Annotated in this window: 38 protein-coding genes (1 of these 38 running past the window's edge); 29 read left to right on the top strand and 9 right to left on the bottom strand. The window is 45.2% G+C overall.

From position 1 onward, the window contains the following. The 12 genes from RIE73_RS31060 to RIE73_RS31005 form a co-directional block, all read left to right on the top strand. Positions 1–231: the 3' portion of a roadblock/LC7 domain-containing protein gene (locus RIE73_RS31060; RefSeq protein ID WP_006102075.1), read on the top strand. The gene continues 141 nt to the left of window position 1, outside the view; only the last 231 of its 372 coding nucleotides appear in the window; the start codon falls outside the window, past its left edge; it ends in the stop codon at positions 229–231. Positions 232–655: 424 nt separating this feature from the next. Next, entirely contained in the window at positions 656–1,171 is a 516-nt protein-coding gene (locus tag RIE73_RS31055; RefSeq protein ID WP_446404836.1) for a hypothetical protein, read from the top strand. A gap of 90 nt (positions 1,172–1,261) precedes the next feature. Next, positions 1,262–1,633 (top strand): roadblock/LC7 domain-containing protein, encoded by a 372-nt coding sequence (locus RIE73_RS31050; RefSeq protein WP_446404835.1) that lies wholly within the window; start codon positions 1,262–1,264, stop codon positions 1,631–1,633. A gap of 499 nt (positions 1,634–2,132) precedes the next feature. Next, positions 2,133–2,516 carry a hypothetical protein gene (locus tag RIE73_RS31045; protein ID WP_446404834.1) on the top strand — a complete coding sequence of 128 codons (384 nt, stop codon included), beginning with the start codon at positions 2,133–2,135 and terminating at the stop codon, positions 2,514–2,516. Between the two features lie 1,253 nt (positions 2,517–3,769). Continuing rightward, positions 3,770–4,141, top strand: a complete 372-nt coding sequence (locus RIE73_RS31040; RefSeq protein WP_446404833.1) for a roadblock/LC7 domain-containing protein — start codon at positions 3,770–3,772, stop codon at positions 4,139–4,141. Positions 4,142–4,500: 359 nt separating this feature from the next. After that, positions 4,501–5,247: an MIP/aquaporin family protein gene (locus RIE73_RS31035; protein ID WP_446404832.1), complete on the top strand. Its 747-nt coding sequence runs from the start codon at positions 4,501–4,503 to the stop codon at positions 5,245–5,247. Between the two features lie 144 nt (positions 5,248–5,391). Further along, entirely contained in the window at positions 5,392–5,934 is a 543-nt protein-coding gene (locus RIE73_RS31030) for a GTP-binding protein (RefSeq protein WP_446404831.1), read from the top strand. A 217-nt stretch (positions 5,935–6,151) separates the two neighbouring features. Continuing rightward, positions 6,152–8,194 (top strand): tetratricopeptide repeat protein, encoded by a 2,043-nt coding sequence (locus RIE73_RS31025; RefSeq protein ID WP_446404830.1) that lies wholly within the window; start codon positions 6,152–6,154, stop codon positions 8,192–8,194. Positions 8,195–8,663: 469 nt separating this feature from the next. Beyond that, on the top strand, positions 8,664–9,218 hold the full coding sequence (locus tag RIE73_RS31020) for a protoglobin domain-containing protein (RefSeq protein ID WP_446404829.1): 555 nt from the start codon (positions 8,664–8,666) through the stop codon (positions 9,216–9,218). Between the two features lie 157 nt (positions 9,219–9,375). After that, a complete protein-coding gene (locus RIE73_RS31015; RefSeq protein WP_446404828.1) occupies positions 9,376–10,023 on the top strand; it encodes a GTP-binding protein in 648 nt (215 codons plus the stop codon). A 581-nt stretch (positions 10,024–10,604) separates the two neighbouring features. Continuing rightward, positions 10,605–12,740, top strand: coding sequence for a pentapeptide repeat-containing protein (locus RIE73_RS31010; protein ID WP_446404827.1), 2,136 nt, complete (start codon positions 10,605–10,607; stop codon positions 12,738–12,740). Positions 12,741–13,047: 307 nt separating this feature from the next. Beyond that, entirely contained in the window at positions 13,048–15,363 is a 2,316-nt protein-coding gene (locus RIE73_RS31005) for a pentapeptide repeat-containing protein (RefSeq protein ID WP_446404826.1), read from the top strand. 54 nt (positions 15,364–15,417) lie between these two features. On the opposite strand, the gene RIE73_RS31000 is transcribed toward RIE73_RS31005, so the two are convergent. The 3 genes from RIE73_RS31000 to RIE73_RS30990 form a co-directional block, all read right to left on the bottom strand. Beyond that, complete coding sequence (locus tag RIE73_RS31000; RefSeq protein ID WP_446404825.1) at positions 15,418–15,630, bottom strand: hypothetical protein; 213 nt, start codon at positions 15,628–15,630, stop codon at positions 15,418–15,420. A 408-nt stretch (positions 15,631–16,038) separates the two neighbouring features. Further along, positions 16,039–17,400, bottom strand: coding sequence for a D-alanyl-D-alanine carboxypeptidase (locus tag RIE73_RS30995; RefSeq protein ID WP_446404824.1), 1,362 nt, complete (start codon positions 17,398–17,400; stop codon positions 16,039–16,041). Positions 17,401–17,564: 164 nt separating this feature from the next. Then, positions 17,565–18,452, bottom strand: a complete 888-nt coding sequence (locus tag RIE73_RS30990; RefSeq protein ID WP_446404823.1) for an inositol monophosphatase family protein — start codon at positions 18,450–18,452, stop codon at positions 17,565–17,567. Positions 18,453–18,994: 542 nt separating this feature from the next. Between RIE73_RS30990 and RIE73_RS30985 the strand changes: the two genes are divergently transcribed. From RIE73_RS30985 to RIE73_RS30965, 5 genes are all read left to right on the top strand, one after another. Further along, positions 18,995–21,754 carry a CHAT domain-containing protein gene (locus tag RIE73_RS30985; protein WP_446404822.1) on the top strand — a complete coding sequence of 920 codons (2,760 nt, stop codon included), beginning with the start codon at positions 18,995–18,997 and terminating at the stop codon, positions 21,752–21,754. A 718-nt stretch (positions 21,755–22,472) separates the two neighbouring features. Next, positions 22,473–24,038 carry a hypothetical protein gene (locus RIE73_RS30980; protein ID WP_446404821.1) on the top strand — a complete coding sequence of 522 codons (1,566 nt, stop codon included), beginning with the start codon at positions 22,473–22,475 and terminating at the stop codon, positions 24,036–24,038. A gap of 624 nt (positions 24,039–24,662) precedes the next feature. After that, positions 24,663–28,139, top strand: coding sequence for a caspase family protein (locus tag RIE73_RS30975; protein WP_446404820.1), 3,477 nt, complete (start codon positions 24,663–24,665; stop codon positions 28,137–28,139). Positions 28,140–28,360: 221 nt separating this feature from the next. Further along, complete coding sequence (locus tag RIE73_RS30970) at positions 28,361–35,608, top strand: nSTAND1 domain-containing NTPase (protein ID WP_446404819.1); 7,248 nt, start codon at positions 28,361–28,363, stop codon at positions 35,606–35,608. A gap of 14 nt (positions 35,609–35,622) precedes the next feature. Continuing rightward, a complete protein-coding gene (locus RIE73_RS30965) occupies positions 35,623–36,048 on the top strand; it encodes a DUF1824 family protein (protein ID WP_446404818.1) in 426 nt (141 codons plus the stop codon). 43 nt (positions 36,049–36,091) lie between these two features. Here the strand turns inward: RIE73_RS30965 and RIE73_RS30960 are convergent, their stop codons facing one another. Further along, a complete protein-coding gene (locus tag RIE73_RS30960) occupies positions 36,092–37,063 on the bottom strand; it encodes a vitamin K epoxide reductase family protein (RefSeq protein WP_446404817.1) in 972 nt (323 codons plus the stop codon). Between the two features lie 60 nt (positions 37,064–37,123). After that, positions 37,124–37,972, bottom strand: coding sequence for a photosystem I biogenesis protein BtpA (gene btpA / locus RIE73_RS30955; RefSeq protein WP_446404816.1), 849 nt, complete (start codon positions 37,970–37,972; stop codon positions 37,124–37,126). A 537-nt stretch (positions 37,973–38,509) separates the two neighbouring features. Here btpA and rimO point away from each other — a divergent pair. From rimO to RIE73_RS30935, 4 genes are all read left to right on the top strand, one after another. Continuing rightward, positions 38,510–39,847, top strand: coding sequence for a 30S ribosomal protein S12 methylthiotransferase RimO (gene rimO, locus RIE73_RS30950; RefSeq protein WP_446404853.1), 1,338 nt, complete (start codon positions 38,510–38,512; stop codon positions 39,845–39,847). A 115-nt stretch (positions 39,848–39,962) separates the two neighbouring features. Beyond that, a complete protein-coding gene (locus RIE73_RS30945; protein ID WP_446404815.1) occupies positions 39,963–41,354 on the top strand; it encodes a DEAD/DEAH box helicase in 1,392 nt (463 codons plus the stop codon). Between the two features lie 169 nt (positions 41,355–41,523). Then, a complete protein-coding gene (gene thrC / locus RIE73_RS30940) occupies positions 41,524–42,648 on the top strand; it encodes a threonine synthase (RefSeq protein WP_446404852.1) in 1,125 nt (374 codons plus the stop codon). Between the two features lie 554 nt (positions 42,649–43,202). After that, positions 43,203–43,412, top strand: a complete 210-nt coding sequence (locus RIE73_RS30935) for a hypothetical protein (protein WP_446404814.1) — start codon at positions 43,203–43,205, stop codon at positions 43,410–43,412. A 112-nt stretch (positions 43,413–43,524) separates the two neighbouring features. Here RIE73_RS30935 and RIE73_RS30930 read toward each other — a convergent pair whose 3' ends face one another. Beyond that, positions 43,525–43,929 carry a DUF6464 family protein gene (locus RIE73_RS30930; RefSeq protein ID WP_446404813.1) on the bottom strand — a complete coding sequence of 135 codons (405 nt, stop codon included), beginning with the start codon at positions 43,927–43,929 and terminating at the stop codon, positions 43,525–43,527. Between the two features lie 283 nt (positions 43,930–44,212). Here RIE73_RS30930 and RIE73_RS30925 point away from each other — a divergent pair, with 283 nt between their 5' ends. Beyond that, a complete protein-coding gene (locus tag RIE73_RS30925; protein WP_446404812.1) occupies positions 44,213–44,431 on the top strand; it encodes a hypothetical protein in 219 nt (72 codons plus the stop codon). 39 nt (positions 44,432–44,470) lie between these two features. Here the strand turns inward: RIE73_RS30925 and RIE73_RS30920 are convergent, their stop codons facing one another. Beyond that, positions 44,471–45,769, bottom strand: a complete 1,299-nt coding sequence (locus RIE73_RS30920; protein ID WP_446404851.1) for an RNA-guided endonuclease InsQ/TnpB family protein — start codon at positions 45,767–45,769, stop codon at positions 44,471–44,473. Positions 45,770–45,974: 205 nt separating this feature from the next. Between RIE73_RS30920 and menD the strand changes: the two genes are divergently transcribed. Next, positions 45,975–47,828, top strand: a complete 1,854-nt coding sequence (menD, locus tag RIE73_RS30915) for a 2-succinyl-5-enolpyruvyl-6-hydroxy-3-cyclohexene-1-carboxylic-acid synthase (RefSeq protein WP_446404811.1) — start codon at positions 45,975–45,977, stop codon at positions 47,826–47,828. Positions 47,829–48,092: 264 nt separating this feature from the next. Here menD and RIE73_RS30910 read toward each other — a convergent pair whose 3' ends face one another. Both RIE73_RS30910 and RIE73_RS30905 read right to left on the bottom strand, forming a co-directional pair. Beyond that, positions 48,093–48,734, bottom strand: a complete 642-nt coding sequence (locus RIE73_RS30910) for a Uma2 family endonuclease (RefSeq protein WP_446404810.1) — start codon at positions 48,732–48,734, stop codon at positions 48,093–48,095. 82 nt (positions 48,735–48,816) lie between these two features. Continuing rightward, positions 48,817–50,238, bottom strand: coding sequence for a hypothetical protein (locus tag RIE73_RS30905; RefSeq protein ID WP_446404809.1), 1,422 nt, complete (start codon positions 50,236–50,238; stop codon positions 48,817–48,819). A gap of 90 nt (positions 50,239–50,328) precedes the next feature. On the opposite strand from RIE73_RS30905, the gene RIE73_RS30900 reads away from it, so the two are divergent. The 6 genes from RIE73_RS30900 (at position 50,329) to hypE (ending at position 57,535) form a co-directional block, all read left to right on the top strand. Further along, positions 50,329–50,907, top strand: a complete 579-nt coding sequence (locus RIE73_RS30900) for a Uma2 family endonuclease (RefSeq protein WP_446404808.1) — start codon at positions 50,329–50,331, stop codon at positions 50,905–50,907. Between the two features lie 260 nt (positions 50,908–51,167). Further along, positions 51,168–53,774 carry a carbamoyltransferase HypF gene (gene hypF, locus RIE73_RS30895; RefSeq protein WP_446404807.1) on the top strand — a complete coding sequence of 869 codons (2,607 nt, stop codon included), beginning with the start codon at positions 51,168–51,170 and terminating at the stop codon, positions 53,772–53,774. A gap of 238 nt (positions 53,775–54,012) precedes the next feature. Then, entirely contained in the window at positions 54,013–54,258 is a 246-nt protein-coding gene (locus tag RIE73_RS30890; RefSeq protein WP_446404806.1) for a HypC/HybG/HupF family hydrogenase formation chaperone, read from the top strand. A 144-nt stretch (positions 54,259–54,402) separates the two neighbouring features. Continuing rightward, on the top strand, positions 54,403–55,545 hold the full coding sequence (gene hypD / locus RIE73_RS30885) for a hydrogenase formation protein HypD (protein ID WP_446404805.1): 1,143 nt from the start codon (positions 54,403–54,405) through the stop codon (positions 55,543–55,545). Positions 55,546–55,779: 234 nt separating this feature from the next. Next, the gene (locus RIE73_RS30880; protein ID WP_006106176.1) at positions 55,780–55,992 is read left to right on the top strand and encodes a tautomerase family protein; all 213 of its coding nucleotides are present in this window, start codon (positions 55,780–55,782) and stop codon (positions 55,990–55,992) included. Positions 55,993–56,446: 454 nt separating this feature from the next. Continuing rightward, complete coding sequence (gene hypE / locus RIE73_RS30875; protein WP_446404804.1) at positions 56,447–57,535, top strand: hydrogenase expression/formation protein HypE; 1,089 nt, start codon at positions 56,447–56,449, stop codon at positions 57,533–57,535. Positions 57,536–57,671: the final 136 nt, after the last annotated feature.

The following is a 57,671-nucleotide window of genomic DNA, read 5'->3' as shown; positions in this document are numbered from 1 at the left end:
GTTTCTGCGATGTCAGCGGCGATGCTTTCGTTAGGTGAACGGATTGGTAAAGAATTAGTTCGCGGTACAATTGATCGTATCTATGTCGAGGGTGCAAAAGGCTTTAGTGTCTTGACGAGTTGTGGTGAAGATACCGTGTTTCTGGTTCTGGCGACGAAAGAGGCGAAACAAGGACTTTTGATGCTGGAAATCAAGCGCACCGTTGGTGAATTGCGGATGGTTCTGTCGTGATTGATTGATCACCTAGCTAACCCAAAAAAAGCATAAAGCTGCAAGCCTGTATTAGCCTCTCCATCACCATTTGTAGGGACACGATATGTCGTGTCCCTACTGGTGTGGCACAGCTAAAATTGTGGAATATATTTTACCATTTTTTGTGTCCTGATCAGCTTTCATTATTTTATTTTATTTTTATTTATTTTTTTACAATTAATAATTTTAGTAGTTTATTTTGTTTTTATCGCCAAGTTAATCATCTGATTGCTTAATTAAGAAAATATTTATTATTCTGTAGATCTGGTAATTAAAGGCTATAAACAAAACAGGTTTTATTTTCCAAAAAACCTCAAGAAAATTTTCTGTTTAAACATATTTTTGTCTGAACAGTTTAACTCTTGATTACCACAAAAATCGAACCTCGAATGAGGAAAATACTATGGCAGATTCAGCAAAAGATCCACGTCAAGAACTGGGAGACTTTGGCAGTATTGGAGAAATGAAGGCAATCGTTAGCGGTATCGAGGATGCGCTGGGTGAAAAAGCCGCCGCGATCGCGATGCTTTCTGCAGGTCGCCAACGGGGTAAAGAGCTAGCAACAAAACTCAATTTGGTAGACAAGGATGCCTCCGTTTCCCTGGAAGAAATTACCGAAAAAGCCCAGCTAGCCTTGGGCAAAGACGGAACTCGTTTGTGCGTCATTGACAAGATTATTCAAGATGGCGATGTCTACAAAGTCTATACTCGCGAAACCTTTGACTCCTTCGGTGAAATTCAAGGTTCAACCCGAGTAGCGTCTTTCACTATGGGGGCGGTTCAAGGGTTTCTCGAAGCCTTTCTGAATCTGCGCTTGCAGGGAACTCAAATTGAATCACTCTTACAAGGTGGTAGTTGTGATCTGTTCGAGTACGCCATTATGGGTGAAATCAACAGGAATGTTCGTCCTGAACTCTAAGAGTAACAGCGTCGATGGAAACAGGAAAAATCTCAGCTTTGAGTATCTATTACTGCAAAGACTGTTGGAAATTAAACAAGGAGAATCATAATGGCGATTAACGCCGAAAAACTAGGAATGATCATCAAAGACTTTGCTTCAGCCGCCTCTGATGTGGAAGGGGCTGCGATTGTCACGCCGGATGGTTTACCGCTGGCGACAACGTTACCTAGTGGTATGGATGACGAACGGGTTTCTGCGATGTCGGCGGCGATGCTTTCCTTAGGGGAACGGATTGGTAAAGAATTAGTTCGCGGTACCATTGACCGTATCTATGTCGAAGGTGATCTGGGTTTAAGTATCCTCACCAGTTGTGGTGAAGATACCGTGTTTCTGGTTCTGGCGACGAAAACGGCGAAGCAAGGGCTGTTGATGCTGGACATCAAGCGCACCGTTGGTGAATTGCGGATGGTTCTGTCTTAACTATCTAGGTAGGTATACAGATCCCCGACTTCTCCAAGAAGTCGGGGCTCTTGTTTATGTGGAGTGGACGCTGATTAACATTTCTTAGTAAAGTGAACAGATGTCCAGATACTTATTTTGAAGTTAGCCGAGCGTTTATGAGAAGCATGGCATAAAAGTATAAGAAATGTTAACAATGTTGATCTAGGGGATGGGTCATCGTCAAAAGATGAAGGCGTCAAAGGCTTACCGTTTAAGGATTTAGAGGTTACGCAGTGCAGTCATATCTATCGATAGGAAGAGACAAACTAGAATCGAGGCTTGACCTTAATTGTTGGTCTAATCCTCTGAGTGATCCATAAATGGTCTTCCCTGATTGTAAATTTTTTTGAAAAAAAGCTCATTTCTCCGGAGAAGTTCACTATACTGGGTTTTACCTTCGTAATTTCTTACATTACAGAAATTGATTAAAGGTTTGTTACATAAAGACCGTTTTTTATCCCCGATAGGAGGAACGTCCATGGAAATGACAACCCGTGAAAACTTAACCAAGACTTATTCACTCAACGAAAAGGTCACAGGCTTCTTAATTTGGACATTTACCCTAACCGTAAGTCTCTTAGTGGCAGGGTTTCCGCTGATTGTCTTAATGGTGGCGCTTGGAGCAATTATGGCGATTTCCTTACAATCACTTTTGCCGATTAGTGCCGTTTTGCTTGTCGCCGTTGGTTTGATTGGCGCGAATGTTTTTGGCATTTTGTTCGGCGCTGCCGTCTTAACCTTTAAGGGCGTCAATCCGAAGGAAGTCCGTTGGTTAAGCTGGTTACATGGTGAGCAGAATATTCTGCATAAGTCGATTTTCGCGGCTTGCCCACTCACCTGTGATTATGAAACTACAAAGTAGTACTCAACTTGGCGTTCAAAAATTTGTCAACATAGCTGAATATACGGAGTAAGTTTTTCATCAAAAGGTAGTGTGGCCCGGTTTTAACCGGGTTTTTTCATAGGTTGGTAAGTCGGGGCTGCTGCATAAGTGGTGAGATGGGGAAGATGGGGGAGATGGGGGAGATGAGGGAGATGGGGGAGATGAGGGAGATGGGGGAGATGGGGGATCTGTATGTGTACCTCACTTACTTGAAAAGCGCTGTAAATGCTGAAACCTTGACCAGTCAATCTTTTCCCTTGGAGCCTTCTGCCCTGGAGTCCTCTGCCTTTTGCTATAGGCTTACATTGCAAGTTTTTTGACCGTCTAGACACCAAAACTTAACACAGTGCCATTTTCTTTTGCCCGACTACTTATCAATGATAAATAAAAATTTTTTCTGGTTTTAACTAAAAAACAAATACTTAACTGGGTTGGCAATTATCCAGCTATCGCCTTAGGCTTGAGATACTATACAGCTTGTTAGAGGCATATAAGTAGTCGGACTTTTATTCAAGTTAACGGTTGAGATCAGGATGGAACAGGGAACAGAAAGGGGAGTATCCTGTTTTGGACAAGGCATTACCTAAAGTAACGCAATGGCAAGGGTTTTATCCCCATTAAAAGAGCCAACGTGCCAACTTGGGATGCTCCCACAGTAAGGATTTGAGGGGTGTTAATATTTCTGAGTACAGCGACCAACTTTATGTCCAGGTGCTTCGTATAAGTCTCAATTTCTCAAGTAATAAAATTTTCTAGCTAGTGCAAATTGGTAAATATAAGCGACCCCCTCATTGACCAAAGACTTGATCTTTTCTAGGTCACTTAATAGGTTATTTATTTTTTTACCTGCAATCTTTGCGAATAAGGAGTCTGGGCTTCAAACATAGTGTTTTAAGCTGTTCAGCATTTAAACCTTAATGCCAAGAATTGCGAAATCCTTGTTGTAGTGAGCATCTTGCTCACTACCTATACTTAATTTAAATGCATGACAGCATAGCAAAGATTAACTACGTATATTTGGTAATTAAAGTTACCAAATACAGGACGGTCATGAATTCAGTAATTCCCCATAAAATCTGGACATCTTCAATAAAACTTTATCTAAAAAAACCGGATATTATCTTACTTCGACAGAAAGATGAATTGGAAGAAACAAACAATCTTTGTTTCATAAGTCTTAGACTACCAAGTAACTGAATCTGAATCCCTTAAAATGTATTAGGAGCAAAAACATGCCGATTGATTCTGACAAAATGACCCGCATTTTGCACAATTTTGTCTCGAAAATCTCTGATGTTGAGGGAGCTGCCGTGGTTACTCCAGATGGTTTGCCACTTGCATCGAGTTTACCCGGTGGTGTTGATGATGTGCGAGTATCTGCCATGTCAGCTACGATGCTGTCCTTAGGAGAGAAGGTTGGATCTGAACTTGCTAAGGGTGGCATGGATCAAATCAGCGTTGCCAGTGGCGAAGGGTTTAGCATTTTGACCAATTGTGGTCGAGATGCTGTTTTAATCGTCCTCGCCGGAAAAGATGCCAAACAGGGTGTCTTACAGTTAGAGATTCAGCGTGTCGTTGATGACTTGAAAGTGGCGATGAGGTAGTCATTTAGTCTATTGATAAATAGACTCATCTAGGGAAAAAGTTGTAATTTTTATCACCCAAATCTGAAGCTAAGATGTAGCCTGGGTTAGTTGCTTAACTCAATTAATTTAATAAGTGGGGTTGGATGAAAATTACAACAATTTTCTAGGTAAATCAGCACAACTATTTTCAGAAATGATGGGTTTTAACCTGAGTTAAACCTGGGTTGACTGACTTAGTGTAAATCAAGGGATTGCATCTCCAGTACAGGGACATCACTCAAAAAACATCTAGGACTGGACTCGTTGGCAGCATCAAATCAACCTAACGTTTATCAATCAGCCAACTCAAATGATGTACTGTAGGAGAAGTTACAGCGATGAAATGGAAAGCGTTCATTGCCGAATTTATTGGTACGTTTGCCTTAATCTTTATTGGAGTCGGCGCGATCGCGGCGAACCATATCACCGAAGGAGGCGCCGGACTAACGGGTATCGCTCTAGCCCATGGATTAACCATTGCGGTTATGGTTAGCGCCACAGCCGCCGTCAGTGGTGGACATCTGAATCCCGCCGTGACATTTGGAGCATTGCTAACTGGTAAAATTGATCCCAAAAATGCGGGTGGATATGTTCTTTTCCAGTGTTTAGGCGCAATTTTTGCCGCTAGTCTGATCAAACTGAGTATTCCCATTCAGGTTCTCAGTGCCGTCAGTATGGGGACGCCAGCACTGGGATCAGGAATTAGTCCAATTGCTGGAGTGGCGATGGAGTTTTTTCTGACGTTTTTCTTAGTGTTTGTTATCTTCGGTACCGCCATTGATCCTCGCGCTCCCCAAGTTGGGGGCTTATTTATTGGCTTAACCGTAGCTCTAGATATTCTCGCCGGAGGTCCTATCAGTGGGGGGGCGATGAACCCAGCACGACATTTAGGACCAGCTTTATTAGGCGGAGGACTTGGTAATATTTGGGTGTATTGGGTGGGTCCCTTATTAGGGGGGCTGCAGCGGCTTTACTGTACGAACTCACTTTGGCAAAATCTTAAAACTTGTCTACCTCAGCAGCGGGCGATTCGAGTAAGTGGAGTGAACTTCAGGTGTTTATTAATCTCAGCGGGTCGCCCCTAAACCAGCTAAATCTTAAAACGCAATTTGGCTTAACTACAAATTAATTTATTTGACCATGTAAATTAAAATATTGTTGCTGCAAAATTATCTAAAAGCAATAAAACTACAATTAAATTAGGCAAATAATGTAATGTTTATATGACAATGAAAACTTTACGAGCCGTTGTCGCAGGACCTGTTAGTTCGGGTAAATCTACCTTTGTGCAAACCGCTAGTGAGACTGACTTGATCGAAACCGAACGTTTATCAACTGATTCCACATCCTTATTGAAACCACAAACGACGGTTGCCTTTGACTTTAGCCGTCTGATCCTCAGTCCGGAAATGGAAATACATATTTACGGCACTCCTGGTCAATCTCGCTTTGATTTCATGTGGGATTTGTTAATCAAAAGAGCTGATGCTTATATTCTGTTAGTGGCAGCCCACCGTCCGGATGATCTTCCATCGGCTCGTGAGATTCTCGTCTATATGCATCAGCGCGTACAACTCCCCATGATCGTTGGTATAACTCATACCGATTGTCCAAATGCCAGGTCTGTAGCAGAAATTATCGATGCTTTGGATTATCTGGATAAAAAAAAATCCCCAATCGTGATGACGGTTAATCCGATGAATAAAACCTCTGTACTTAAAGTCATAATCAAGCTTAAGTCTCTTATTCTGGGGGAAATTGACGGAAAATAACTTTATTTATTGAAGATATGATTTAAGCCAGTTTGAGTGATGTAACGCTTATGGCTGGCGGTTTACAAAAAATTGAGTCAGGATAGATTTAAGGGATTGTCTATGTTTTTATCAGCGTAAAATACGGTTCATTCAAACAGACCGTTATCAGTCTATATTCCCCGTAAAAATAAATCCATACGCCGCTTATATTCGGGGTAACTAAGCCAGAGTAGTCATGATGTTTAGCGATAAACCATTGGAGCAATTCATGAGTGGAAATAAATCAAGGTATGAACTACACTTTCATGGTCTAGTGCAAGATGCGGTGACAGTTGAACCCAGTCACGCCAAGCAGATTTATCAAGAAAGTTTGATTCAGCCTACTTCGATCTATCAGTTACCCCTGCAACTGGCTGATTTTACGGGTCGCCAAGAGGAACTCGAATGTATCACCAGTGTGCTAAGACGGGCAACATCCGGTCAAGAATTCCAGACACCGATCGCAATTGTTACAGGTGTCGCAGGTGTGGGCAAATCGGTTTTAGCGGTGCAAGCGGCTTATCAGTTACAATCTGAGTTTCCCGATGCTCAACTGTATGTCAACCTGCGTGGCAGTGAAGGGCAACCTCTCGACCCCTTAGACGTACTCGCCGGGTTTCTGCGGATTTGGGGGGTCGAGGATCGGTCAATGCCTCAAAGTTTGAGTGAACGTTCTCAACTGTATCATTCTGTGATTGCCGGGAAACGAGTCTTAATTATCCTGGACAACGCCCGCGATGAGTTTCAGATTCGTCCTTTGCTACCCCAATGTTCCACTTGTGCGGTGTTAATGACGACTCGCCGCCAGATTAAGGGGTTGGAGGAAGCGACGATTGTTAAGTTACCAGTGATGAGCGAACCCGAGGCGCGATCGCTGTTGGAAAATTTTATTGGTGCAGATGCGATCGCGGCTGAACCAGACGCTACTCAACAGATTATGGCTCAGTGCAATTATCTGCCGTTGGCGCTAAGAATTATAGGCGGGTTTCTGCGCCAATTCCCCGACTGGAAACTGGCGGATTATGCCAGCAAGCTGAAGCATGAAAAACAGCGACTGGCAAAAATGCAGCTGAGTGATTTGTCGGTGCGCCCCAGCCTGGTGCTGAGTTATCAGTCACTGGATGAACCCTCGGCACGTTTGTTCCGTTTACTGGGACTTTTAGTCGGTGTCAATTTTACGGCTGATGTTGCACCCAGGTTGTTAGAGGTTGATCCGATAATTGCCCAGCAATCCTTTGATACCTTAGTGGCATGGCAGCTGGTCACGCCAGTGACTCCAGGGCGCTACCGTTTCCATGATGTGGTGCGCTTGTTTGTCCGGGGACAGCTAGCACAGGAGGAAGCTGCTGATGTCCGACAAGCGGCTCGATTGCGGCTGAGTTGCTGGTATTTGGAAAAGGCTCTAATTGTGGATTTAGCAATTAATCCAGAAACTCGTCGTCAGTTTGTCCAATCCTTGGTTAAGGATAAGAAGGATAAGGATAAAGATGAATGGTCTACCGAGCGTCATTCGCTGTTGATGGCTCTATACTGGTTTGAAATTGAGCGACCTAATATACTGGCGTCGGTGGAGTGGGCGCATCAAGCGGAGGTATGGGATGTGGTGGTGTCCCTGGCTCAGAATTTGGTCAACTTCTTTAATACTCATGGGTATTGGAAAGACTGGGAACGCACTCATGGATTGGCTTTGGCAGCCAGCCGAGAATTAGGCGATCGGGCGAAAGAGGCGCAGACGCTGATTAACTTGGGGAATGTGTATTCCTTAGCGGGTCAATGGGAGAAGGCAAATCAATGTTATCAGCAGAGTCTGGGTATTTTTAAGGAGTTGAGCGATCGCCCCGGAATGGCAAAGACGTTGAATAATCTGGGGAATGTGTACTTTCAGCAACAGCAGAACCAAAACGCGATCGATTGCTATCAGCAGAGTCTATCCATTTTCAAGGAATTAGGCGATCGCAACCGAGAAGGTCAGACATTAGCCAATATGGGCATTTACTATGCTCGCGATAATCAGCCAATACCAGCGGTTCGATTATGGCAAGAGTCGCTGACCAAGCTTCACCCAAACTTACCCAAGTTTCAACGAGTCGCTGAATGGTTAAAGTCGATTCAAGGACAAAGCGTTGAAACCTATTCTCCCGCTCAAACGCCTCAGTCTCAGCGTCTGATTCTGTATTGGGGGAGTGCATTTATTCTCGTGATTAGTTTAATTGTATCTATCGTTTTGCTAAGGGGATGAACCATCGAAGTCGGCAAGCACAATGGACGTTAACGGTTGAAATTAGGGAACAGGAAGGAACAGGGAACAGTAAGGGTTTGAGGCTTGTTTACAAAACAAGCGTGGGCGTGCTGTTTTCTTTTGTCCGACTATTTAACATTTCTTAGTACAGCGGACAGAAATTCTGTCCAGGTACTTATCGCACTACGCACTAAGGTTAGGACATATCCAGAAAAATTCAAATCGCTCAATCCCTTGTCAGCTAAGCTTTTGTCTTCACTATTGCCAGAAAGCCTATTGCCTATTCCCTCCCCGCGTAGCGCTATATGTGCCAATCATAAACCGTCTGCCCTTTGGCTTCCGTCTTCGTCTAATTGCAAATATTCGTACTTTTATCATAAAACAAGCAGACAATACTCTAGGAAAATTGCTAAAACTAGAGAAGACTCTATTTTGAGGCTTTCTCTTAAAATCTAGACCAGAGAAAAATATGACCCTGAACGCTTATGATTTTTTGCAAAAAATGGAATCTCGGATTCATTTCACTGAAACCGATAAATCCCTATTGAAATCCCATGCTGATTGGGGAAAAGAAATTGCACCCGAGGTAGCCGAACAGTTCTACGCCTACTTGGGCAGTGATCCAGACATGAATGCAATTTTAAATACCACACCCGATCGCATCCATCGGCTCCGGGAAACCTTTGTTCAGTGGTTTTACGAAATGTTTACAGGTATGGATGGCTGGGGAAATGACTATGCTGAACGTCGTTGGCGGATTGGCTTAGTACATGTACGAATTGGCATCGGACCTCAACATGTTGTTCCGGCGATGGCAACGGTAATCCGAGAGATAGACGAACGACTCCAAGCTAATGACAAACCGACTGAACTGCAAGAAGCCCTCAGTCGAATTTGCATGATCGATTTAGCCTTCATTGAGCAAGCCTACATTGAAGTCAGTTCAGCCGCCGTACTTCAAGAAACAGGCTGGACTGAACGTTTATTTAAGCGACTCATTGCCGCTGGAGCTAGTTCTATCTAAGTGGCGAGATAACACGAAACGTTAGCGAATTAATTTCGGGTGTAGTGCAACTTCGGGTAATTTTATACAATTTGACAGGGGTCAACTGTAAAGAGATTACTCGCCGAAGGACTCTGACATTCATAAATTTAGGTGAAATACTGCGGAGAAAACTCTAATGGAAACAATGCGTATTGTCGTAACTGGAACTGTGGGTGCTGGAAAATCAACGTTTGTACGAACCTTTAGTCAAACAACAGTCATTGACACAGAACGCAAAGCAACGGATAACACAACGTTAATGAAAAAACGCACAACGGTTGCTTTCGATTTCGGGACGCGCATTTTAGGTCGGGATATGGAGTTACAAGTTTATGGGACTCCCGGTCAATCGCGCTTTGATTTTATGTGGGATTTGTTGATTCGTCGCGCTCATGCCTATATTTTACTGGTGGCAGCTAATCGTTCTAGCTCTTTTAACGATGCTCGCGAAATTCTCTCGTTTATGAACAGCCGCGTGCAAATTCCGATGATGATCGGTCTAACCTGTATGGATTTACCGGGTGCTTTGGGACAAGAGCATGTTGCCTTTGCTCTCGGCTTTATGAATGATAAGAACCGACCGCCGATTGTCACCTTAAATCCTAATGAAAAAACATCGGTGTTTGAAGCTTTAATGGTGTTAATGGCTCACCAGTTGTTACAAAGTAGTAAGGGCAAAGGGAATGCTGCTCTGGGAAATCTAGGCAGCCGTCGTCAATCTGAACCCCTGAAGTCGAGAACGAACTATCAGTGGCCCAAGCAAAAGTTTTCATCGGGGCGATAAGATTTGATCCCCAGTTACGTTTTAACCTGTCATTTTGAGCGCAGCGAAGAATCTGATCTGAACCGTCAACGGTAAAGACGATGCCAAACGACTATCCCGACGACTCCAGCTAAGACGGGGAGAGGGATAGCCGCTTTTGGGTGACTTCCCAGGGAACTAGACTGAGGTATGATAAAGCTGAGGGGGTGACAAGGGACTTGAAGGTACTACTGGGTGTAGGGTGTAGGGGGTAGGGTGTAGGGAAAAATTGAACTTTAAAAAGGGAGTCACCAAAAACTCTATTGTTTATTCATTTTGACCCTGAAGTCCTTCCAGTTGACGGCGTTGGCTCGCCAGAAAGAGCGCTCGCTCCTTACCCTATCTCCTGTTATGGGCTTTTGTGTTCCTTACCGAGAAGCCCCACACCCCACACCCCATACCCCACACCCCACACCCTGCTTACCTTTGACGCGAGCTTGTCACCCCTTCAGATGATAAAGGGTAGACTTGCCTTAGCAAGGGTTAGCTGACGTATGCGATCGCAGTTGCTCTTCTCCCGTCGGCACCACTTCGCTAGATTATTGTCAACATTTTTTTAGATCATGATGGGGCGCATCTTACCAGAAGGCGAACAATTAAATTTATCAGGTGAGGACATTTCTGGGTCTGACTTCAATATTCAGCAGGCTCAAGAGAGTATTTATCAATTTCTGATCAAAATTGTTCATCACAATACCCCAGAAACTGTATTACAAGAATTTCGCCAACTATTTCTATTAGGTAAAGAACCGAGTGAACCTCATGTCAAAACGGCACTGGATATAATTATTGCCAGCAAAAATAACCAAGAATTCAGAAATACCTTAAAACGATCTTGTTATATTTTAATTAATAACTGGTCTTCAAAACGCAGTTATAATTTTATTCAAAACCTGATTCACTTAGTTGGTGATCCTCCGCTGAAGCAGACAACTCTCTCCCCAGCCATGACTCGGCTAAAAGGCTATGTTGCTAATTTTGTGGATAGCCACGATTATCAAGAACTGAAATTATTTTCGGCTCCCTATACGGCTGAAGCTGAAGCCGAACAACAGCACTGGAGTCATCGGTATACATCTTATTTATTGGTTCCCCAATATCTTGACTCTCGCAATCCCATTGAACAGCGAGAAACGGCTAAAAATCTGTCTAGACGGCTGCGGAAAAAATTTAAGTTCGATCTAGCCATGTATACGGCTCGATCTGATTCTCCTAATTTTAACCCCGAACAAAAAGTTACGAATCCAACTCGTCTAGGTTCTCACGTCATCCAACTGATTAAAAAGATAAGCTCTCGGCAACTATTGGTGAATTGCCAGAGTTATGCTGAACATTTAAATCAACAGGTTGAAAATACGACTTACCAAGACTTTAAACAGGATTTAAAAAAATATTTGTTGTTTTTAATTAACACCCCCGTTTATTCAGAAATTATCGATCAATATTTATTTTCGAGATTAGATGATCTTTATAAAAATCATCATGTAAAACCAATTAGTGCTGACTTGCTCCTACGCACATGTCGGCGGATGATTGAGGTACTGACCACTGAAGATGGTCGAGAACCTTCGACTCTATTTATTTTGTTAACGAATCGTGGCAACCCTTTAACCCTAGTCGTGATTCTCCTCAAAATTATTTTACTGTGTAAATATGCCCAGACCTATCTAGATGTTTGTATTGCCCACTTAATTCGCTATTACGAAGACTCTACTGAAAAAGACTGTCAGTGGCTGATTAATTTCTTGGAAGTTTTCAAGATTGTTTTTGCTATTTGTACTGAAGACACTCAATATAATCTGGTTAAACTCAGTGATAATGACGATGAGCCAGATGTTTACGTGATGGATCTGGATGACTATCGCGTCTTTTCCCAATTCAAAGGCACGGATCTGCGGAGTGCTGAATTAAGAGGAACAGATATCCGTTATATGGATCTGAGGGCAGCCGATTTACGGAAGGCTGATTTGGCGGGGGCTGATTTGAGCAAAGCCGACTTGAGTCTTGCCAAACTCAGTCAGACTAACTTAAGTGGCGCGATGCTGGATCGCACGGAGTTAAGCGGTGCGATGCTTCAAGATGCTAATTTGAGCGGTGCGAGTCTCAACCAAGCCAATTTACGGTGTGCTGATCTGCGACAAGCTAATCTATGTTGTGCCATATTAAAAGGCGCTAAACTGCGCCGTGCTAATCTCCAGCAAGCCGATTTGAGTGGGGCTGACTTAAGTAATGCTAGCTTGGATTCCGCGAATCTAATGAATGCTAACCTGCGCCATGCTAATCTGAGCCATGCGGATCTCAGTAAAGCCAATCTGAAGGGTGTTGATCTCCGGGATGCCAATCTTACAGGCGCCCAATTCAATTGGACTCAGCTCCACTATGCTAATTTAGGTGCTGCTAACTTAGATCGGGCTGATCTGAGTTATGCCAGTTTGCGCCATGCCAATCTTCAGAAAACAGACTTAACTCGCACCAATTTGAGCAATAGTAACCTCAGTAGAAGTGATATGAGGAAAGCGTTGCTACGTCACGTTAATTTAACTGGGGCAAATCTCAGCCATGCTAATCTTATTGGAGCAAACCTGTTTAATGCAAATCTCACGGATGTGAAGGTTAAGGGGACTCGATTTGGAAATAATTCTGGGCTTTCTGCGCCAATGAAGCGAGAACTCAAGCAACAGGGAGCAGTTATTGGATGAGATGGGAAAAAATTAAAGTTAATGGCGAGGATCGTCATTTGTCATTTGTCATTTGTAAATTCTCTCCCCCATCTCCCAGACGTAGCATGCTACGTCTCTACACCGCTCCCCCATCTCCCAGACGTAGCATGCTACGTCTCTACACCGCTCCCCCATCTCCCCAAGATGCTACAGATTTTGGTTAGAATAAATATTTCTGATCAGGAAAATTTCGGGAAACGGTTAAGCTAGAAGCAGAGACTGCCGCAGCTATGGAGGAGTAGGGACAAATCACAACCCGGATTAGCCAACTCAGATTTTGCCTACTATGGAGGGGCGCATCATACCAGATAATCAGCAATTCGATTCTTCGGCTGATGGAGAATCAAAGCAGCAACGGATTCAGCAAGCTCAGGAGGTTATTTATCAATTCCTACTCAATCGAGTGGAAAATGACCCTCCAGAAGTTGTTTTGCAAGAATTTAAGCAATTATTTTTTTCCGGTGAGTGTACACAAAATTCAGATGTCGCTCACTCAATGCACGAACTACTTGAGCAAAATAATGAGCAAGAATTTAGAAATACGCTGAAGCGGTCTTGCTATATTTTAGTTAACAATTGGTTGGCAAGTCGGCGGTCAGACGCGATAGAGGAGTTAATTCAAACCCTGGCTGAGGCGAAGCAACTCTCATCGACTGCATCTCAAACCCTGAATCGTTTGAGAACATGGATTGCTAATTTTATTGAAAGTCAGGACTATCAAGAACTTAAAGTCTTTACCTTAAACCGTACCGAGCGTCTCGGCTGGACTCATCGTTATGCCTATTACTTATTGTTGCCGCAATATTTAGATTCTCAAAATCCCGTTGAACAGCGGGAGTTAGCAAAAAAAACGGCAAAACGGTTAAAAGAAAAATTTAAGTTTGAGCTAGCAATGTACACCGTGCATTGCAATTCGCCAACCTTTAGAAAAGAACCGCCCCCGAATCCCACGCGCCTGGGCAATGGAATTATTCGTCTGCTCAAACAACTGATATCGCGTAAGTTCCTGCATAATTATTCTCATGCGGCTGATTTGTTTGTTCAGCAGAGCAAAACGCTCAAGTATCGAGATTGTAAGCAAAAATTACTCGACTATTTACTGTTTTCAACCAGTCCTCACCAGTCGATTGATTTTTTCAAAACGACACTGACCGAAAAACTCAAGACGCTCTATGAGTCATACAATGAGGAAACAACGACCATGGAGTTATTACTGCGGACGTGTCGGCGCACTTTGGAATTTCTAACTACAGAAAATGGACAAGAACCCTCGCCGCTTTTTATTGCCCTTACCAGCCAAGGCAGTCCGCTGACGATTGTCGTTCTTTTGCTTAAAGTTATTTTACTGTGTAATTATGTTCGCACTCATTTAGATAATTGTATTGCCAATCTCATTCGCTATTACGAAAAATATCCGGAGTCCGAATGTCGCTGGTTTATTAATTTCTTAGATATTTTTAATGTGGTCTTTGCAATTTATACCGAAAATGTGAAATTTGATGTCGTCAAAATTAAAAATGGCGAATCTCAGGTTTCTGAGTTGGAGGCATACCGTATTTTTTGCCAATTGAAAGGCGCAGATTTACGCGGCAGTGATCTCAAGGGGGCTGACATTCGCAATAGTGATTTGGGTGCGGCGGATTTACGGGAAGCGAATCTCAGCAGTGCGGATCTAAGTGAAGCGAATCTGAGTCTGGCTAAATTGGGGAGCGCTAATTTAAGTAGTGCCATACTCATGGGAGCGGATTTAACAGTTACTGATTTAAATGGTGCAAATCTGAATGGGGCTAATTTGAATGACGCCAATTTGAGTCGTTCCAATTTGCAAAACATTAATCTGCGTCGTGCCAGTTTGGTTGGGGCGAAACTACGGCATACCAACCTGCAACAGGCGGATCTTAGCCATGGAACTTTGCATCAGGCGATTCTCACGGGTGCCAATCTCAAGGGTGCTGATTTACGACAAACTAGCCTTCAAGACAGCGATTTAAGTGAGGTGGATTTGAGGGAGGCGAATCTGAGTCAGGCGAATTTAACCGGTGCAGACTTACAGCGCAGTCAATTGGATCAAGCCACTTTAGAGGGGGCAATTTTAGAACAGGTGAATCTGAGGGAAGCCAGTTTATTTCGAGCCGATTTAAGCCAAGCGAATCTCAACAATGCACAATTGAATCAAGCGATGTTAAGGGGAGCCAATTTAAAGGAGGTGCGATTGCGTCGAGCTAGCCTCAGTCATGCCAATTTAGAAGGGGTAAATCTGAGTCGTGCTGATTTGAGTCGTGCTGATTTAAGTCATTTAAATCTCAGGGGAGCCGATTTGAGTGATACGTTTTTGCGCCATGTTAACTTGACGAATGCGGATTTGAGACAGGCAAATCTCACGGGGGCGAATCTTTTCAATGCCAATCTGAGTGGTGTGAAGGTTGAGGGAGCGATATTTAAGCAAAATGCGGGACTATCTGCGGCTCAGGGGCGAGAATTAGAGCAGCGAGGGGCTACGGTTGAGTTGAGCAAGTTAAAATCGCGCGATCGCAATGTCTGGCGAAATCCTGTTCCTCCATATCCCTTATTGCCTAAATTGCCTAACCAATCGGACAATTAGTGAATCTCCCATTTAGTTGTAAAGTATATCACTTATACTCTAGCGCTAGGAAAGCTACTCAACAGACTGCCGCCATTCTTGACCCAGGCGAACGGCTTCATCAAAGGTGGGATCATTTTCAAAGCTTCCTGCGACTTTCACCCACCAAGGAGTTTCCTGCTTAAGCAAACCAGCAAGTAGTGTTTTCAACTGGGCTAGCTCTGATTCTAAGGCTGCAACTCGCGCTTCGAGACCTTGAGAGCGGTTGTCAAGTTGTTGGGAAGTCATAGTTAAAGAGGTGGCGTGACACAGCTAAAATTGTGGAATAGATTTGACGTTTAAACCGGGCGCACGCCATGCGCCCCTACAATTCTAATCCACCAAATAAGGTGTGCCACGCCAGTAGGGTGGGTTAGGCGGGAACTAAATGATGGCACATAGCCGTTCAATGAACTATCCGCCGTAACCCACCACATTGAGTGGAGGACAACCCGACTAAATTGAGTGAATTTTCTCATTAATCAGGAGATTAAATAAAGGAATTGTGAACCCGTTTAAGTCAGAACCCTTCTGGAATCAGCTTGAAGCCACGCAACGCGATCGCGTTTATATTTTCGACTAATGTAGCGAGCAAGATGCTCGCACTACGGCAAGGATTTCGTCATTATTGACATTAAGGTTTAAATGCCAAACAGCTTAACCCGGATTGAGGACTTCATTACTAGAGGTTTTATTGACTCGTTCGGGATTGGGTTGTAAGGGTTCAGGCAATGATTGAACGCCTCCCCACTGGCTAATAAAACTTTGCAGCAGTGCTTCTTGTTGGCTGCGAAATCCTTCTAAGTTGTAACCCCTATTCATTGTAGAAAACCAGAGAATTCCCTGTTGCTGCGTGGGTAACGCTCCGCCTAAAGCGCTGACATTATTTAAACTTCCCGATTTAACAATAGCAAATGGGGGAAGCGGACGTTCATTTAAAATCCCTTGATCTTGTCCGACAATTGCCAAGACATCGCCCAGACTCATATTATAAGGTTGAAGATATCGGGCAATGGCGAGAAATAAACCGGAAGCCGCACGGGGAGAAATTTTGTTTTGATCGCTTAATCCAGAACCGTTGACTAAACTAATTTCAGCTTGAGGAACGCCTGCGGCGGCGGCGGCTTTTTGAGCAACTACATTTGCTCCCCCGACGGAGTTGGCGAGCATGTCTGCCATTTTATTATTGCTATATTGATTCATTTTTTTGAGCAATTCAGCCAAGGGGAAGGAATAGTGACGAATCAGGGGTTGGACGTTGCTAGGAGGGGTGGGGGAGACTTGTACCGAACCCGCGATCGCCACTTCAGGTTTTGGGGTGTCTGGGGGTAGGGTTTGATACTGAGTTTGAGCTTCAGGAGTCCACAGTTGAGCATTTAACCCTTGTCTGAGGAGTGTCCCTGATTTGAATGGATCAAACTCAAAGTTCATGTAAAATTTGCCTGTGATGATTAAATTCCCCGCTACCTGCTGAATACCCATCTGATTCAGGAGATTACCGAGAGCGATCGCTTCTTCCCAGACAAAGAATGGATCGTCTCCCCCTTGGATCACTAAGTCGCCTTGGAGTACCCCGTTTTCCACGACACCTGTTGCGCCAATCAGGGTGATGAATTGGTGATCGGGACCAAAGGTTTGCAATGCAGCCAGGGAGGTGGCGACTTTGGTGATAGAAGCCGCAGGTAGGGGAACGGTACCTTGGTAATTTGCCAGCAGAGTATTTCCCGCCTGAATCCAGATCCCATGATTTTCCTTGGCAAATCCCTTGGCGGCTAAACCATTCATGTATTGCTCTATTTGCGCTTGAATCGCCGGATTGGGATTATCTGGGGAAGCGAGTGAGGGAATCGCTGGTTTTTGCGCCAATTCCGCTTCTGCTGGACTTTCAGCGACTGAGACACTATCGATCTCGTTTTCGTTGGCGGAAGGTTGGGAGAGATTAGATTGAGGGGAACATCCAGCGGTAACGGTTAGGAGGGTTAGGGATAGTGCAGTCGTTAAGGGTAGGGATTTGAGCATTGGAATTATACGAATTACGGATTATGATTTCCCAATCTAGACTGTACTATAGCGTTTCTCATCTTATGTGGGAATAGGGCGCAAGCCTTGCGCCCCTACAGTACCCAATACCAAATGACAAATGATGAATGATGAATGACTAATGACTAATGACTAATGACTAATCAAGCAATTTGACTTCCCCACACTTGGTTTTCTCGCTCAATTTCCCCTAAGAAGTTACGAAACGTTTTTTCATGATTTTGCTCCCAACGCTGAATAATATGGAGAATCTCTCGTAATAGATAGCCAGAACCACAGGCAACATAATCGACAATATATTCAGATTCTAGACTGAGAGACGCCAGAGAATTGCCGCGAAAATCAACCAGATAACCGCCGGCTGATTTTAAAATTGGATAGGCGAGCAAATTATAATTTTCCGACGCATGACGACATTCGACCATGAAATCTGCAGCGCCTCGGGCGATTTCACACAATTCCATGGCTGAATTATCAACTGAGCGAATATCCCGACAGCATAACCATAAGGGGAAACTGCCGCTCAATGCTTCTTTTGCCCGATGATAGCCGGGACGTAAATAGGCGATCGCATCCTCTAGGGAGACTTGAGAGTGACAGTAAATCTGAGTGTAGTCTTGACGGTGAGCGCTGCGGAAATAGGCAGCACACTGAGTCCCATAGTAGCAGTCTCCCGACCGTAATCCTCGTACATAGGCAAAATTGAGATCCCCTAAGGTGACGTCAGATGATTTTGCCGCGATCGCCATAACGAAAGACGGGTCACCCACTTGACGTAACCAGTTGGATGTCCCGTCGATGGGATCGACAAATATAGAATAGTTAGCGTGAGGATTGAGCTTTGGATGTTCTCCTTGGAGATAAAGGTTTATCGGATAGTCGGCTAGACAAGAATCAATAATTTCACTAGCTTTGTGATCAATTTCCTGTTTCGCTTTTCCCTGGAGAATTGACTGATTTTGGTAAGGGATTGTGTCTAAAAAAGTGGTTAAGTTTTCGGCAATTGATGAACAGATGGGTAAGTAATCCATAATTCCAGAACTCCTCGGCGGAGATCTATACCCTGAATGTTTCTCGGTAATATGCTATAAGTTGTCAGTATTACCGCGACCAGTGGGCATAAACTCAGTAAACATGTACTACAGACAACTGATTAACTTCCCCTGACTGGAGACAGGCTGGAGATGAAATAGTCGCTCTAGTTCTTGGACAGGTTGACGGCAAGTGGTATCAACGCTGGGCATTTCCTGCCAGCAGTGTGAACAGAACCAGTAAAGGCGATGGTTGCTAATGTGCCGGAGTAAGGGATGGGAGCAGCAGGGACAAGTATGCATAAATCTTGCAGATCTTTTCTTTTGATGTTTTTTTATGTATAAATATTATTTTTACGTAAAAATGTTGACTAAATCTTGATCGATATCTCTGAGAGCTTGTGATAATAAAGCTAAATAAATGTGATTCAGTTTACATAAATTGAGTGATCACTATCATATTAAAGTGAGACCAAAGCTACTTGTCTGGAGCGTATTAACTGAGAAAAAAGAACCATCTGAAAACAAATGGCTGAGGGCGTATGGCACAATCAGAAGCAGATAGACTCTTAGACCTAGGACTTGAACAATATAAGCAGAGCCACTTTCAAGTCGCTTTACGCTATTGGCAGCAAGCCTTAACTCTCTATCAGGAAATCGCTAATTCCCTTGAAGATGGTGTGACAGCACGTCAAGGGGAAGGGAATACCCTGAATTATTTGGGCAAGGCTTACCATTGCTTGAGTGAATACCAAAAGGCAATCGAGTGTCATCAGCAGTCTCTAGGGATTGCCCAGGAAATTGGCGATTCCTTTGGGGATCGCTTCGCTTCACGCATTATAGAAGGGAATGCCTTGAATGGCTTGGGCAAGGCTTACTATTGCCTGGATGAATACCAAAAAGCGATTGATTACCATCAGCAGTCGCTGGAGATTTTCCAGACAATTAGCGATTCCCTTGGGGATAGCTTGGCTTCACGCCAGGGAAAAAGTGATTCTCTGAATAATTTGGGTAATACTTACCAGTCTCTGGGAAACTACCCAAGGGCAATCGAGTGCCATCAGCAGTCTCTGGCGATTAGACAGGAAATCGGCGATCGCTTTGCCGTCGGGATTTCCCTGAATAATTTGGGCAATGTTTACTATTCTCAGGGAGACTACCACAAGGCAATCGAGTACTATCAGCAGTCTCTGGCGATTGCAAGGGAAATTGGCGATCGCTGTGGCGAAGGATGTTACTTGGGGAATTTGGGCAGTGCTTACAAATTCCTGGAAGACTACCACAAGGCAATCGATTATCATCAGCAGTCTCTGAGGATCAAACAGGAAATTGGCGATCGCAATGGGCAAGGGATTTCCCTGCATAATTTGGGTAATGCTTACTTTTCTCTGGGAGACTACTCAAGGGCAATCGATTACCAGCAGCAGTCTCTGGCGACTGCACAGGAAATCAGCGATCGCTTGGGAGAATGGCTTTCTCTCAACGATCTCGGTAAGGTTTTCCTGAAAACCAATCAATTGGTAGACGCTGAAGAAAAACTTCGCGCGGCGCTGGAAATTTGTGAAACTTTGCGTTCGAGTTTAGTGAATAGTGATCATCAAGTCTCACTGTTTGAAACTCAGGTAAATACCTATCGCCTGCTGCAACAGGTTTTAGTGGCACAAGATAACTATGATATCGCCTTAGAGATAGCCGAACAAGGGCGGACTCGCATTTTTGTGGAGTTATTGCGAGAACGATCCTCAAAACCCGATGAAGTAATGGAGATAGCGAATCAGGGAAGCGCAGCAACATCAAAGCGGGCTGTTCAAATTGCACAAGAAAAAAATGCCACTATTGTTGAATATTCAATTGTTGAGGATGATATCTATTGTTGGGTGATCTCACCCACGGGCAACATCACGTTTCGACGCGCTAACTTGAACCCCTTACAGGCACAACATAAAACCCTCAACGATTTAAACGACATCTTTCTCAAAGCGCGAGTTTCTATTGGGGTGGATGAACGAGATCAACAGGGCAAAAAAATTCAATGCGAATCCAACGAACTCATAGATGCCCAGGGGCGTTATCCCTTGCTCCAACTGCTCTATCAAATTCTCATTTCCCCCATTACTGACTTACTTCCTCCAGACCCCCATACTCCTCTAATTATTATCCCGCATTACGGCTTATTTTTAGTCCCCTTCTCAGCGCTGCAAGATGCCAATAATCGCTACTTCATCGAACAGCATACCCTGCTTACTGCCCCGTCTATCGAAATCTTAGAACTCACCCATCAGCGCCAACAATCTCTCAGCCGCGTCAACCAATCCGCCCTGGTTGTCGGAGATCCCACCATTGACGCCCAATTCACCCAGCCCCCTTATAATCTTAAACCAATTCCCGCTGCTAAAGAGGCAGCAGAAGCGATCGCCACCCTACTGCAAACCCAAGCCATTACGGGTAAAATGGCAACAAAAGCCCGAATCCTCAACCCGATGAAAACGGCTTCCCTCATCCATATCTCCGCCCATGGATTACTGGATGATTTCCACGACTCTGGGATTCCCGGTACAATTATTCTTGCCCCTGATAACACTGATAATGGTGCCCTGAATGCAGCAGAAATTCTTTCCTTAACCCTGAATGCGGAATTCGTTGTCCTTAGTGCTTGTAGTACCGGAAAAGGCGAAATCACGGGTGATGGCATCATCGGATTATCCCGTTGCTTTATCCTGGCAGGGGTTCCCAGTCTAATTGTTTCCTTGTGGGACATGGGCGCCTATTCTGCCAAAAGAATAATGATAGAATTTTATCAAAATTTAGCCCAAGGTGATGATAAAGCTACAGCATTACGTCAGGCTATACTCAAGGCAAAAGAAGACTTTCCTCCCGCTGATTGGGCGGCATTTACCCTAATTGGCGAAACCGCACCGTTATCGTTATGTACACCAACACCGGAACCAAGGAGACGAACCATGGCATTTCCTTCGGAATCGACACCCCAAGAAATTCGAGACGCTTTCTTTAATTTATTAGAAACGTCCAACCTATTTTCTGATCATTTGCCATCCCTAGATCAAGTGATTGCCCAACCAACAGATACACCCCAAGATATTGCCCAACGCATCGAGAAATGGTGCGAAAGTCGCCCGACGATTCAAGCGAATATGGAAAACAAACTGAGTAAAATGGGTGCAGGGGGTACAGATAGCCAACCGGATGCCGAAATTGCGGCTGAATTTAACCAACGATTGGAAAAAAACCGGATCAGATTGGGTTCACCTCCCGCCTCATCCATGAATCAAACTGAGATATGAGAATAAGCATTATCATTAATGCAGCGGTTCGTTCGTAGTTCGTAGTAAGGGCTTTAGCCCTTATCTTATTGGGTTTCGGCGTGTCAACCCAAGATGGTGCGTTACGCTACGAAGATAGCACCCTACTGGACTGACACAGCTAAAATTGTGGAATAGATTTTACCGTTATAGCCTTACCAAGGCAGGTTAGGACATTTTTACTGTTGCCTGTTGCCTGTTGCCTTTTGGGATAAACTTATGTCCTAACGTGTGTGCGTAGTGCTATAAAATGGGCGCACGTCGGTGCGCCCCTACAATATAAAAAATGGTGTCGGTTTTCACGCGCTTTTTGGGCTTTCCATCACACAGTTGACAACGGCTACTATGCCATCCCCTCTGGTGCAAAATTCCTATCCTGATTATCTTGACAAAATTGGAAAATAATGCATAAAGCGATAGAAGACAACGCGATCGCACAATGTTATCAGACAAGTTTCTGGCTTGGACTATAGGCAAATTAAGGATACATCCAGTGAGGCGATCGCACTCTACCATTGTGTAGGGGCGGGTTTTACCACTATCCTTTTCGGTTACAACCAGATGTAACTCAACCCGCCCCGACTTAGGTTTCTAGACTTCCCAGGAAAAGTCAGGCTGGGGGTGAGGGTTGTAGCTTCAGTTGACACCAATGGTTAAGGCTGCGCCCCTCTGCGTTGAAAAAACGACACTATCAACCACTATGACAGAAGACTATCAAATCAGAAATCCCAGCATCACCCTCTATCCCTTCCATCTCCGCGATGACTTTGATGAAGGCTTCCAAGCCGTAGCCAAAAACGCCCAAGACTTGTGGGAAACCTTAGCCGATAATATTGGCAAAACCTTCAATATTCCCGAACTTCAATCCCTACGCAATCACCTCATTTGTTACCAAAACGGACAGTATGATCCCAGTGGTGAAGATAAACAGACGGATTACCAAGAACTCATCACCTCATCTCAAAAAACCTTAAAATTCCAGCCGACTTCTCAACCAGATAACTTGCAACTCAACGGTTCAATTCGTGCCTCACGCTTTCATGATACCTACACGGCTGACTTAACCTTGTCTGCTTCAGATCTAACAATTCCCATCACTCAACTCCAACACTTCAATCCCAATGGTTGTTTACTTGCCGATAACATTAAACCCTCTCTCGGACAAACCTTATTACTCTATGCTGAACCCATATCCTTTGATAATTACCGCAGACTTGCTGATACCTGTATTCAAGCCTTCTGGAATAATGATCGTCAACCCGTACCAAAATTAATCGCTGAAGGACAGCTTTTTGGTAGTCCAATTTTTGAGTACGATTATCGCAATCAAAATCCAACTCAACAGTGTCACATCCTAGTCTGGTTAAAGCATCATCCTGACACCTTGAATCGGATTTCATCAAACAATTTTAACGACTTCCTCATAAAGTTACTCTATTTTCGCGCTAAAATACTCTTTGTCTATCACAAATCAAGAGAATGGTATAGTGAAGGACAACGCCTGACCAGTGATATCGAAAAAGAAATTCCTCAATTCACCAAAATAGAACAAGAGCCAGATGCAGAGAGTCGCCTCACCCAACTCAAACAATTACTGGCTCGCATCCGCACCAAAGTTTTTGATTATACTAAGTGCTTAAGTTTATTGAAGGAACACGGCAATACATTAACGGTTAATACCAACAACTATAGAGAAACATTAGAGGAGATTCAAAAACTAACGTTAGCCGATGATAACCTGGACTTTTTATCCAAATTACTCAACTTAGCCGAACATGACCATCAGCAGCAAATCCAAGCCGACTTAAATTACCTATTTGCTAGTCAAGACTTATTCCAACAAATGATTGCCACTATCCGAGGCATGATAGAGATTGAACAAATTGAAAGTGACAGACGGTGGCAAGCCAATGAAAATCAGCAAAGTCGCCAATTGCAAGAAGCCTTAGCCCGACAAGAAGCCGCCCAACGCGAACGAGAATACCAAGCGCAGAAACAAGCCAAACAGCAGGAAGCAAGGGAAAAGAAACGAGAAAGGCGGCTGGAAGATATTATCTTTTTTGTGGGTACAGCAATTGGTGCTAGCGGTATCTTTGGTTCCAGTTATCCTCTCCTGCAAGAGAGTCCCATCCAATGGCGTCCCGATGCTTCGTTACCGATACATCCGTTTGTCGGGTCAATTTTCTGGAGTATTGTTTTTGGTATCGCGATTGGGTTAGTTACTTTATTATTCCTGATACTGATTAGAAAATTCCTAAAATCGTAGGAGAGACTATCACCGTTGTAGGTTGGGTTTCGCGATCGCGAAACCCAACCGGCTAACCCGCTTGCGTTGGATTACGTTTCGAGAAAACTCTACCTACGTTCCTCAACTTAACGTAGTCGCGGAAGTCCTCACCTTCAGCGATAGCAAGGTGAGGATGGACAGCGGGAAATCGGAGGTACGGAGATTTCCAAATTGTCCTGACTTGACCAACAGCATCCGCTCCGACGCAGCATCCACAGGTGTTTTGCCCTCTGGCATCACATATACTCTGAAGAAACTAAAAAAAGTCCTGTAATTCTAAATTTTGTCCTACCACAATCCAATTATTAGATTCTAAACTAATTTTGTCCACCTCTAGGCTAGCTATGGCGACTTAAAGTTGCTTTACCCATTGATCCTGTATTGGGTTAAATTGAGCTTTTCTCTTATCTATCCTGAAATTCAACGGGAAACTCCTGACTGTATCCAGTGTCGATTAGCTTTCCCCTGAATTTTCCTCAAGTTTCCAGAATTGACTGAATTGAGTTGAGTCAAAAAAAGTCCTGAATTCCACTCAACTTTTGACTGATCTGAAGATGCATACTACCAATTAACGCTATTAATTTGTCACGAGGAGAAATTAAGATGAGTCGCAACCTTTATGCACTGCTAGTGGGGATTAACGAATACCCTGAACCTATCTCTCGCTTATCTGGCTGTGTGAACGACATTAATGCCGTAGAAGAGTACTTGCGAGAGCGGGTTGCTCAACCAGATGGATACAAGCCTCATATACGCAAGCTCTTAGATCAAGAGGCTACCCGTCAGGCAATTATTGAGGGCTTTCGACAGCATTTATGTCAAGCAGGAAGCGAAGATATTGTTCTCTTCTACTACAGCGGTCATGGTTCTCAAGCAAAAACGCCCGAAGAATTTTGGCATTTAGAACCAGATCGACTGGAAGAAACCTTGGTTTGTTATGACAGTCGTGCTGAAGGAGGCTGGGGTTTAGCGGATAAAGAATTGGCATACTTGATTGCTAAAGTTGCAGAAAAAAATCCCCACATTTGTATTATTCTGGATTGCTGTCATTCCGGTAATGGGACAAGAGACTTGTTGCAAGAGACAGGAGTGCGTCGCTTCTGCAAAGATGAGCGCGAACGTCCACGGGATAGCTACATCTTTTCACCGGAGGAGTTAGAATTCTTATCAGCGAGTCGTGGGAATCCTGAAGATCACCTAAGTGGTTGGAAGATACCCAAAGGACGCCACGTTCTCCTAGCCGCTTGTCAGGACTGTGAAACAGCAAATGACGCTGTAGACGGCAAACAACAGGGAGCATTTTCCTATCTCTTGATGGAAACGTTGCGAAACAATGGCAAGTTGACCTATCGGGACTTATTTAAGCAAGCTAATGCCTTAGTTCGCAGCAAGGTTTCAGCTCAATCCCCTCAGTTTGAAGTAACTCATTCAGAGGATGAAACCCGATTTTTCTTGGATGGTGCGATCGCAGAACGTAAACCCTACTTCACTGTTGAGCATAACAAAGACCATGGCTGGGTAATTGATGGGGGTGCTGTCCATGGTGTTAAAGGTTCTGCTAAGGGTGAAACAACTCTCCTAACCCTGTTTCCGATTGACTGCCAAGATTTGCACGATCCGTCAAAATCTGTCGGTGAAGCTAAAGTAACTAAAGTGTTGCCATCGCTGAGTAAAGTAAAAATAAGTATCATTGGTATAGAAAAACCGCCAAAAGATCGCACGTTTAAAGCCGTTGTTACCAGCGTACCCATGCCACCTTTAGGCGTTTATTTTGAGGGAGAGGAAGCAGGAGTTAATTTAGCACGCCAAGCTTTGCAGTCAGCAAGTTTTGGCAACCAACCCTCAGCCTATGTCCGCGAGGAAAAGGAACTTGCCAAGGCAGAGTTTCGCCTGCTGTGCCGCGACGAGCAATATTTAATTGTCCGACCAACTGATGCTCGCCCTCTCGTGGAGCAAATTGACGGCTATACGATTGAGAATGCAGCAAAAGCAATTCAACGCCTAGAACATATTGCCCGATGGACTGTAATTGCTGAACTCGAAAGTCCGCCTACCAGTTCAATTAAACCGGGTGATGTGGAGATGATGCTCTTCTCAGAGGAGGATGAGGAATTATCTCAATCCCAGGAAATTCGTTTGGAATACTCGAGTGAGGGGGAAAAGCCTGCATTTAAACTCAAACTCACTAACACAAGTCAGAAAACACTTTACGTTACCTTCGTTAACCTGACAGAGCTTTTCGCTGTCCAAGCCCTGTTTTCTGACACAGGTAGTGTGGTGCTTAAGCCAGGTGAAGAAGTTTGGGCTCTAGGAGAAGATGGTATAGCAACCAAAGTGCCAGACGAGTTATGGGAGCAGGGAATTACCGAATTCAAAGACATCATGAAACTAATTGTCAGTACCAGTGAGTTTGACGCCCGATTAATGACTCAGGAGGCGCTTGACGCTCCTCGTCCCCCAAAAAGGGATTTACCATCTGGCAACCAAAGCACCCTTGATCGTCTGATGAATCGGGTTCAAAATCGTGATTTGGAAGCCAGAAGCAAAGGAAGGGTTGACAATTGGTACACAGAGGAAGTTGTCATCACCACGGTTCGTCCCTTGGATGGGATTCAAATTTCTAGTACAAAACCGCAAGAATTAAGGACAGGTGTCCGATTGCAGCCCCATCCTCGCTTAAAGGCTGAGGTTCATTTAACCACCGCGCCCCAGGCAAGTCGGGATGTGGGAAACAAGATTGTGCCACCCATTTTTCAAAACGATCCTAATGTGACTCAACCCTTCAAATTTGCCGTCATTTATGGTACAGCTCCAGAGTTGAGCATCCTGGAACTGGACGATGTAGAAGACCATACGGTTGTTACCCCTGATGCCCCGCTGAAATTAGTTGTTGACACTCCATTACAGGACAATGAATATGTTTTGCCCATTGGCTATGATGGTGAGTTTTTCCTGCCATTAGGTTTCGGCAAAAGCACTGAAAACGGTAAGACGGAAATTGAGATAGAGCGATTACCAGAACCCGTTAGTCAAGGAAAACGCGATCTGAAAGGGGCAATTCGGATCTGTTTTCAGAAAGTGGTGGGAGAGAAGCTAGGCTTGGAATTTCAATATCCTCGCCTCGCTGTAGCTGAAGTCGGAGATGATAAGAAAGTAACTTATGAAACCGATGTCGCTGAGGTTAAACAGCGAGTCGCCCAAGCCGAGCGAATTGTTCTCTACATTCATGGGATTATTGGCGATACGAAAAGTTTGGTGTCTAGTCTGCAACAGCCCCTAGCCGTGGAGCATACAAACGGTTCTATTCGGGAGCTTTACGATCTCGCTCTAACCTTTGACTATGAGAATCTAAACACGCCAATTGAAGAGAATGCTCGTTTGCTGAAAGAGCGACTGGAAGCCGTCGGTTTGGGAGCTAACCATGGTAAAGTCCTGCACATTGTTGCCCATTCTATGGGCGGATTAGTGTCCCGTTGGTTTATTGAACAAGAGGGAGGCAACAATGTTGTTCAACACTTGATTATGTTGGGAACACCAAATGCTGGTTCTCCTTGGGCAACGGTGAAAGAATGGGCAACGATGGTTATGGCTGTGGGTATGAATAGTCTTTCCCAAACACCATTGCCGGTGAAAGCGCTAGGTAGTCTGAGTGAGGCGATGATGAACACCGTTGAGGTAGCGCTCGATCAAATGCAGCCCAACTCTCAATTTCTTCAGGCTTTAGCTGCCAGTAACGATCCCGGTGTTCCCTATTCAATTATTGCCGGTAATACATCGATTAGTCCAGCAGCGTTGCAGGAAGACGGGGAAAAAGCGACTCTGCTCAAACGGTTAATAAAAAAGCTGTTTGATAAAGCCGTTGCTTTACCTTTCTTGGGTGAACCGAATGATATAACAGTAACGGTGCAAAGCATTAAGTCTCTTCCAGATGGATGGAGCGTTTCTCCCTTTATCCAAGAAGTCGCTTGTGATCACTTGACGTATTTCAATCATCCAGAAGGTTTAAAGGCTGTGCTGACGGCTTTAGCGCAAGAGTCTAAATCTCAAATTTTGCCCCGTTCAATGGCAATCCAAAGGTAGCCAAATGTAACCAAATGTAGGGTGCGTTAGCGAAGCGTAACGCACCATTCCCAGGCTCAGAATGATACGTTAGAGGGCGAGCCGAGCAAATTGAGTGGAATAGAATTTCTAATTAGTGCAAGCTGCTACACCAATAAACAGGTGTTTATTTCATCCGTAACGGGTGTGATATTCGTGGACAAATCTTAATTTATTGGCATTCTTGCCAGAGGAATATAACCATGCCTAAATCTAAAAATTTTCAGCGAAATTTTGCTATCGTTATCGGAATTAATACCTATCACAATCGCATCCCCCCCCTACAGACGGCTGCTGCTGATGCTGAGGAACTTGCCCGCATACTCAAAGAACAACATGAGCGGCTTACCGAGAAGTATCAAAAGCAACAAACGTATGAAGTTCTGCTACTGTTAAACGAAGATGCAACCCTTGACAAACTTAAACAACTTCTTGAGGACTCTAAACGTAAACAAATACCACTCCCTCAAGGGAAAGTAGATGTTAGTGAAAACGATCGCATCCTTTTCTACTTCGCTGGACATGGAATTGCCTCAGATGCTCTAGAAAGTCAGGATGGACCAGCAGGCTACCTGATTCCTCAAGATGCCATCTTAGACCAAGACAACACGTACTTACCCATGCAGGAGTTACACGATGCTCTACTCGAACTTCCCTGTCGGCATTTGTTAACCATTCTAGACTGTTGTTTTGCTGGGGCATTCCGCTGGGCAAGCCTAAGTCGAGATCTTGAGCCGAGAGTCAAAATCTATAAAGAACGTTATGATCGCTTCATTAGCGATCGCGCATGGCAAGTCATCACTTCAGCCGCAGACGATCAAAAAGCCTTGGATTCCTTGGCGCGACGCGGTAAAACCTCCGATGGCAAACATTCTCCCTTTGCTCAAGCTCTGTTTGAGGCTTTACAGGGAAACACTGATGAAAATTCTACTCTCAATTCCGATCTCAATCAAGATCACATCCTCACGGCGAGTGAGATTCATTATTACCTACGGGAAAAAGTTGAGACAACCACAGAAGAAAATTACCAGCGCCAAACTCCTGGGTTATGTCCGCTGAAAAAACATCAAAAAGGAGAATTCTTTTTCCTTTTACCAGGATTTAACCGAGATAAGTTGGAGGATGCCCCACCCCTTAATCTAGAAAATAATCCCTACCGAGGATTGCAATCCTATGACCAAAACGATGAGAACTTGTTCTACGGTAGAAGTAAACTGATCGATAAACTTTGCGCTCACGTTGCTTCTGAAGAGCAAGCCTTAACCGTCATCTTAGGGGTTTCTGGCACTGGGAAATCCAGCTTAATGAAAGCCGGATTATTACCGCGTCTGAAGGCGGATCCTAAGTATACGATTTTAGAGATGCGCGTGGGGGACAATCCCCTAACCGCTTTAGCAAAGGTTTTACCAATTCCTGATGAAACCACGACAACGCTGCAAAACCTGAAACAAAATCCACAAGCTTTAGTCACTCTCCTTCAACGCTGGAAGACGACTCATCCAAATGCCAAGTTATTATTAGCCATTGATCAGTTTGAAGAGTTGGTCACTCTTAGTCAAAGTGATAGTAACCCAGCAAACAAAACGGGTGATAGTCATACAGAACAACAGCAGTTCCAAGAACTCCTCAAAGAAGTGATACAACACTGTCCAGATTCCTTTAATGTTGTCGTCACATTGCGGCTTGACTTTGAAGCTCAGTTTCAAGAGGGTATATTCAAAGAATTCTGGGAAAATGCCAGGTTTGTCGTGCCACCGATGACTCAGGATGAATTGCGGGAAGTCATTGAGAAACCTGCATCGGAAAAAGTATTGTATTTTGAGCCTCCCAGTCTGGTTGATGACTTGATTAACGAAGTGGTACAAATGCCAGGAGGATTACCTTTACTTTCCTTCACGCTCAGTGAATTATACCTGAAGTCTGTGAAAGAAAGAAGAGAAAATCGAGCCTTAACTGATGCGGATTATAAAGCCTTAGGAAAAGTCATTGGTTCTGTAACCAAGCGTGCCGATGAGGAGTACAACGCTCTGGTTAAAAAAGATAAAGCCTACGAAAAAACAGTGCGTCAGGTGATGCTGCGGATGGTAGCTGTGGGTGATGAAGCTCGCCGCCGGGTACTTTTGTCTGAACTAGATTATCCCGATCAGAAAGTCAATTGGCTAGTATATATTTATCTGATTAAGTGGGCAGTTAAATCAAATTTTCCTATTGTAATCAGGTACTTTTTGCCAAAAGTTGAATGCTCAAAAGCAAAAGACCGTGCCAAAGAAGTGATTAAGAGATTTTGTGATGCACGTTTGTTGGTTCAGGGAACTAATTCTGAAGGTGAGACTTATGTTGAGCCAGCACATGATGCTTTAGTTCAAAACTGGCAGCGACTCAGGCAGTGGAAAGATCAGGAAAAAGAAACATTAATTTTACAACGAAAGTTAACTCCAGCGGCTAATGATTGGCAGGAGGTAAATGAGCGAGAAGAGGCGAGCAACAAGACGTTTAAATTTAGACTACAATACTTATTTTATATTTTAGGAAAATTTGAGTCTCTACTCATTGCAAAAACACGGCATATAAGCCGCAAATTTAAACCAGATCGTCGAGCGAAACAGCCATTCAATGAACTCTCACAAAATTACCTGTGGTACGACAATCCCCGGCTGAATCAGTTGGATTCAATCCTCAATTCCCCCCATAATTGGTTCAATAAAACCGAAGATAAGTTTGTGCGAAAAAGTGTCATCCACAAGGGGAGAAACACTTATCGGCGTCGGGTCATCGCTGCCTCAATAATTTTGATATTATTGGTTTTAACTCTAGTCGCATTGTGGCAACAAAGACAGGCGAAAATTGAAGAAATGCTGGCGTGGATAGAATCTGCCGAAGGTAACTTAAAATCCGATCGCGATATCCGTACCTTTGTCGATATTTTACAAGCTGTCGATATTTCCAAAAACCCACTGGTTCGATTTTTACCTCCTGATACCGAGACCGAGTTAGCCGAAGTTCAAGAAACAATGTACAAGGCTTTTTATACCGTAAAAGAACGCAATCGGATAGAGAGCGATCGCGCGACGTTTGATCAGGTAGCTTTCAATCCGAAAACTAACGAATTGGTAACCATTGGTGATGGCGACACCATTCGTCTTTGGGATCAATCAGGTAATCAAGTTGACCAATTCTCAACCAATCAAAATCGGGTCTATAGTGTAGCATTCAGTCAGGATGGCAAACGATTAGCAACGGGGGGCGTAAATGCTACAGTTAAGTTGTGGAATCTAAAAAAGGATGGCACCGTCGATTACAATTCAAACAGTACAATTTGCCCAATTGCCAACCTAACAAATACTTCTGGAACTAACCCAGCCAATTCTTCTGGTGCTAATCCAACCAATCCTTCTGGTGCTAATCCAGATAATACTTTTAAAGCTAATCCAACTAATCCTTCTGGTGCTAATCCAACTAATCCTTCTGGTGCTAACCCAACCACTACTTCTAAAGCTAACCCAACCACTACTTCTGAAACCAACCCAACCAATCCTTCTGGTGCTAACCTAGCGAATATCTCTGGTGTAGCCTTTAGTCATGACAATAAGCTACTGGCAACCCTTATAGAGGGAAAAGACGCTCAGAATAATCCAACCACCACCGTTAATTTATGGGACATTAAACAGGGCAAGTGTATCCCAAGGAATATCACCAACACACCACTGGGTCAAGAAGGTCAATCTCCAAACAACCAACAGACAGCAACTCGTCCAAAAAAACAACAGACAGTACCTACTCCAAACAACCAACTCACAGTACCTATTAAAGACATAGCATTCAGTTCTAATGAGCATCTACTCGCCACCGTTGGACAAAACAATATTGTCAGATTATGGGACATCTCAGGCGAAAAGCTGGGAGAATTTCCCACTGAGCAAAGAAATGTCTATAGCCTTGCCTTCACCCCTGACGGGAAATTGGCAACCAGTGGTGATGGCGGCACAATTAAACTATGGACAATTCAAAATAACGGTAAAACAGCTACCCTCGCCAGCCAAGTTCCGGAAAAAATTAACACAGAACAAACCCTTCTCTACGATATCGCCTTCAGTGAAGATAACAAATGGTTAGCCACCATTGGTGGAGATAGCGCTATCAGGCTACACGATAGAAGTTGGCAATCGCCCATTAAACGGATTTTTAACAGGCATATTGTAGAAATTCCACCAATTGAAGCCAGTAATCAAAGGATAACCGCTACGAGTGCAGTGTTTAGTCCTGATGGCAAGACAATGGCGACAATCGCCGGGGACAATACTGTAAAACTTTGGAATAATTTGGGTCAACAAATTGCCCGATTTAAAACAGATGCAGGAGATGTTAAAAGTATCGCCTTTAGTCCAGAAGGCAATCTCTGGCTAACCAGTGGAGAGAACAGTGAGATCAGTATCCGAGATCTATCAGGTACAGAAATTGATAAAATATCCCTGCAAAATATACCCGCCTGTGATCAGGAAGATGATACTATCACATCCGCCAACAATACGGATGAGAACACCGAATCATCACCCAATCCTATCACTCAGGTTATGTTCACTTTTATCGATACCAATGACGGTACTGAACCGGATAAAGACAACTGGAGATATAACCAACTTGAAGACGACGAATATGCTGGAATGATGACTATTTTTGAGGATGGCACGACGCGCTTTTTATCCTTTCAAGGGAAAGACTTACAAAACACTTCATCCAGCGAATATTGTACCGAAACCTTTCCCAAAGATTTAGGACTGATTAAAGGTTTAGCCAGTAGTCCCGATGGGGAACATCTCGTCACGGTAGGAAAAGACGGCGACACTATCAATCTTTGGGATGAAGGGAGTGATCAATTCCAGCAACTTCCCATTCCCACAAAAGACAATGAGACATTCACCAGCGTAGCATTTAGTCCAGACGAAAAACGACTCGCGATCGCAAGTGCAAGTGCAGCCGAGGATGAAACAGGATTAGTCCGGATATGGGATATCACTCAAAACACCATTGTCGAACAATTTGACACCGGACAAGGACAACTTTATAGTGTAGCCTTTAGTCCCTTAGATAGCAGGCAACTGGTGACCGGGGGAGGAGATGGTACGGTCAAAGTATGGGACATATCCAGTAACCGTCCGGCTCAATTCTCGACTACACAGGGGACAATTCAACGTATGGAGTTTAGTCCGAATCAGAAACTCCTCGCCACGATTAGTAAAAACAATCAACTCAACCTCTGGAATGTCCGAGAGGATGGTACATTAAGCTTAAATCCGTCTACTGAAGACTTCCAGCAGCAACACGGAAGGGTGAAGAATGTAACCTTTAGTCCGGATAGCGATACACTGATTCTTTTGGGCAACGATGATACGATTAAACTCTGGAATATGTCTAATAAGCAGTTCGACACCTTTGCCACTCAGCAACAACAAATCCAGAGTCTCGCTGCTAGTCCCAATAAGCGGAAATTAGCCACAATTGGCAGCAATGGTATACTCAAGCTGTGGCAGATTCAGGATGACAATCTTAGTCCCATAGATATCTCCAAAAGCCAACTAAGTCGATCACAAATCAATAGTTTAGCGTTTAGTCCAGACGGAAAACAACTGGCAACGGCACAAGGTAATATCCTGAAACTGTGGACTGTCTCATGGGGTAAACTATCCAATCAGTCAGTGGATCAATTCCAAACCCAGCAACCTATTCAAAGTGTAGCCTTTAGTCCCAACCGCAAGAAAGTAGCAACGTCTGAAAATCAAGGGATGCTGAAATTGTGGGATACAAAGGGGAACTTACTTGATCAAATTCCCACACAGCAAGCCAGTATTACCCGTTTAGTCTTTAGTCCCAATAGTAACATCATCGCTACCATTGGTCAGAATGGCACACTCAAGCTATGGGATACATCGGATAAATCTGAGGCGAAACTGTCCCTAATTTCTACCCATCCGGCTCAAGGTGTTGCAAATGTCGCCTTTAGTCAGGATGGCAAATTCCTAGCAATTGGTCGAAAAAATGGCTCAATTGAACTGCGGCAACTGGGTGATGTGGACGCTCTTAAGGCAGAAATCTGCAATACAATCGGAGATTATTTTCAGAATAACCCCAATCGCCAACTTTGTGGTGGAATCGCTGTATCCACGCAGAGAATCCTGAGTCGGGGGGGTGATAAACTCTTAGTTCCCAGTATTACCAATCCGGACAAGCAAGCCGGAGTGCAAGGAATCGCCGCTGGTGCTTTTCCCACAGCGATTGGCGAACTCACCTCATCCCTCGAGGAAAACCGCAATGATCCCGAAGCCTTAATTTACTTGAATAATGCTCGCATTGGCACTCAAAAATCTTACACTATTGCCGTATCGGTTCCCCTAGGGAATAATGTAAATCATGGATTGGAAGTCTTGCGCGGTGTGGCTCAAGCTCAAGATGAAATTAACCGAGAAGGGGGTATCAATGGTGTACCCTTGCGGGTCTTAATTGCTAATGATACCAACGATCCCAAAATCGGTAAACAAATCGCCCAAGACTTGAGCAAAAATCCGGACGTGCTTGGCGTTGTCGGACACTTTGCCAGTGATGTCACTCTAGAGGCGGGAAAGGTTTATCAAGCCCACAAATTAGCAGCTATTTCTCCAGTTAGTACCTCTACGCAAGGGTTTAAATCTCATTGGTATTCAGATCAATATATGTTCCGCACCGCACCCGACGATAATACCACGGCGACAACGTTAGCTGACTCTATGCTAAATAAACTCCAGGAGAAAAACGCGGTTGTTTTCTATAATTCTCAAAGTCAGTATAGCCAATCCCTGAAGTCAGCATTTAGTGATGCTGTGGGTTCAGCAGGAGGGCAAGTCTTACAAGAATTTGACTTGTCTGATCTTAATTTTGATGCCCAACAGACGGTTCAAGAATCCACGCAGCAAGGTGCTAAGGTACTGGTATTGTTGCTCGACAGGGAGGAAATCGACGACGCGATTGAGATCATCAAACAAAAGCGGGGGAACCAAATCATTTTAGGGGGAGATGCGTTCTATGGTACGAAACTCTTGGAGGTAGCCCAGGACGAAGAAAATGTCAAAGATATGATGATTGCCGTTCCCTGGCATATTAGCAACTCTCAGTCCAATTTTGCAGAAACATCAAGACAACTTTGGTGGGCAGATGTAAGCTGGCGCACCGCCCTCTCTTATGATGCCACCCAAGCGCTGATTGCCGCACTGAAGCAGAATCCTACTCGCCAAGGGGTAGCTGAAACCTTACGTTCAGAAAGCTTTAGTGTCGATGGGGCAACAGGTGAGGTACAATTCTTACCATCAGGCGATCGCAAAAATCAGTTGACCAATCCCTTGAGCCAACTCGTCACAATTGAGCCAGGTTCTCGTTCCGGTTACGGCTATGATTTTGTCATTCACCCATTCACTGGAAACTAAGGTTAACTGAAGTTATGTCTACCTCAAACTCTACCCCTCTGAGTATCTCAGACGCTCAAGCACTCCTCGCCCCCTTCAACTGCATCGAGAGTCAACCTGTGGTTGCAGATGCTGAAAAAGAGAAACTGCGGCAAGCTTTAAGATTACTTGCCGAGCAGTCAGATTATCAAATATTTGGGATTTGCGCGGATACAGCCGCTCAAGGTTTATCGGCGCTCAAAACTTATGCTCAAGCGTTAGGGTATCAACCGAATCTCGATCTCACTCCGATTGAGGGCGCTGTTTATATCAAATATAACGGCAATTCCGGCTTGTGTTATATCGATTCCTATACGGGGGAACATCGCGGTGTTTTAGTGTCCTGTCAATCGTCCTTTGAAGGGGGAATTAATGAAATGTATGGTCATCTTCCCCTCGATTTATTTACCTCATCGGATTAGGGTCAACCCTGTAGAGGCGTTGCCTGCAACGTCTCTACAGTTCTCAACGCAATCGGTACTTAAAGTCGCGTTTTCCTTGATAGTCGGTTAAATCTGCCAATTCGTCCAACGTCCGAACCCCAGGATACAACTGACCATTGATTTCCCAAGTCGGATACCCTTGTATTCCTGCTGCTTGGCATACTTGAGGCTGCGGATTTTTCCCAGCCGGATGGCACTCGATATAATCGATTTCGCTAAAGGCTTCTTTGCCAAATAACTCCTTTTGATCGTGGCAATGGGGGCAAGTATACGCCCCATATTTTTTAGCACCAACGGCGGTAAGATGACGAGCGAGTTCCATTTCCGCTTCGCCAGAGGTGGTGGTTATTTTCCAGCCGTAGGGGGCTGTGGGTGCAGTGGTTATCGGGGGAATCACACCGCTGTCTACTCCGCCCGCCGTTGTCTGTTCACCACTCATGCCATAGACACCTAAGGTGCCAATCAGCGCTACCATGCCGACAACAATGCCCGTGAAAAACAGTTGTCCCACATCGTCCCACTCACGCCCAATGATCGTCAACACAAATAAGGCGATTGAGCAAAAGGCGGATACCAGGCAATAGATACAAAATGCCCCAATGACAACGGACATGAGATAGACAAGGTAGCCGCTGAAGATAACCATGGCGGTTGCGCCAGCAAACATCAGCAGCCAACTCCAATCGTCTACTTGGCGGCGAAAGTCTTTGTTAGCCGAGGATTTGACCAGTTGGGGCGCAAAGGCAAATACGGCGATCACAGTATAGGCTAAAAAGCCAAACAAGCTCAGGGGTACACCAAAAAGGAAAGCATAACTACTCTCCAAAACAGCTTGACAGTTGATTACACCACCTGTGGGACATACGGCTTCTTTAAACACCCCAGTTTCTACTAGGGTGAGGTAAGCCGTATCTAAAGCACCAAGAATCGCGATCGCACCAATGATTGGGCGGGACTGGCGATGTATCCAGGGAGCAGAACGTCGGCGTCTCATAATGTGTTAATCAGCACTAACAATTTCAGGAATCAGCGAGAAAGTTATGGCTCACTCCTACTATGAATGTAACTTGACCGAAGACATGGGTTGCGGTGATGCTGTTGGGCTAGCACCCCGTCGTACCGCTTCCACAAATTGGCTGACGCGAATCGGGTCAATGGGTTGCTCAATTCGCCCCCGTCGTTTCAGGGAACTGGAGACAATTACTCCGTCAGCGGCTTGCATCAAGGTGGGAATATTTTCCCAGTTGGCACCACTCCCAATAAATACAGGCGTTCCATTGGCGGCGGCTGAGGCAAGTTCTAAGTCTTCGAGACTGGGAGGACTCCCCGTTGCCCATCCAGAGAGGATGACGCCATCGGCTAACCCCCGTTCAATGGTTTCTTGTACCGCTGTGGTCAAATTGGGTGATCCCAAAGGGCGTCCATGCTTAACCAAGACATCGGCTAAAATTTGTACATCACTACCGAGTTCCCGGCGATACCGCAAGAGTTCGTAAGCTTGTCCTTCGATTAGCCCTTGATCCGTTGCCATAACGCCAGTGAGAACATTCACCCGGATAAACTGGGCGTGGACACAACTAGCGATCGCGATCGCGCTTCGGGCATCATTCCGTAACACGTTGATCCCCACGGGTAACGTGACCAAATTCATCAGCCGCTCCACCACTAAGGTCATCGCACTGACGACGACGGGATCGACTTGGTTTTTGGTAAAGGGAGCATCAAAAAAATTTTCCACAATTATGCCATCAACGCCCCCCGACGCCAGCGCTGTCGCCTCTTGTTCAGCGCGATCAATTACTGCTTTTAAACTCCCTCCCCAACGGGGAGACGTTGGCAGGGGTAACAGATGCACAACGCCAATGATTGGATTGGGTGTCTTGAAAATTTGTTGTAAGTTCACGTATCTACCTGAAAACCGTTCACAAGAATTTGACAAATAAGATAAATCATGGTATGCAGTTTAACGTTCTCGGAATCCTGACCACCGCCTTTTTTTGATCGCCAACCCTTTTATGACTGTTGATGGTGTACAACCGTAGAATCCTACCTCCATCCTTGATGCCACCGCTAAGTGGAGTAACGTTAGCTGGCGCTCGCTAATCGTCTCCTGTCCCCTAGTCAAGCGTCAAGTTCGAGAAAGTAGCCGAGTGTATTGCGTATATTAATAAAATTTTATATAAATAAGTAACGGGGTTAAACTAGAGCAACCAAAGAACATCCGGACTGGTGGAGCGTGGGTAAACTCTAAGACTATACCCCGACTGAATCAAGTAGAGCTGGGCAAAAATTAAGTGATCAGGATTAAATTAGCCTGAACTCTGGACAGGTTCTCTCCAGGATAATCACAGGTGAACTGCTCACGACTCATGCTTACTGATTAGAAGCGCTGGTAACAAAGCGCAACTCCACTCTAGTGCCGATTGTAGTAGATAACCGCATGGGCAACAAGCCAACCATTGCCATTTCTCATTTAGGCTGTGAAAAAAATCGTATTGATACGGAGCATATCCTGGGTCTGCTGGTGCAAGCAGGCTACCCAGTCGATAGCAACGAAGATTTAGCCGACTATGTTATTGTAAATACCTGTAGCTTCATCGAGGCAGCGCGGACAGAATCGGTTCGCACGTTAGTTGAGCTAGCAGAAGCGAATAAGAAAATTGTTATTGCTGGCTGCATGGCACAACATTTCCAAGCGGAATTGTTGGCAGAATTGCCAGAAGCTGTGGCGGTAGTGGGAACGGGCGATTATCAGAATATCGTCGAAGTAATCCAACGGGTGGAAACCGGAGAACGGGTAAACGCCGTCTCCGCTGAACCCACCTACATCGCCGATGAAACCATGCCGCGCTATCGCACCACCACGGAAGGAGTGGCTTACCTGCGAGTCGCCGAAGGCTGTAACTATCGGTGCGCCTTCTGTATTATTCCCTATCTGAGGGGAAACCAGCGATCGCGCCCAATTGAATCGATTGTCGCCGAAGCTGAACAATTGGCGTCCCAAGGCGTGCAGGAATTAATCCTCATTTCCCAAATCACGACCAATTATGGCGTCGATCTGTATGGAGAACCCAAGTTAGCTGAACTGTTGCGGGCATTAGGTCAGGTGGATATTCCCTGGATTCGCATGCATTATGCCTATCCAACGGGTTTAACCGAACCCGTGATCGCCGCGATTCAGGACACACCTAATGTGCTGCCTTACTTGGATTTACCCCTACAGCATTCCCATCCAGAAGTCCTGCGTGCGATGAACCGTCCTTGGCAGGGACGAGTGAATGATCAGATTATCGATCAGATTAAAGCCGCCTTGCCGAATGCGGTGCTAAGGACGACCTTTATCGTCGGGTTTCCTGGCGAGACAGAGCAGCACTTTAACCATTTGCTGCAATTTGTCCAGCATCATGAGTTTGACCACGTTGGTGTCTTTACTTTTTCTCCTGAAGAGGGTACACCAGCCTATACCTTGCCCAACCCAGTCCCCCAAGCCGTCATGGAGGAGCGTCGTCAGGCGCTGATGGCAGTTCAACAGCCAATTACGTTGAAAAAAAATCAAGGTGAAGTGGGCAAGATCGTTGACGTTCTGATTGAGCAAGAGAACCCTTCAACCGGACAACGGATCGGTCGCTCGGCTCGATTTGCCCCTGAGGTCGATGGATTAGTCTACGTCCAAGGCGAAGCCCCCTTGGGGACCATCGTGGAAGTAGAAATCACCGATGCTGGCATCTATGACCTCTATGGTTCTGTAGTCCCTAGTCCACTGTTAGTTGTCGGTTAACGGGAGTTCATGGAGCTTAAGGCAGCTTTGGCAAGTGCCAACGCCTTAACTCGGACTCTTGATCACGGACGACTGACGTTAACCATCACGAAACACTCACAACAATCGTTAAATTATGACCCTTTCATTCAATACTCTGGGCTTATCTGAAGAGCGCCTCCATCAGCTAGAAAAATTAGGTTTTGATACACCAACGCAAATTCAAGCGCAAGCCATTCCGGAACTGTTGGCGGGACGGGATGTGGTCGCTCAATCCCAAACGGGTACAGGGAAAACGGCGGCTTTTTCTCTGCCGATTTTAGAACAACTCGATCCTCATGTTCGCGGCGTACAAGCGTTAATTCTGGCACCGACACGGGAATTAGCCCGACAAGTGGCAGATGCGATTCGGGACTTGACCAGCACTCGTCGCGTCGGTATTGTCACCGTCTACGGAGGACAATCCATTGATCGCCAAATTCGTCTCTTACAACGTAATGCCCAAATGGTGGTAGGAACACCAGGACGAGTGATCGATTTGCTGGATCGAGGAGATCTGAAATTAGATCAAGTTAAATGGGTGGTCTTGGATGAAGCCGATGAAATGTTGAGCATGGGCTTTATCGATGATGTCAAGAAAATCCTCAAGCAAGCCCCCAAAGAACGCCAGACTGCCTGTTTTTCGGCAACAATGCCGAAGGCAATTCGGGATTTAGTCAAGCAGTTCCTCAAATCCCCGGTGACGGTAACGGTTGAACAACCGAAAGCCACGCCAGCACGGATTGATCAACGGGTATATATGATTCCCCGTGGCTGCTCAAAATCCAAAGCCTTACAGCCAATTTTGGCACTGGAAGACCCAGAAGCCGCATTAATTTTTGTGCGGACGCGGCGGTCAGCAGCGGAACTCACCAGTCAGTTACAAGCGGCTGGTCATAGTGTGGATGAGTATCACGGCGACCTCAGCCAAAGCCAACGGGAGCGTTTGTTGTCCCGATTCCGCCAGAGTCAGGTGCGCTGGGTGGTGGCGACGGATATTGCCGCACGGGGTCTGGATGTGGATCATCTTACTCATGTGATTAATTATGATCTGCCGGATCAGGTGGAAAGTTACATTCACCGGATTGGTCGGACGGGTCGTGCGGGAAAAACCGGAACCGCGATTTCCTTGATTCAACCCTTTGAACGGCGCAAACTGCACCAGATTGAACGGAAAGTGCGGCAGAACTTGCAGGTGTCCCGGATTCCTACGCGATCGCAAATCGAAGCCCGACGCTTGGAAAAAATGCAAGATCAGTTACGCGAGGCACTGGCTGGGGAACGGATGGCATCATTCCTGCCGATTGTGCGGGAGTTGAGCGAAGAATACGACCCCCATGCGATCGCGGCGGCGGCGTTGCAAATGGTCTATGATCACACACAACCGGATTTAACGGGTGTCGAGATTGAGTACAAGGTCGAACGTCCGAAACTGGTGAAGCGTAATAAAAAATCCAAAGAATCGGTGACTCAAAACCGTTCTCGGTAATTGATTGAGTTCATCCCATGACCAAGAGGTGTGGGATGAATTTGTCTTATGTCATTCGTCTTTTGTTATTTGTCCTTTGTTGAAAAATTCCTGCATTTAGTCAGGGCGGGTTTAGTGACATCTGGGTGGCAAGCCGCGATAATAGTGAAACCCGCCCCTACAGATCGGCATTACCATGACTCTGTCTGCTATCAACACCCCTCAAACTACAGATACCTTTGCCAAACCCTGTCAATGGTCTGGTCTAATTGAGACCTATCGGTCTTATTTACCCGTCACCGCCTCAACGCCAGTGGTGACTCTCTTGGAGGGAAATACACCGCTGATCCCTACTCCGGCGCTGTCTAAAGCGGTGGGTAAGGGAGTCAAGGTATTGGTTAAATATGATGGTCTTAACCCGACGGGTAGCTTTAAAGACCGAGGTATGACCCTAGCGATTTCTAAGGCAAAGGAAGCTGGGGCAAAAGCCGTGATTTGTGCCAGTACCGGGAATACCTCTGCCTCGGCGGCGGCTTATGCGACTCGGGGAGATATGCAGGCTTTTGTGTTAATTCCGGATGGCTATGTCGCTTTGGGGAAATTGGCGCAAGCTTTGGTGTATGGGGCGCAGGTATTGGCAATTGAGGGAAATTTTGATGACTGCTTGCGGATTGTCCAGGAGTTAGCCGAAAATTATCCGGTGACGTTGGTTAATTCAGTTAATCCCTATCGGTTGGAAGGTCAAAAAACGGGTGCGTTTGAAATTGTTGATAATTTAGGGAATGCCCCAGATTGGCTGTGTATTCCGGTGGGGAATGCTGGGAATATCACCGCGTACTGGATGGGTTTTTGCCAGTATCATCAACATGGGAAGTGCGATCGCTTACCTCGGATGATGGGATTCCAGGCGGCTGGCGCGTCGCCGTTGATCCTGGGTGAACCGGTGGCGCATCCGGAAACAATTGCCACCGCGATTCGGATTGGGAATCCGGCAAGTTGGGAGAAAGCTGTCGCGGCTAAACAGGCGAGTCAGGGAGAATTTAATAGCGTTACCGATGAGGAAATTCTGGCAGCCTATCGCCTCTTGGCATCAAAAGAAGGAATCTTTTGCGAACCCGCTAGCGCTGCATCGGTGGCGGGGTTGTTGAAAGTGAAAGATCAAGTTCCCACAGGATCAACGGTAGTTTGTGTATTGACGGGAAATGGGCTAAAAGATCCAGATACGGCGATTCAACATTGCAACAACCAATTGCAGCGAGGAATTCAATCAACGACAACCGCCGTCGCTGAGGTGATGGGATTCAGTTCAACTTAAGCTCATCCCCCCTCGTAGGCGGCTTGAGCCATGATTTCGAGTAATTCAGCACGAGTTCGTCGGATTTTTGTATCACTCAATACATTTTTCGGCTTAGTCCCTTGTTTACTAGTTTGAATAAGGGCGGGTTTTGTTGATAGGTTATCAGTGAGTGGCTAGCTTTAGTGGCTAAACCCGCCCCTACAAATGACCCTTCACGAGGTTAGAGGGTAAGCTTTTGACCAAACTTCCCATCTCCCCCTGCTTCCCTGCACCTCTGCATACCTAACTGGAACATCCCGAAACGAAGCCAACCCCACCTCTACGGGATTCACCGCCAGCATCTGAAAAAGTACTTGTGCCAAAACGTGATCGCATAATCGCATATCGGATAATGGTATGATTTCTGGATATTTGCCCTATCCATGCTTGTTCTCGGTTTGAGTTTGTCTTTATTGACGTTTAAAACCGCTGGTTTCCTTACGCCCTGACTCAGGTCATGCATCAAACCTATTCGCTCAAGCGATCGATCGCCTTCTACAATGGAAGCATCAGACCTATTCGAGGAGAACGTCATGGCAGCAGAGCGAGAATTTGATGATGCTCTACATGAAGCTGGCGTAGAGGCGGCTAATGTACTCAAAGAGTTTCTCAAGAATCCACCAACAGGAGGTGCTGAAAACGACGCCAACATGGTCAAAGTAAAAGTTGCGCTTCAGGTACTGGCGATCGCCAATGATCTACCCACTCCCCCATTTTTTATCGATTCGGGCAATCAAGCTTAAAATAGCCAGAAAATCAGTTCCTACAATCAATTGATCGACGTTCCGCCGAAACGTCTCTACCTTCTCCCGCCACACTTCGCAGACGTGAAGATCGCGGCGGGAGTTGTACAATCTAGCTTTGGCGACTTTTGCGATAAGGAATTTCCGAGTCAGTCAGGTTGGATTGAATGGGTTCGTAGTAACGACAAGACTGACAAGGACCCTCTGGGTTAACCGCACAACGCACAAGTTCAGAATTCGCATTATATTGACAACTCGCATCGCCCAGCACCCAGCGCCCATCGACCAAACTTTTCTCCGTCGGGCGCGGGGCTGATTGGACATACAGGGCAATTTTGTGTAAGCGATAACGTCCAGATTTGAGTAGATAGCGATGACGACGCTCTAAAACAGCGTAGGTTTGACCGTTATAGTCAAGATAATTACCGGGTTGGGGCGTCCAATTTAATCGGATATTACCCAGACTCTGACGCGATTGCGTCAGGATTAGCTCTGCCGGAAGAGACTCTGGCTCCATAGTGATAGGTGTGATGATGACTACACTTGGATGGTATCGCAATCATTGTTGTCATTCGTCATTGGTCCTTTGTCCTTTGTTAAAGATGACTTGCACTCTCATCGGGGCGGGTTTAGTGATATCAGGGTGAACAACCCAATTTAGTAGTAAAACCCGCCCCTACAATTACCCTATTTCGCTCATCTCCCTCATCTCCGCATGGGGTGTAGGGTGTGACCCATATCCCTCAAACAGTTAGGATGGTGCATATTGGATCAAAGTGTAGATTCTATCTAACGTTGATATGAAAATTGCAGTGAGACTAATACCTGGTGCGCTATCCGACTTATTCGCTCAAGCTAGTAGTTCTGGTAAAATTACGCTCGCTGACCGATATGGATTAATGGCAGCATTGCTAGAAGAATCACTGACTGATGAAGAAAGAGAGTGTCTCGAACGATTACTCCGGGCATTTTGCCGAGGGCGGATGAAGGTAGTGGATGAGATTTCTGCACTCGGATAAGTCATCTTGACTTCTCCCCCGGTTAAAACACGGGGGATTCTAAGAGGATACTGCGGGACGGGCTGAAGCCGCGTCCCTCCGTTTCGTCTTCTTAGAGTTCCAGAGGAAAACTCTAGATGGCGCAGTCAAAAACGCCCTACTGACCTTGGCTAGATCTAGACCTAACTGTATCTCTACTTTGCGGAGAATATTGGCAGCGCCATTAGCATCGGCGTTGACAAACTCTCCGTTTTTGGTACGGTACATTCCTCGTTTTACTCGCTTCCCACTCGGCATCCACCCTTCCGGGCCTGAGCCGAATACAGGTAGAGGATCGTTGTCGAGAAAACTCGCTTTAGAGGTATAGCTTTCTTCAGTTTCTACAAACTGAATTCCATGTTGTTTGCACAGTTGCTCAATCCGGTTTTTGAGACGAGCGGTAGGAATTTGAACAAACTCCTGATTCGTCTTTTTCCCTAACTCAATCCCATCTTTATTGCGTCGATTCCAACCGAAAACGACTGTTCCAATTCGATAGTGGAGACAATGGTTGACAACAACACGAGCGGCTTGGTTAATCGCATCTCTCACTTGCCTATTGCGCCTTTCCGTAAGAGAGGCTAATTCTTCGTTCCAAAATCCTTGAGCTTTCCCCAGCTTAATGGTTGCAACCCGTTTGTTGTAGAGCTGATTAAGACTCTTTAGTTTGCGTCCATCAACGATAAAGCTGGTTTCTGTGTTAGAGACACAGGTCATCCAGTTGTCAAGTCCGGGGTCGATTCCTAGAACTCGTGAGGAATCTACATCTGCTGTTACAGAAGGCAGGAGGTAGACAAACTCAATATAGAAGCAACCGTTGCGGGGAAGGATTCTCAGCTCTTTAATATCTCTGAAGTTAAGATTAGATGGCATCGGAATAAAGAAATCCGCTATCTTGAACCATGTCTTAACTAGCGTTCCTAGAGGTATTCTGATTTGACCATCTTTGATCTTCAAAGCTTGCTTAGGATAACTGACAGCAGAAAGACCGCCTTTCTTTAAATACTTAGGCAGTCTAGGATTGTCCGCTATTTTTCCTTTTCTGAATGCCTTCATCAACCCACCGAAGGACTTGAAGGATTCGCTAACCGTTCTTAGCGCTTGTTGAGCTGTTTGAGAGTAGAGGACTTGGAAGTGCTTGTTGTTTTTGTACTCCTTTTCTAGGTCATATTTACCGATAATCCGCCGACGCTTAAACCAGATTTGACGAGCATAATAAATACCACAGTTCATTAAGTTATTTGCCTCAGCGCAAATAAACTCCAAAACGGCGGCTAGCTCTTTATCTGAGTTGAACAATACTTGCTGACAACCGTACAAGAATATTATCACCTCCTTGTTTAGGGTTATATTATATCACTTAAGGGAATTGTTGCGGGATAAATCCCGCCGTCTTTACGACTTGCTCGGTTTCATCCCTCGGATGAATCGCGAGGGCTTTCACCATCGCTTATCTGTAAGTTACGATTTCGCGATCGCGCCCTAACACCTCAACCACTAGATGCTTCTGCTAGTATAGGACGCGATGCTAATTGACTTCCGTAATACCAATACAGTCTGGGCTTCTATACTGGTGGAAACGTTAACGCGGTTGGGCTTAACCACAGCCGTCTTGTGTCCCGGTTCACGTTCCACCCCGCTTACTGTTGCCTTTGCTCAACACAGCCAAATTGAGGCAATTCCCATTCTCGATGAACGTTCGGCTGCCTTTTTTGCCTTAGGAGTTGCCCGAAAATCAGGACTACCTGTGGCGCTGGTTTGTACCTCAGGAACAGCCGGGGCGAATTTCTACCCCGCGATTATTGAAGCCCGAGAAAGCCGTGTCCCCCTATTAATTTTAACCGCAGACCGTCCCCCCGAACTGCGCGATTGTCACTCCGGGCAAACGATTGACCAAGTAAAACTCTATGGTCATTATCCCAACTGGCAAACAGAATTAGCCGTACCGTCTCTGGATATCGGGATGTTGAGATATTTGCGACAAACCGTAATTCACGCCTGGGAGCGATCGCGCTTTCCGGTTCCGGGTATTGTTCATTTAAATTGCCCATTTCGTGATCCTTTAGCCCCGATTCCTGATCCCGCCGTCACCGAGTTACAATCCCAATTTCAGGCTGACGATTTCTTCGCCGCTGTCACTCCTGCACCCCTACGCCCCCACCCTCCTGCACCTCTGCATGGGATTCCCTATCCTGAATGGCAAGCGTGCGATCGCGGTTTAATTATTGCAGGGTTAGCCCAACCCCAAAACCCCAAAGCTTATTGTCAGGCTGTTGCCCAACTTTCCCAAGCCCTAAACTTTCCTGTATTAGCAGAAGGGCTTTCCCCCCTGAGAAACTACGCCAACCTCAATCCTTATCTCATTTCTACTTATGATTTAATCCTCCGGAATCGCCAACTGGCTCAACAACTAACACCGACTATTGTTATTCAAATTGGTGAACTTCCCACCAGTAAAGAACTACGCGCTTGGTTAAATACTTGTCAACCCCAACGCTGGATTATTGACCCTTGTGATCATAACTTAGATGCCCTGCATGGGAAAACCACGCATCTGCGGATTTCTATCGAAGATATTGGACAATGGCTAACCACGAATAAGACCCAAAATCAGACTGTAGGGGCGGGTTTAACAGATAACGTTGTTGACAAAACCGATAACAGAACTCAATCCACCCCGATAGAGGAACAGGGGAGAACTATATCAAAACAAAACCCACATTACCTCAAAACATGGTGTGACGCAGAAACGCAAGTGAGAGCAGCCGTTGACCAAACCCTAGCAGAAATGCCGCAATTATTTGAAGGAAAAGCCGCCTGGATACTCTCTCAATCTTTACCCACAGGGACACCTTTATTTATTGCCAATAGTATGCCCGTGCGGGATGTCGAATTCTTTTGGTCGCCAGGGAATACAGAAATTCAGCCCTGGTTTAATCGCGGTGCGAATGGCATTGATGGCACCTTATCCACAGCGTTAGGAATTGCTCACCGGAATCAGAGTGCCGTAATGCTAACGGGAGACTTAGCCTTATTACATGATACCAATGGCTTTTTACTCAACAATAAACTTATCGGTCATCTCACCATCATCTTAATCAACAATAACGGCGGTGGTATTTTTGAAATGTTGCCCATTTCCGACTTTGAGCCACCCTTTGAAGAATTCTTTGCCACCCCCCAACATATAGACTTTGCACAATTATGTTTAACCTACGGGGTAGAACATCAACGGATTGAATCGTGGCAACAATTACAGCAATTACTAAATCCATTACCGAGTAAAGGGATTCGAGTATTAGAAATACCCACAAATCGCAAAGCAGACGCAACGTGGCGGAAAACGTATCTAGGTTCGTTCGTAGTAGAGGAACTTTAGCCTTTCCAAGTTTGCCGTAAGAACATTAACCTTTGATGTTGGGTTTCCTGGATCAACCCCAACCTACAACCATTCCGCTTAAATCTGTCAGACTCAGACTTATATTTTAAACGTTTAGTAACCCCCCGTCACCCGCCAAGAACTCAAGTTCTTGGCTTATAGCTTAAGTCCACTCGTGTTTAGTCGTCTTTAGACGACTTAAGCTTTTAGCCAGGGATTTGAATCCCTGGCGGGTTGTTGTGCGACAGGTGTTAACATTTTTATTCACTCAGCATTGAATCCTTGTTCAAAAGCGTCAATCGCTTCAATTTGGTCGGAAATGAAAACACACTGTTCGAGCAAAGCTATATCTAATCCTGGCAATAATTCACTGGTTACGGTTTGTTCATACCCATACGTGTCCTCAAAGACAGATGGCGTTTCCTCTCGTAAATGGTAAAGTTTGAGTCGATTCGTTTTCCAGAGCCATACCTCAGTGACTCCCAAGCGTCGATAGATATCTAGCTTATCAATACTCCCACTGGTAAGAATAACTTCCACCGCTAAATCTGGGATATCTTTCTCCTCTCCGATGCAGTAACATTCATCTGGTTCAGCGCCCACTTTTTTAAGTTGCTTCTTGACTCTGGTACTCCCCATTGGCGTGTGCTTGATTCGGTTTTTTATCAAATAAAACTCGATCAGAGTGGCTAGACGCTTTTTGAGTTTTTCATGTCTCAAAGACGGTGACACGATTTCTAACACTCCATCCAAATAGGTGATGCGGTAATGAGAGTTGTCTCCCAGTTTTACTAGGAGGGCTTCGTATTGATTCCAGCTTACCTCACTGGTTGTGAATCTCTCCTCCGGGTCATCAATTTGAGTCAATTCTGGCTCGTTAATCAGTTCTTGGAGGCTATTTACCATTATTTCTTGTCCTATTTAGTCAGGTTAGAGTTGATTGCGATCGCGCAATTATTTCTCAGCAACTGGACAGCATTATTACCCTTTAATTTTCTTGGTGGCGGCTGACACTGAATACAAGGTAGTTGTAGGGAATTACCTCTGTGGGATCGAATTGGCTGACTATTTGACCGTTAGTTGGATTGTATACCCAGTCTTCCCAATCCCAGCTAGTTTGTAGAGATTCAGGAATTTGTATAGCCAGATAGTAACCTTCGGCAAGGCGTGCGCGGGTGCTGTCGTTGCTAAAGTCAAGTCCCAGGTCAAACTTTTGAGCTATATAGTTTTTGTAGCGATTAGCTAATAAGCTGATTAAAGCAATACCTAGCTCAGAGAAAAGTCCAATTGCCGGATTGGCAATCATTGTAAATAAGGTAAGTCCTGGCTGAAATAAAGGAGACTCTAGACGTTTAAGTATACGTTCATCTTCTTCATTCTTGACGTTAACAGCGGCACAACGAAATGCCGCACCTTGGACGCCTACATTCAGTGCGGTAAAAATCGGTTGATTTAGATTGGCTACTGATTTCTCACGGACTCGCTGAGTCGTCGGAAAGTTCAGCGATTCTACATGATCGTTGAGTTGATGAGTCGCCTCAAAATTCAATAATATTTGGTGCGTTCCGCCACCAGGATAAGCTTCTACATACATCTGCTTGAGTATGATTTGAATGGGAGTATTCTGTAGCGTGTGGTCAGCATTAATATCGCTGGCTGATTGGATAGATAGTTCTGCGTTATTTAATTCAGGAACTGAATATCCAAAAATATGTGGGTGCAACCAGGGTTTATGATAAGGCTTTCGCTCGGCTTTGGCTTGTCGCAACACTTCCTCCAACCGTTGAAAAGTTGGGGGACGCAAGACATCTAGTTGAAATATCTCACGGGCGCTATCGGTTAATCCCCGAATTAATTGGGTGGCGACTGAGCGAAATGGTACATCATCGCCACCTTTGGGGCGACAAATGACCAGCAGAATCCGCATTTTACTGCTGTCTGTTTCGGGAAGCTGGGGAGGTTGTTGGGGATTAGGGTAAGTGCGGACAAACGCCCCCGTCTGTAACACCAATGGCAAATTATGATCAGGATTACGAATGAGTTCCCAGGGAATAGCCGCCGCATCGGTGACACCTGTAACAATTTCTACACGAGTATGATTCAGTCGGTGGCGCAATTGTGACCAAATTTGGCGGGTGTCGTCGTTGGCTTGAAATAGTTTCTCGAACAGTTCCACCCCAATGGCTACCATTTGCTGTTCAATATTTGCCGCAATTGTCGGCGCGGGGACTTGCGGGTATTCGAGGAAGTCTTCCAGATACCAGCGGATTTTTTCTTGGTCTTGTTCGTTGATGTTGAACTTAAAATAGACAGTTGTACTCTGACTCGTTACTTTGTCATCTAGAACAACATCTACTCGGTAAGAGTCGGGTGGGTTTTCAACCTGTTGAGTGAGGCGAAGTGTTAACATTCACAGCATGGATCGATTAGTCATTTAATCTACTTTAACTCATGACTGAGAATTTATAATAAAATGAAGTTCTAAGCTGATATCCAACTCATGACCGTAACCCCCCTTCCACTCACCAATCTTCGCCTGATTACTACGGCTGATTACCATCGAATGGCAGAGGTCGGTATTTTAGCAGCGGATGAACAAGTTGAACTCATCGCCGGACAAATAATTCGGAAAATGCCCAAAGGTCCTGCCCATAGCGCACTGTGTAAACGCCTGGAAAAATGTTTGGAAAAGCTGCTGGGGGATCAAGTCTTAGTACGACTGCAAGATCCGATTCAACTCGATCCCTACTCAGAACCAGAACCTGACATTGCCGTCGTTCATTCCCATGCTAACTTTTATGCTGACTCTCATCCTCGCCCAGAGGAGGTTTACCTGATTGTCGAAATTGCTGATACGACAATCAATCGAGATTTAGGAACTAAAGCCAATCTTTACGCCGCCGCAGGTATTGTTGACTATTGGGTGTTTAATGTGACAACCCAGCAACTCCACGTTTTTAGAGAACCCCAAGTAGAGGGTTATCAACGTCAGTTAATTCTCAAAGGACAACAGTCGATTGATATTCTGGCTTTTCCTAATTGTGTGATTACGGTGAACGAGTGTTTTAGGATACGATAAATTTGCCTTAAAGTCCTGATTTCTTTATCATTTAGACTAAGATTACCTGACGACAAACCCAATTATAGTAACCGACATAGCGGTTAGGACATATCATTTATGTAGAGACGTTGCATGCAACGTCTCTACAATGGTGACGAACGTCCTAATCAATGTGTCTACTGCTATAAAACCATGACTGACTTGGCAAGTCTAAATTGATACATTACTCTGGTAGGGGCACCATCCTTGCGCCCATAAACATGAGGGGAGAAAAGCGAATGGCAATCAACAATCATCTATCCCCAATCAGCCAGGAAGAAATTCGCGTGCGCGGTACAGTACAAGGGGTGGGATTTCGCCCAACGGTGTATCGTTTGGCAAAGGCGTGTAATCTAGTTGGAGAAGTCTGTAATGATGGTCAAGGTGTCTTAATTTACGTATCAGGAACAACAGACGCGATCGCAGATTTTGTGCAACGCTTACAAACAGACTGCCCTCCCCTTGCCAAAATTGAATCGATTGACCGTACTTCTGATCAAGGCGATCGCACGTTCGATGACTTTACTATTACTCAGAGTGTCAATAGTACCGTTCAAACCCAAATTCCCCCTGACGCCGCTACCTGTCCCCAATGTCAAGTCGAAACCTTTGATTCGCGATCGCGCTGGTACAATTACCCGTTTACCAATTGTACCCATTGTGGTCCGCGTCTTTCTATTATTCGCTCGATTCCCTATGACCGTAACCAGACTAGCATGGCAGAGTTTGCGATGTGTCCCGATTGCGCCAGGGAATACCACGATATCGAAAATCGCCGCTTCCACGCCCAACCGATCGCTTGTCCGGTTTGTGGACCAAGGGTATGGTTAGAAGGGGCAAATGGTGAAAAAATTGATACATCTGACCCTATCGATACCGTTTCTACTCTTCTGAAACAAGGGGAAATCGTGGCAATTAAAGGATTAGGCGGGATTCATTTAGCCTGTGATGCCACCAATGAAACCACAGTACAACAGTTGCGATCGCGCAAGCAACGGTATCATAAACCCTTTGCGTTGATGGCGCGAGATTTAGGCGTGATTGAACAGTATTGTACTTTGAATGATCAGGAAAAGGAATTATTACAAAGTCCCGCCGCACCCATTGTTTTAATCGACGTTATCCCTAATCGCGCCAATTGTAGAGACGCGCCATGGCGCGTCTCTACACCCAAAATTGCGGCTTCAGTCGCACCGGGACAAACAACGTTGGGGTTTATGCTACCCTATACTCCCCTACACCATCTAATCATGCAACGGCTGGATGATCCGATTATTTTAACCAGTGGGAATCTCTCCGATGAACCGCAATGTATCGATAATCAAGACGCCCGCTTAAAATTAGGTAAAATTGCTGATTATTTGCTGTTGCATAACCGTGATATTGTCAATCGTGTCGATGATTCGGTGGTGCGAGTTATACAGTCAAAACAACAACCTCAAAACTTTGAGGGGGGCGGGTTTAGTCACATCAGGGTGACAAATAACGATAATAGTCAAACTATCAAGCAAAACATCAAAACTCAAAACTTTAATGGGGGCGGGTTTAGTCACATCAGGGTGACAAACAACGATAATAGTCAAACCCGCCCCTACAAAGGAACTATGGCAAGACATCTCCACACCCAAACCCTACGTCGCGCCCGTGGATATGCACCAAAACCGATTAATTTACCCCCAGGATTTGAAAAATGTCCGCCGATTTTGGCGATGGGGAGTGAACTCAAAAATACGTTCTGTTTATTACGAGACGGGCAAGCCATATTATCTCAACATTTAGGAGACTTAGAGAATGCTGCTGCCTTTAACGCTTACCAGACTACCCTAAATCTCTACCTAAACTTATTTGACCATAAACCGAGTGCGATCGCTACAGACAAACATCCCGAATACCTCTCTACTAAACTCGGACAAGAACTCGCTACCGCGAATAATCTTCCCTTACAGTCTATCCAACATCATCATGCCCATATTGCTGCTTGTATGGCAGAAAATGGTATCCCACTCACGACTCCCCCTGTATTAGGAATCGCCTTAGATGGATTAGGCTATGGTGAAGACGGCACAATTTGGGGTGGAGAATTCCTCTTAGCCGATTATCAGGGATTTAAACGATTAGGCAAATTTAAACCCATCGCCATGATTGGCGGAGAACAGGCAATTTATCAACCCTGGCGCAATACCTACGCCCATTTAATGGCAGCATGGGACTGGAACACGTTAAAACAAGAGTATGGCGAGTTAGACCTGATTCAATTTCTGGATCAAAAACCCCATCCCTTGCTGAATCAACTCATGGAAAAAGGGATTAACTCCCCCCTCGCCTCATCTGCTGGACGATTATTTGATGCAGTAGCGGCGGCGTTGGGGATTTGTCAGTCAGACTGTAGCTATGAAGGGCAAGCGGCGATTGAAATGGAAGCCCTAGTTACCCCAGATAGCTTAAATTATGTTAAAGAAGTAGGGGCATATCCCTTTAAAATTGGCAAACTAGATCAGGAAACCGAATTAATTTTAGACCCTTATCCCCTATGGCTTGCATTATTGGACGATTTACAGCAAACTATGTCAAAGTCCCTCATTGCCGCCAAATTTCACCAAGGATTAGCCGACGCGATCGCGAATATGGTTCAGCAGTTACGTCCTGATTTAATCAGCAATCAAGTGATCCTCACCGGAGGTGTGTTTCAAAACCGAATTTTATTGACCCAAGTTAGGGGAAATTTAGAGAGGATGGGGATGAGAGTATTGACACACAGCTTAGTTCCACCCAATGATGGAGGATTATCATTAGGACAAGCCGTAATCGCCGCAAGATCTCTAGGCGGGTTGAGGGACAATTTGTAGGGGCGGGTTGAGGGACAATTTGTAGGGGCGGGTTGAGGGATAATTTGTAGGGGCGGGTTGAGGGATAATTTGTAGGGGCGGGTTTAGGGACTCAATTAGATGTCACCGATAACCTTTCCACAAAACCCGCCCTCCCTACCGATAACCTTTCCACAAAACCCGCCCTCCTCCAAATTCAAACCTAGGCTTTCCCAGGACAACAAACCACCCAAAACAACCCACAAAGGACAACAGAAAAATGTGTTTAGGTATTCCCGGTCAAATTACTGAAATCACAGATAGAGAACACCAACTCGCCATGGTCAATATTGGCGGCGTCCAACGCCAAGTTAATATTGCCTGTATTATTGATGAAAATCATCCCATTGACACCTGTATTAACGATTGGGTATTAGTTCACGTTGGCTTTGCCATGAATCGCCTTGATGAACAGGAAGCCGCCGAAACCTTACAATTACTCCAAGAACTCGCCTTAGCTGAATAAACCCTATCAAATCCCAATCATCCTATCTTGATGAGAGAACTAAATTCTCTGTGTAATCAGTGTTAATAAACTCTCACCTCCCTACCCCTATCTCCCCAATAAATCCGTGAAATCAGTGTTTTGACCAATGACAACTAACGAATTATGAAATACGTTGACGAATTTCGCGATCCCCAAAAAGCCAAAGCCCTACTGCGAGAAATCCAAACCCTAACCACTCAATTAGGCAAAACCTCAACCCAACCGCTAAAAGTGATGGAAGTCTGTGGCGGTCATACCCATTCCATCTTTAAATATGGACTCGAAGAAATCCTACCCGACACCATCGAATTAATCCATGGTCCCGGCTGTCCCGTCTGTGTCATGCCCAGGGGACGCCTAGATGACGCGATCGCGATCGCAGATTATCCTAATGTTATCCTCACCACCTTTGGTGACGCCATGCGGGTTCCCGGTTCCCAGAAAAGCCTCCTCCAAGCCAAAGCAGCCGGGGCGGATATTCGTATGGTTTATTCTCCCCTAGATAGCCTACAAATTGCTAAAAATAACCCCGATAAAGAGGTGGTTTTCTTCGGACTTGGCTTTGAAACCACCGCCCCCAGTACCGCGTTAACCATCCTACAGGCTGATGCTGAAGGACTGCAAAACTTCAGTATGTTCTGTAATCACGTTCTAGTCATTCCCGCCTTACAAGCCTTATTAGACAATCCCGATTTACAACTCGATGCCTTTATTGGTCCGGGTCATGTCAGTATGGTCATTGGTACAGAACCCTATCACTTTATTGCCCAACAGTACCAAAAACCGTTAGTGGTTTCCGGCTTTGAACCCTTGGATATTTTGCAATCCCTGTGGATGATTTTGCAGCAACTGATTCAAGGACGCTGTGAGGTGGAAAATCAATATGACCGAATTGTCCAACCCCAAGGAAATCGCGTCGCCTTAGACGCGATGAACACCGTCTTTGAAGTGCGGCAAAAATTTGAATGGCGGGGACTCGGTGATATTCCCAATTCGGGGTTCAAAATTCGCCCCGACTACGCCCAATTTGATGCCGAAGTTAAATTTACCCTTCCCAATCGTCAAGTCGCGGATCACAAAGCCTGTCAATGTGGCGAAATCCTCAAAGGCGTCATGAAACCTTGGCAATGTAAAGTTTTTGGTACAGCTTGTACACCAGAAAACCCAATTGGAACTTGTATGGTATCCTCAGAAGGAGCTTGTGCGGCGTATTACAAATATGGACGCCTATCCAAAGTTGCCAAAACCGCCGTCGGCATCAATTAATCCCCTGTAGGGGCGACCCGCCTGCATCAATTAACAACACCTGTCCACCCAATTAAATCGGGTCGCCCTCTCCTCAACCCCCTGTGTTACAATATATGTCCGAAAATAACATTTGTTAGGGTGGGTTCACGCCAAAACTTGATCGACAAAACCGATAATTAAACTACAAAATCCGTTCGTTTCTTCCCATACAATGCGGTTAAAACACAGTTTTAGATGGGAGAATAAACAGTTATGCCATTTGTCACCGTTCAGATAGCCAAAGGTCACTCGGTTGATCAAAAACGTGAACTTGCCAAAGCCCTCACAGATACCCTCGTTTCCACCTTAGGTACAAAACCCGAATGGGTAACCATTCACATTGATGAATTTGAGCGAGAAAATTGGGCAGTTGGCGGTGAATTACATTCCGATAAACCCGGTAAAGGAGGTAAGCATCACACCTAAAATAGAGGCTGTTGAATAAGTGTTATCGTCAGGGGAAGATGGGGGAGATGAGGAAGATGGAGGACATTGTGTAGGGATTCACTTTTACTACTATCTTTTGAAATGGTGCGTTACGCTTACGCTAACGCACCCTACTGGCTTGACACAGCTAAAATTGTGGAATAGATTTGACCATTGAATCGGGCGCAAGTCTTTGCGCCCCTACAGTTTCCGGGCGTAATTCTAATTCATCAAATAAGGTGTGCCACGCCACTACACTCGCTCTCCTCACCCTACACCCACCCCGACCACATTACAAATCATAGCCAATATAGGTGAATGACCAATGACGCTAAAAATCCCAATCATCCTATCCTGATGAGAGAACTAAATTCTCTGTGTAATCAGTGTTAATAAGCTCTCACTTCCCTACCCCTATCTCCCCAAGAAATCCGTGAAATCAGTGTTTTGACAAATGACCAATAACCAAAATCCCCTCTTCCAAAAAATCGAACAAATCCGACGCCGCCCTAGTAAAGTTAAAGATACTGCCATTACCCTGGCACATGGCAGTGGTGGCAAAGCGATGCGGGATTTAATTGATGATGTTTTTGTCGGGAGTTTCGATAATCCCATCCTTTCCCAACTGGAAGATCAAGCTACAATACCCCTCGCCCAACTCATCAGTCAGGGCGATCGATTAGCCTTTACCACGGATTCTTATGTCGTTGATCCCCTCTTTTTTCCCGGTAGTAATATTGGTGAATTAGCCATCAATGGAACCGTCAATGATTTAGCCGTCAGTGGGGCAAAACCCCTCTATTTAACCTGTAGCATGATTATGGAAGAAGGACTTCCGGTTGAAACCTTACGGCAAGTCGTTCTCAGTATGAAAAACGCCGCAGACGCTGCTGGGGTGCAGGTGGTGACTGGGGATACTAAAGTTGTTCATCGGGGTTCGGCGGATAAACTGTTTATTAATACAGCCGGAATTGGCGTAATTCGAGATAATGTTTCGAGTTCCGCCCATCAGATTAAACCCGGTGATGCGGTAATTATTAATGGTCAATTGGGAAATCATGGTGCGGCTATTTTAATCGCCCGTGGGGAATTAGCCTTGTCAACCGACATTAAAAGCGATTGTCAACCGTTAAATGGGTTAGTGAATGCCATTCTTGAGGTTTGTCCCCAAATTCACGCGATGCGGGATGCGACTCGTGGTGGTGTCGCTACGGTGTTAAATGAATTTGCCCAAAGTTCTGAAGTGGGGATTCGTGTGAATGAAGCCGCGATTCCGATTCGGGAAGAGGTGAATGGAGTTTGTGAGATTCTGGGATTAGATCCGTTATATCTTGCCAATGAAGGGAAACTGGTGGTTATTGTACCGCGATCGCACGCTGAATCTGTATTATCGGTGATGAAGTCTCACCCAGCCGGAGAGGAGTCCTCTATTATTGGTGAAGTGATTGATTCCCCTGCGGGTGTGGTATTACTGCAAACGGCGTTTGGGGCGGAACGGATTGTCGATATGCTAGTGGGGGATCAACTTCCCAGAATTTGTTAACTTGTCCGCCGTAAGTCCCCCGTCATAATTTTAAATTTGACGGTGGGATATAAGGCGGTTTTAGTGTTATAAGAGATGCAAACGGTTATACAGGAATGTTCTTCCGGGCTTGTGAGAGTGAAAGGTAGGCTTATAC

This window comes from Coleofasciculus sp. C1-SOL-03 (genome assembly GCF_040220555.1).
GTDB lineage: Bacteria > Cyanobacteriota > Cyanobacteriia > Cyanobacteriales > Coleofasciculaceae > Coleofasciculus.
This window is presented reverse-complemented; position numbering and strand designations above follow the sequence as displayed.

Excerpts from the sequence above, each read along its gene's own strand:
- RIE73_RS31055 (WP_446404836.1), top strand. The coding sequence starts at position 656 with ATGGCAGATTCAGCAAAAGATCCACGTCAAGAACTGGGAGACTTTGGC.
- RIE73_RS31050 (WP_446404835.1), top strand. The coding sequence starts at position 1,262 with ATGGCGATTAACGCCGAAAAACTAGGAATGATCATCAAAGACTTTGCT.
- RIE73_RS31045 (WP_446404834.1), top strand. The coding sequence starts at position 2,133 with ATGGAAATGACAACCCGTGAAAACTTAACCAAGACTTATTCACTCAAC.
- RIE73_RS31040 (WP_446404833.1), top strand. The coding sequence starts at position 3,770 with ATGCCGATTGATTCTGACAAAATGACCCGCATTTTGCACAATTTTGTC.
- RIE73_RS31035 (WP_446404832.1), top strand. The coding sequence starts at position 4,501 with ATGAAATGGAAAGCGTTCATTGCCGAATTTATTGGTACGTTTGCCTTA.
- RIE73_RS31030 (WP_446404831.1), top strand. The coding sequence starts at position 5,392 with ATGAAAACTTTACGAGCCGTTGTCGCAGGACCTGTTAGTTCGGGTAAA.
- RIE73_RS31025 (WP_446404830.1), top strand. The coding sequence starts at position 6,152 with ATGATGTTTAGCGATAAACCATTGGAGCAATTCATGAGTGGAAATAAA.
- RIE73_RS31020 (WP_446404829.1), top strand. The coding sequence starts at position 8,664 with ATGACCCTGAACGCTTATGATTTTTTGCAAAAAATGGAATCTCGGATT.
- RIE73_RS31015 (WP_446404828.1), top strand. The coding sequence starts at position 9,376 with ATGGAAACAATGCGTATTGTCGTAACTGGAACTGTGGGTGCTGGAAAA.
- RIE73_RS31010 (WP_446404827.1), top strand. The coding sequence starts at position 10,605 with ATGATGGGGCGCATCTTACCAGAAGGCGAACAATTAAATTTATCAGGT.
- RIE73_RS31005 (WP_446404826.1), top strand. The coding sequence starts at position 13,048 with ATGGAGGGGCGCATCATACCAGATAATCAGCAATTCGATTCTTCGGCT.
- RIE73_RS31000 (WP_446404825.1), bottom strand. The coding sequence starts at position 15,630 with ATGACTTCCCAACAACTTGACAACCGCTCTCAAGGTCTCGAAGCGCGA.
- RIE73_RS30995 (WP_446404824.1), bottom strand. The coding sequence starts at position 17,400 with ATGCTCAAATCCCTACCCTTAACGACTGCACTATCCCTAACCCTCCTA.
- RIE73_RS30990 (WP_446404823.1), bottom strand. The coding sequence starts at position 18,452 with ATGGATTACTTACCCATCTGTTCATCAATTGCCGAAAACTTAACCACT.
- RIE73_RS30985 (WP_446404822.1), top strand. The coding sequence starts at position 18,995 with ATGGCACAATCAGAAGCAGATAGACTCTTAGACCTAGGACTTGAACAA.
- RIE73_RS30980 (WP_446404821.1), top strand. The coding sequence starts at position 22,473 with ATGACAGAAGACTATCAAATCAGAAATCCCAGCATCACCCTCTATCCC.
- RIE73_RS30975 (WP_446404820.1), top strand. The coding sequence starts at position 24,663 with ATGAGTCGCAACCTTTATGCACTGCTAGTGGGGATTAACGAATACCCT.
- RIE73_RS30970 (WP_446404819.1), top strand. The coding sequence starts at position 28,361 with ATGCCTAAATCTAAAAATTTTCAGCGAAATTTTGCTATCGTTATCGGA.
- RIE73_RS30965 (WP_446404818.1), top strand. The coding sequence starts at position 35,623 with ATGTCTACCTCAAACTCTACCCCTCTGAGTATCTCAGACGCTCAAGCA.
- RIE73_RS30960 (WP_446404817.1), bottom strand. The coding sequence starts at position 37,063 with ATGAGACGCCGACGTTCTGCTCCCTGGATACATCGCCAGTCCCGCCCA.
- rimO (WP_446404853.1), top strand. The coding sequence starts at position 38,510 with ATGGGCAACAAGCCAACCATTGCCATTTCTCATTTAGGCTGTGAAAAA.
- RIE73_RS30945 (WP_446404815.1), top strand. The coding sequence starts at position 39,963 with ATGACCCTTTCATTCAATACTCTGGGCTTATCTGAAGAGCGCCTCCAT.
- RIE73_RS30935 (WP_446404814.1), top strand. The coding sequence starts at position 43,203 with ATGGCAGCAGAGCGAGAATTTGATGATGCTCTACATGAAGCTGGCGTA.
- RIE73_RS30930 (WP_446404813.1), bottom strand. The coding sequence starts at position 43,929 with ATGGAGCCAGAGTCTCTTCCGGCAGAGCTAATCCTGACGCAATCGCGT.
- RIE73_RS30925 (WP_446404812.1), top strand. The coding sequence starts at position 44,213 with ATGAAAATTGCAGTGAGACTAATACCTGGTGCGCTATCCGACTTATTC.
- menD (WP_446404811.1), top strand. The coding sequence starts at position 45,975 with ATGCTAATTGACTTCCGTAATACCAATACAGTCTGGGCTTCTATACTG.
- RIE73_RS30910 (WP_446404810.1), bottom strand. The coding sequence starts at position 48,734 with ATGGTAAATAGCCTCCAAGAACTGATTAACGAGCCAGAATTGACTCAA.
- RIE73_RS30905 (WP_446404809.1), bottom strand. The coding sequence starts at position 50,238 with ATGTTAACACTTCGCCTCACTCAACAGGTTGAAAACCCACCCGACTCT.
- RIE73_RS30900 (WP_446404808.1), top strand. The coding sequence starts at position 50,329 with ATGACCGTAACCCCCCTTCCACTCACCAATCTTCGCCTGATTACTACG.
- hypF (WP_446404807.1), top strand. The coding sequence starts at position 51,168 with ATGGCAATCAACAATCATCTATCCCCAATCAGCCAGGAAGAAATTCGC.
- RIE73_RS30890 (WP_446404806.1), top strand. The coding sequence starts at position 54,013 with ATGTGTTTAGGTATTCCCGGTCAAATTACTGAAATCACAGATAGAGAA.
- hypD (WP_446404805.1), top strand. The coding sequence starts at position 54,403 with ATGAAATACGTTGACGAATTTCGCGATCCCCAAAAAGCCAAAGCCCTA.
- RIE73_RS30880 (WP_006106176.1), top strand. The coding sequence starts at position 55,780 with ATGCCATTTGTCACCGTTCAGATAGCCAAAGGTCACTCGGTTGATCAA.
- hypE (WP_446404804.1), top strand. The coding sequence starts at position 56,447 with ATGACCAATAACCAAAATCCCCTCTTCCAAAAAATCGAACAAATCCGA.